This window comes from Streptomyces sp. NRRL S-31 (assembly GCF_000718775.1).
Lineage (GTDB): Bacteria > Actinomycetota > Actinomycetes > Streptomycetales > Streptomycetaceae > Streptomyces.
Genome location: NZ_JOCB01000093.1, coordinates 57672 through 107154 on the forward strand (window position 1 = coordinate 57672; position 49483 = coordinate 107154).

Annotated in this window: 39 protein-coding genes (1 of these 39 running past the window's edge); 24 read left to right on the forward strand and 15 right to left on the reverse strand. The window is 71.3% G+C overall.

Annotation, left to right across the window (positions count from 1 at the left end; all coding sequences use genetic code 11):
• Positions 1 to 4704 carry the 5' portion of a type I polyketide synthase gene (locus tag IF37_RS46455; RefSeq protein ID WP_052845448.1) on the reverse strand. Its footprint begins 5769 nt before the window's first position, so the window shows 4704 of its 10473 coding nt (coding positions 1–4704); its start codon is at positions 4702 to 4704; the stop codon falls past the left edge of the window.
• A 1243-nt stretch (positions 4705 to 5947) separates the two neighbouring features.
• Between IF37_RS46455 and IF37_RS0130135 the strand changes: the two genes are divergently transcribed.
• The 3 genes from IF37_RS0130135 to IF37_RS0130145 all read left to right on the forward strand — a co-directional run bounded on the left by IF37_RS0130135 (position 5948) and on the right by IF37_RS0130145 (position 8807).
• Positions 5948 to 6454: a hypothetical protein gene (locus tag IF37_RS0130135; RefSeq protein WP_030749534.1), complete on the forward strand. Its 507-nt coding sequence runs from the start codon at positions 5948 to 5950 to the stop codon at positions 6452 to 6454.
• Complete coding sequence (locus tag IF37_RS0130140; RefSeq protein WP_079165949.1) at positions 6441 to 7391, forward strand: helix-turn-helix transcriptional regulator; 951 nt, start codon at positions 6441 to 6443, stop codon at positions 7389 to 7391. The genes IF37_RS0130135 and IF37_RS0130140 overlap by 14 nt, the downstream gene beginning before the upstream one ends.
• 210 nt (positions 7392 to 7601) lie before the next feature.
• Entirely contained in the window at positions 7602 to 8807 is a 1206-nt protein-coding gene (locus tag IF37_RS0130145; protein WP_030749540.1) for a globin domain-containing protein, read from the forward strand.
• Between the two features lie 474 nt (positions 8808 to 9281).
• Here IF37_RS0130145 and IF37_RS0130150 read toward each other — a convergent pair whose 3' ends face one another.
• Positions 9282 to 9617, reverse strand: a complete 336-nt coding sequence (locus tag IF37_RS0130150) for a cupin domain-containing protein (protein ID WP_030749544.1) — start codon at positions 9615 to 9617, stop codon at positions 9282 to 9284.
• A gap of 72 nt (positions 9618 to 9689) precedes the next feature.
• Here IF37_RS0130150 and IF37_RS0130155 point away from each other — a divergent pair, with 72 nt between their 5' ends.
• Positions 9690 to 10676: a GlxA family transcriptional regulator gene (locus IF37_RS0130155; protein WP_037857338.1), complete on the forward strand. Its 987-nt coding sequence runs from the start codon at positions 9690 to 9692 to the stop codon at positions 10674 to 10676.
• 55 nt (positions 10677 to 10731) lie between these two features.
• Here the strand turns inward: IF37_RS0130155 and IF37_RS0130160 are convergent, their stop codons facing one another.
• A complete protein-coding gene (locus tag IF37_RS0130160) occupies positions 10732 to 11349 on the reverse strand; it encodes an SUKH-4 family immunity protein (RefSeq protein ID WP_030749550.1) in 618 nt (205 codons plus the stop codon).
• Positions 11350 to 11654: 305 nt separating this feature from the next.
• Here IF37_RS0130160 and IF37_RS0130165 point away from each other — a divergent pair, with 305 nt between their 5' ends.
• Entirely contained in the window at positions 11655 to 13583 is a 1929-nt protein-coding gene (locus tag IF37_RS0130165) for a serine/threonine protein kinase (RefSeq protein ID WP_030749552.1), read from the forward strand.
• Between the two features lie 31 nt (positions 13584 to 13614).
• Here IF37_RS0130165 and IF37_RS0130170 read toward each other — a convergent pair whose 3' ends face one another.
• The 3 genes from IF37_RS0130170 to IF37_RS0130180 all read right to left on the reverse strand — a co-directional run bounded on the left by IF37_RS0130170 (position 13615) and on the right by IF37_RS0130180 (position 15946).
• A complete protein-coding gene (locus tag IF37_RS0130170) occupies positions 13615 to 14265 on the reverse strand; it encodes an NAD(P)-dependent oxidoreductase (RefSeq protein ID WP_030749556.1) in 651 nt (216 codons plus the stop codon).
• A 368-nt stretch (positions 14266 to 14633) separates the two neighbouring features.
• Complete coding sequence (locus tag IF37_RS0130175) at positions 14634 to 15482, reverse strand: alpha/beta fold hydrolase (RefSeq protein ID WP_052845449.1); 849 nt, start codon at positions 15480 to 15482, stop codon at positions 14634 to 14636.
• 35 nt (positions 15483 to 15517) lie between these two features.
• On the reverse strand, positions 15518 to 15946 hold the full coding sequence (locus IF37_RS0130180) for a MerR family transcriptional regulator (RefSeq protein WP_052845450.1): 429 nt from the start codon (positions 15944 to 15946) through the stop codon (positions 15518 to 15520).
• 401 nt (positions 15947 to 16347) lie between these two features.
• Here IF37_RS0130180 and IF37_RS0130185 point away from each other — a divergent pair, with 401 nt between their 5' ends.
• Both IF37_RS0130185 and IF37_RS0130190 read left to right on the forward strand, forming a co-directional pair.
• A complete protein-coding gene (locus tag IF37_RS0130185; protein WP_030749565.1) occupies positions 16348 to 17463 on the forward strand; it encodes a serine hydrolase in 1116 nt (371 codons plus the stop codon).
• A gap of 232 nt (positions 17464 to 17695) precedes the next feature.
• Positions 17696 to 18157 carry a GNAT family N-acetyltransferase gene (locus IF37_RS0130190; RefSeq protein WP_037857340.1) on the forward strand — a complete coding sequence of 154 codons (462 nt, stop codon included), beginning with the start codon at positions 17696 to 17698 and terminating at the stop codon, positions 18155 to 18157.
• A gap of 166 nt (positions 18158 to 18323) precedes the next feature.
• Here IF37_RS0130190 and IF37_RS39895 read toward each other — a convergent pair whose 3' ends face one another.
• Positions 18324 to 18602, reverse strand: coding sequence for a hypothetical protein (locus tag IF37_RS39895; protein WP_030749570.1), 279 nt, complete (start codon positions 18600 to 18602; stop codon positions 18324 to 18326).
• Between the two features lie 182 nt (positions 18603 to 18784).
• Between IF37_RS39895 and IF37_RS0130205 the strand changes: the two genes are divergently transcribed.
• The 3 genes from IF37_RS0130205 to IF37_RS41000 all read left to right on the forward strand — a co-directional run bounded on the left by IF37_RS0130205 (position 18785) and on the right by IF37_RS41000 (position 22403).
• Entirely contained in the window at positions 18785 to 19579 is a 795-nt protein-coding gene (locus IF37_RS0130205; RefSeq protein WP_030749572.1) for an SDR family NAD(P)-dependent oxidoreductase, read from the forward strand.
• Positions 19580 to 19752: 173 nt separating this feature from the next.
• Entirely contained in the window at positions 19753 to 20259 is a 507-nt protein-coding gene (locus tag IF37_RS0130210; protein ID WP_030749575.1) for a DUF4232 domain-containing protein, read from the forward strand.
• 398 nt (positions 20260 to 20657) lie between these two features.
• Positions 20658 to 22403: a DUF4157 domain-containing protein gene (locus tag IF37_RS41000; protein ID WP_052845451.1), complete on the forward strand. Its 1746-nt coding sequence runs from the start codon at positions 20658 to 20660 to the stop codon at positions 22401 to 22403.
• A gap of 68 nt (positions 22404 to 22471) precedes the next feature.
• On the opposite strand, the gene IF37_RS0130220 is transcribed toward IF37_RS41000, so the two are convergent.
• Both IF37_RS0130220 and IF37_RS46080 read right to left on the reverse strand, forming a co-directional pair.
• Positions 22472 to 24268: an alpha-amylase family glycosyl hydrolase gene (locus IF37_RS0130220; protein WP_030749581.1), complete on the reverse strand. Its 1797-nt coding sequence runs from the start codon at positions 24266 to 24268 to the stop codon at positions 22472 to 22474.
• Positions 24265 to 25125 carry a hypothetical protein gene (locus IF37_RS46080; RefSeq protein WP_030749584.1) on the reverse strand — a complete coding sequence of 287 codons (861 nt, stop codon included), beginning with the start codon at positions 25123 to 25125 and terminating at the stop codon, positions 24265 to 24267. Before IF37_RS46080 ends, IF37_RS0130220 begins: the two co-directional genes overlap by 4 nt.
• Before the next feature lie 309 nt (positions 25126 to 25434).
• On the opposite strand from IF37_RS46080, the gene IF37_RS0130230 reads away from it, so the two are divergent.
• The 5 genes from IF37_RS0130230 (at position 25435) to IF37_RS0130250 (ending at position 32045) form a co-directional block, all read left to right on the forward strand.
• Complete coding sequence (locus tag IF37_RS0130230) at positions 25435 to 25950, forward strand: lytic polysaccharide monooxygenase auxiliary activity family 9 protein (RefSeq protein WP_030749587.1); 516 nt, start codon at positions 25435 to 25437, stop codon at positions 25948 to 25950.
• Between the two features lie 252 nt (positions 25951 to 26202).
• Entirely contained in the window at positions 26203 to 28494 is a 2292-nt protein-coding gene (locus IF37_RS0130235; RefSeq protein WP_030749590.1) for a DNA-binding transcriptional regulator, read from the forward strand.
• 12 nt (positions 28495 to 28506) lie between these two features.
• Positions 28507 to 29064, forward strand: a complete 558-nt coding sequence (locus IF37_RS0130240; RefSeq protein ID WP_030749592.1) for a hypothetical protein — start codon at positions 28507 to 28509, stop codon at positions 29062 to 29064.
• A 210-nt stretch (positions 29065 to 29274) separates the two neighbouring features.
• Positions 29275 to 30318 (forward strand): alcohol dehydrogenase catalytic domain-containing protein, encoded by a 1044-nt coding sequence (locus tag IF37_RS0130245; protein WP_030749595.1) that lies wholly within the window; start codon positions 29275 to 29277, stop codon positions 30316 to 30318.
• 347 nt (positions 30319 to 30665) lie between these two features.
• Positions 30666 to 32045, forward strand: coding sequence for a globin domain-containing protein (locus tag IF37_RS0130250; RefSeq protein WP_079165957.1), 1380 nt, complete (start codon positions 30666 to 30668; stop codon positions 32043 to 32045).
• A 144-nt stretch (positions 32046 to 32189) separates the two neighbouring features.
• On the opposite strand, the gene paaK is transcribed toward IF37_RS0130250, so the two are convergent.
• Both paaK and IF37_RS0130260 read right to left on the reverse strand, forming a co-directional pair.
• Complete coding sequence (gene paaK / locus IF37_RS0130255) at positions 32190 to 33545, reverse strand: phenylacetate--CoA ligase PaaK (protein ID WP_030749601.1); 1356 nt, start codon at positions 33543 to 33545, stop codon at positions 32190 to 32192.
• 126 nt (positions 33546 to 33671) lie between these two features.
• Positions 33672 to 34877, reverse strand: coding sequence for a hypothetical protein (locus tag IF37_RS0130260; protein WP_079165952.1), 1206 nt, complete (start codon positions 34875 to 34877; stop codon positions 33672 to 33674).
• A 450-nt stretch (positions 34878 to 35327) separates the two neighbouring features.
• Between IF37_RS0130260 and IF37_RS0130265 the strand changes: the two genes are divergently transcribed.
• Both IF37_RS0130265 and IF37_RS0130270 read left to right on the forward strand, forming a co-directional pair.
• On the forward strand, positions 35328 to 36104 hold the full coding sequence (locus tag IF37_RS0130265; RefSeq protein ID WP_030749608.1) for a hypothetical protein: 777 nt from the start codon (positions 35328 to 35330) through the stop codon (positions 36102 to 36104).
• A 310-nt stretch (positions 36105 to 36414) separates the two neighbouring features.
• Complete coding sequence (locus IF37_RS0130270; protein WP_030749611.1) at positions 36415 to 37074, forward strand: response regulator transcription factor; 660 nt, start codon at positions 36415 to 36417, stop codon at positions 37072 to 37074.
• A 64-nt stretch (positions 37075 to 37138) separates the two neighbouring features.
• On the opposite strand, the gene IF37_RS0130275 is transcribed toward IF37_RS0130270, so the two are convergent.
• A complete protein-coding gene (locus IF37_RS0130275; RefSeq protein ID WP_030749614.1) occupies positions 37139 to 37501 on the reverse strand; it encodes a response regulator in 363 nt (120 codons plus the stop codon).
• A 456-nt stretch (positions 37502 to 37957) separates the two neighbouring features.
• Positions 37958 to 38785 carry a formate dehydrogenase accessory sulfurtransferase FdhD gene (fdhD, locus tag IF37_RS0130280; protein ID WP_030749617.1) on the reverse strand — a complete coding sequence of 276 codons (828 nt, stop codon included), beginning with the start codon at positions 38783 to 38785 and terminating at the stop codon, positions 37958 to 37960.
• A gap of 222 nt (positions 38786 to 39007) precedes the next feature.
• Between fdhD and IF37_RS0130285 the strand changes: the two genes are divergently transcribed.
• A complete protein-coding gene (locus IF37_RS0130285; RefSeq protein ID WP_030749620.1) occupies positions 39008 to 40498 on the forward strand; it encodes an MFS transporter in 1491 nt (496 codons plus the stop codon).
• Between the two features lie 220 nt (positions 40499 to 40718).
• On the opposite strand, the gene IF37_RS0130290 is transcribed toward IF37_RS0130285, so the two are convergent.
• Positions 40719 to 43583 (reverse strand): LuxR C-terminal-related transcriptional regulator, encoded by a 2865-nt coding sequence (locus IF37_RS0130290; RefSeq protein WP_030749623.1) that lies wholly within the window; start codon positions 43581 to 43583, stop codon positions 40719 to 40721.
• A gap of 581 nt (positions 43584 to 44164) precedes the next feature.
• Here IF37_RS0130290 and IF37_RS0130295 point away from each other — a divergent pair.
• From IF37_RS0130295 to IF37_RS0130310, 4 genes are all read left to right on the forward strand, one after another.
• Complete coding sequence (locus IF37_RS0130295) at positions 44165 to 44776, forward strand: DUF308 domain-containing protein (RefSeq protein ID WP_030749626.1); 612 nt, start codon at positions 44165 to 44167, stop codon at positions 44774 to 44776.
• Between the two features lie 124 nt (positions 44777 to 44900).
• Positions 44901 to 45308 carry an SsgA family sporulation/cell division regulator gene (locus IF37_RS0130300; protein WP_030749629.1) on the forward strand — a complete coding sequence of 136 codons (408 nt, stop codon included), beginning with the start codon at positions 44901 to 44903 and terminating at the stop codon, positions 45306 to 45308.
• A gap of 257 nt (positions 45309 to 45565) precedes the next feature.
• The gene (locus tag IF37_RS0130305; protein WP_052845454.1) at positions 45566 to 46138 is read left to right on the forward strand and encodes a hypothetical protein; all 573 of its coding nucleotides are present in this window, start codon (positions 45566 to 45568) and stop codon (positions 46136 to 46138) included.
• A gap of 254 nt (positions 46139 to 46392) precedes the next feature.
• Positions 46393 to 46728: a WhiB family transcriptional regulator gene (locus tag IF37_RS0130310; RefSeq protein WP_052845455.1), complete on the forward strand. Its 336-nt coding sequence runs from the start codon at positions 46393 to 46395 to the stop codon at positions 46726 to 46728.
• 420 nt (positions 46729 to 47148) lie between these two features.
• On the opposite strand, the gene IF37_RS0130315 is transcribed toward IF37_RS0130310, so the two are convergent.
• Positions 47149 to 47994 (reverse strand): PrsW family glutamic-type intramembrane protease, encoded by an 846-nt coding sequence (locus IF37_RS0130315; protein WP_030749638.1) that lies wholly within the window; start codon positions 47992 to 47994, stop codon positions 47149 to 47151.
• A 206-nt stretch (positions 47995 to 48200) separates the two neighbouring features.
• Between IF37_RS0130315 and IF37_RS0130320 the strand changes: the two genes are divergently transcribed.
• Both IF37_RS0130320 and IF37_RS0130325 read left to right on the forward strand, forming a co-directional pair.
• A complete protein-coding gene (locus IF37_RS0130320; RefSeq protein ID WP_030749641.1) occupies positions 48201 to 48641 on the forward strand; it encodes an SPW repeat protein in 441 nt (146 codons plus the stop codon).
• A gap of 119 nt (positions 48642 to 48760) precedes the next feature.
• On the forward strand, positions 48761 to 49483 hold a 723-nt coding region (locus IF37_RS0130325; protein ID WP_030749644.1), incomplete at its 3' end, for an ATP-dependent metallopeptidase FtsH/Yme1/Tma family protein.

The window sequence follows — 49483 nt, forward strand, 5'->3', positions numbered from 1 at the left end:
GGCGCCCAGCAGCGGATGGTCCAGCGGCGGCACGCCCGCCGCGTCGAGCCCGGCGCGGGCGGCCGTGCCGGGCAGCCAGTACCGCTGCCGGTCGAACGCGTAGGTGGGCAGCGGCACCCGCCGGCCGCCGGCCAGCACCGTCTGCCACGCCACCGGCACACCGGCCACGAATGCCTCGGCCGCGGCGGCGAGGAGCCGGCCCATGCCGCCGTCGTCGCGCCGCAGTGTGTCCAGGACCGCCGCGGAGCCGCCCAGCCCGTCGATCGTCTCCTGCATCCCGACCGCGAGCACCGGATGCGTGCTCACCTCGAGGAAGACCCCGATTCCGCGCCGTGCCAGCGCGCCGGTGGCGGCCTCGAACTCCACGGTCTGCCGCAGGTTGCGGTACCAGTACCCGGCGTCCAGCGCGGTGCCGTCCAGTGTCCGGCCGGTCACCGAGGAGTAGAACGGCACCTCGGCGGCGCGCGGCCGGACCGGCGCCAGAGACTCGGCCAACTCGGCTTCGATCTTCTCCACTTGGGCGGAGTGCGAGGCGTAGTCCACCGCGATCCGCCGGACCCGTACGCCGTCCCGCTGCCAGTCGGCGAGCGCCTGGGCCACCGCTTCGGTGTCGCCGGAGACCACGGTCGAGCCGGGACCGTTGACCGCGGCCACGGACAGCCGGCCGCCCCAGCTTTCGATCCGGTCCCGTACCCGCTCGGCCGGCAGCAGCACCGACAGCATCCCGCCCCGCCCGGCCAGTGTCCGCAGCGCCGCGCTGCGCAGCGCCACCACCCGGGCGGCGTCGGCCAGGGTCAGGGCACCCGCGACGCAGGCCGCGGCGATCTCCCCCTGGCTGTGGCCCAGCACCGCGGCGGGCCGCACGCCGAGCGACTGCCAGACCGCGGCCAGCGACACCATCACCGCGAACGACACCGGCTGCACCACGTCGACCCGGTCCAGGCCGGGCGCGCCGTCCGCACCCCGCAGCACGTCCAGCGGCGACCAGTCCACGTGCTCGCCGAGTGCCGCCGCGCACTCGGCCATCCGGTCGGCGAACACCGGCACGGATTCCAGCAACTCCCGTCCCATCCCGGCCCACTGCGTTCCCTGGCCCGGGAACACGAAGGCCACCTGCGGACTCGGCCCGGCGACTCCGGTCAGCACGGTGGGTGCCGGGTTCCCTTCGGCCAACGTCCGCAGACCGGCGAGGAGTTCGGTGCGCGTACCGCCCATTACCACCGCGCGGTGCTGGAACACGGCCCGGTCCGTGGCCAGGGAGAACCCGATGTCCACCGGACGCACCCCGGCGTCCCCGGCGACCCGGGCCGCCAGCCGTTCGGCCTGCCCGGTCAGCGCGGCGGCCGTCCGGGCGGTCAGCACCCACGGCACCAACGCGGGCCCGTCCGGCGACCGCGCGGATAACGGCTCGTACGACGGCTCGTACGACGGCTCGGACGACCGCGCTGATGACGGCTCGTACGACAACGCTGACGACGGCGTGGACGACCGCGTGGACGACGGCGCCCGTCCGGGCTCGTCCGCCGGAGCCTGTTCCAGCACGACGTGGACGTTGGTGCCGCTGATACCGAACGAGGACACTCCCGCGCGCCGCGCCCGGCCCGTCTCCGGCCACGGCACGGCCTCGGTCAGCAGCGCCAGCCGGTCCTCGGCCCAGTCCACCTCCGGCGAGGGCTCGGTCACGTGCAGGGTGGCCGGCAGGATGCCGTGCCGCATCGCCAGGATCATCTTCAGTACGCCGACGACGCCGGCCGCCGCCTGGGTGTGCCCGAGGTTGGACTTGACCGAGCCCAGCAGCAGCGGCCGGTGCCCGGTCCGCTCACGGCCGTACGTCGCCAGCAGCGCCCCCGCCTCGATCGGATCGCCGAGCCTGGTCCCGGTGCCGTGCGCCTCGACCGCGTCCACCTCGGCGGGCAGCAGCCGCGCGTTCGCCAGGGCCTGCCGGATCACCCGCTGCTGTGCCGCGCCGTTGGGCGCGGTGAGGCCGTTGGACCCGCCGTCCTGATTGACCGCGCTGCCGCGCAGCACCGCCAGGATCTCGTGGCCGTGCCGACGTGCCCGCGACATCCGCTCCACCACCAGGGAGCAGACGCCCTCGGCGAGGCCGAAGCCGTCGGCGGCGGCGGAGAACGCCTTGCACCGGCCGTCCGGCGCGAGCGCGCCCAACTGGCTGAACTCGACCAGCATGCCCAGGGTGGACATGACGGTGACCCCGCCGACCAGCGCCATGTCCGACTCGCCGAGCCGCACCGACTGCGCGGCCAGGTGCAGGGCCACCAGCGACGAGGAACACGCGGTGTCCACCGTGACGGCCGGCCCCTCCAGACCGAGGGTGTAGGCGATGCGGCCGGACAGGACGCTGCCGGTGCGGCCGGTCAGCAGATAGCCCCCGGCCGGCGACTTCTGGTCCATGTCCGGCCCGTACTCCATGGTCATCGCGCCGACGAACACCCCGGTCCGGGTGGAGCGCAGCGTCGTGGGGTCCACGCCGGCCCGTTCCAGGGCCTCCCACGTGGTCTCCAGGAGCAGTCGTTGCTGTGGGTCCATGGCCAGCGCTTCGCGCGGTGAGATCCGGAAGAAGGCCGCGTCGAAGCGGTCCGGTTCGGTCAGCAGGCCGGCCTCGCGCTGGTAGTACCGGCCGTCGGCGTAGGCGGCGGCCGTCTCCCAGCCACGGTCCCCGGGCAACGCCGTCACCGCGTCGCCGCCGGACGCGAGCAGCCGCCACAGTCCCTCGGGGTCGGTGATGCCGCCCGGCAGCCGGCATCCCATGCCGACGACGACCACGGGGTCGTCGGCGTCGGTGTTCTCGGCGGCCTCCGGGCGCACCCCCGCCGGTCCCTCCCGCCCGGCGGCCGGGCCGTCGCCGTAGAGTTCGGCGGCCAGGTGCGCGGCCAGCCGCCGCGGAGTGGGATGGTCGAACAACACCGTCACCGGCAGCGTGCTCTCCAGGGCCGTGTTGATCCGCTTGCCGACCTCGACCGCGGTGACCGAGTCGAAGCCCAACTCGTGCAGTGACTCGTCCGGACCGATGGGCCGTTCCCCCGCCGAGAGCCAGTCGACCTCCCGGCGGATCAGGTCCACCAACGCGTCCAGGCGCGCGGCGGCCGGCAGCCGCCCCAGTTCGGTCCGCAGCCCGCCGTCACCCGCGGCGGGCCCGTCGGTGCCCTCGTCCTCGTCCGCCACCGTGCCGCTGTCCGGCCCGGCCTGTTCCGATCCGGCCTGTTCCGGCCCGGCCTGTTCCGGCCCGGCCTGTTCCGGCCCGGCCTGTTCCGGCCCGGCCTGTTCCGATCCGGCCTGTTCCGTCCCGTCCTCTTCCGGCTCGGGGAGCGGCAGCGGCCGGCCGGTCGCCGGGAGCACCGCCGCCCAGTCCGGTTCCGCACCGGCCACCCAGGCTTCGGCGAGGGAGCGGTGGAACCGGTCCAGGCCGCCGTCGGCCCGGCGCAGGGTGCCGACCACCTGGGTGCCGGCGCCGGCGGACGCGCGGATCTCGTCGAGCGCGGCCGTCACCACCGGATGCGGGCTGACCTCCACCAGCAGCGAACAGGTGTCCGTCAGGCAGGCGCGGACGGCATCGGCGAAGCGCACCCTGCCGCGCAGCGCCCGGCACCAGTAGTCGGTGTCCAGCGGGGTGTCGCCCAGCGCCCCGCCCAGGAAGGACGAGTAGAACGGCACGGTCGGCGGGTGCGCGCGCAAGCCCGCCAGGTCCTGCCGCAGCCGGGGCTGGATGCGGTCGATGTGCGGCGAGTGCGCGGCCAGTCCGACCGCGACCTTCCTGGCCCGTACGCCCTCCTGCCGCAGCAGGTCGAGCAGTTCCGCCGCGGCATCGCTGTCACCCGAGACCACGACCGAGGCGGGACTGTTCACCGCGGCCACCACCAGGCGACCGTCCCAGCGGGCGAGCCGTCGCTCGACATCGGCTTCCGGTGCCCGCACCGACACCATGTCACCCTGTCCGGCCAGCGTCGCCTGCGCCTGGCTCCACCGGGCCGCGATGCGGGCGCCGTCCTCCAGGGGGAGCGCGCCGGCCACCACCGCGGCCGCGATCTCGCCCAGGCTGTGGCCGACCACCGCCGCGGGCGTCACGCCGTGCGCGCGCCACAGTCCGGCCAGCGCCACCATCACCGCGAACAGCGCGGGCTGGGCGATGTCCGCCCGGTCCAGGGCGCCGCCGACGGCGGAGTCCGGCCGGAACGCCGCTTCCAACGGCCAGTCGAGGTACGGCTCCAGCGCCTGGGCGCACTCGTCCAGCCCGGCCCGGAACACCGGGCTCCGCTCGGCCAGCGTCAAGGCCATACCCGGCCACTGCGGTCCCTGCCCGGGGAACACGAACGCGATCCGGCCCTCGCGCGCCGTACCGCGCAGCACGTGGGGGGCCGTGCGGCCGAGCCGTACGGCGGTCAGACCGGTCAGGAGGTCCGCGCGTCCGGCGGCCAGCACCACGGCGCGGTGACCGGCCGCGTCGCGGGCCCGTTCCGCCAGTGCGGCGCCGACATCACCCGGTGACCAGTCCGGCCGCTCGGCGAGGAAGGTCCGCAACCGCGCGGCCCGTGCCCGCAGTTGTTCCGGGCCGCCCGCGGTGAGCAACCAGGGGACCGCGCCGGCCGGGGGCGTGGTGTCCGGGTCCCCGGCCAGGCCGGGGAGGTCGGCCGCCTCGGCTGTCGGCGGCGTGGTGTCCGTCGATGACTCGTTCCGCAGAGCGCACACAGAGGTCTCCTGCCGAGCTCGTACTCGAACCGAACAGGCAGGACCGACGACACGACGCTGTGTTGTCGACCGGACGCTGTTCGCAGTCCCGGAAAGGCGCAGCCGCATCGCTCGCGTGTTCATGCGCCGGTCAGCGTGGAGAGATCCGCCCGTGGCCCCAGGCCGACCGCGCGGCGGGAACGCGTCGTTCCCGCCATGGACCGTGCCCTGGGGTGATCGTTCGGACGGTTCGGTGGTACGTGAGTTGTGCAGGACGACGGCAACTGTACGGGAGGACTCGGACTGCCATGTTCGATTCTGGCCATATTCGAAAACGCCTGGGACGTCCGGACGGGGCCGTGCGGGAGAGCGCGTGCCGGCGGGCCCTCTCGTCCGGCCGCCCGGTTCCGTTCAGCGGGGTGTGAAGCAAACCCGGATGTGCAGAAGTGATCAAAGACCGCGGGGTCCGGGAGGTCACGGGGGGCGCAGGAGGGGTGACGTCGATCACAAGAGCGCGGATGGCCCGGTCGGTTCGTCGGTCGTTGTTCACAGATGACGGCGGACGATCATCACGTCTTCGTTCCACCGGGCGGCGGTGGCTTCTCAGGCCCCCCGCCTGGGCGGGGGGCCTTCAGGAGCACTCAGGCCATGAGATGTCTCCCTGTGTGCGGCCAGTTGGCGCTGGCCGCAGCCCTATGGTGGCGTGCCCGCGCGGTGCCGCGGGCCGGTTGTGCAAGCACGGTCAACGCCTCTGAACAACCTGAATAACCAGATCTTATCGATGACCTGCGTGTTCGTCGCGTCCGGGGGTTCTTCGCGAAGCGTTGTCCGCGTTGTCCATGCACCCGTTCGTAGTAAGGAACGTTGCAAGTCGGACGTAAACGTATGAATGTGCGACCGGGCGGGGTGGACTCGGCTATACCAGATCGCCATTTTTCACACGTGTCGGTGTTGTACGTGTCGTGCGAGCCCGTGTTGTTCGCAGTTGCTCAGGAGTGCGAGGCGGGCTTGTCGACGTATCGCCTCGACTTCCCCATGGGGCACACTGTTGCCACGCGTACGGAAGCCCTGGTGACTGCCAGGACACCGCCGGGAGTACGGGAGTTGGCGCTCCCCCTGCCGGTTCCGGTCCGGCGCGTCCAACTGAACAAGCACTCAGGCCTCTTCCCGTCTCCGGGCTTCGGAGCGGGACGTCAGGAGGGGCTGCTCCGTCCGGAGCGGCCCCCCTCTGTTACCTATCGCGAACTCACCTGAGGAGGGTGAGATGTCTCCTTCCAAGAAGCGGAAGAAACGAAGGCGGTTCGCCGTCGCCGCCCTCGCGGCCAACAGCATGGGGACCGCCGCCGGGCTCGCCACGCAGGCGCTGATCCGCGACCCCGCCACCAGCGTGCTGATCGGCACCGTCGTGGCCGGCACCATCGGCGACGTACTCCTGCAACTCGCCCACGACGACGACGGAACCGGCGCCCCGGGCCACAAGCCCGGCTGCCGCCGCCCGCGCGCCGGTGGACCCGACAGCCACCACGACCACCACCGCCCGCGTTCCGGCACCCGCACGGGGCACGCCCGCCACCCCCCGTACGGCTCCGCGCGCTGCCTCCACCGGCAGGGGGGCCGGACGCCACCGCGACCGGCCCCGCGCGGTGGCACCGGCGAACCGCACCACCCCCGGCACCGGCAGCTGCGGCGGGGCGCCCGGCGGTTCGTCCGCCGCGTCCGTCCCGGCCGGGCCCGGCCGTACGCGCCCGGGAGCGGCGATGCCACGTCCTGAGAAGGACATCCCGGCCACGGCGCCGATGGAAGTGGCGGAGCTGGCGCGCGAACTGCGGGCGCTCCGCCGCTCCAGCGGTCTGACCTACAAGCAGCTCTCCGACAAGTGCCACTACTCCGCGGCCGCGCTGTCTACCGCCGCGTCCGGGAAGTCGGTTCCCAAATGGGAACTGGTCGAGGCGTTCGTCCGCGGATGCGGATACACCGCCGACCTGACGACCTGGAAGCGCCTTTACCAGAACGCCCACGTCCGGGCCAGGACCGAGGAAGCGGCGAAGGCACAGATCCCGGTGCCCGCCCCCGAACCGACGCCCGGGCACGTGGACCCCGAGACCCATCAGCCCCGTCTCCTGACCCGCCGGAAGGCCGTCACGGAACCCGAAGCGGTCATCCCGGCCCAGCCGGACGGCCTGCTGGCCCTCGTACAGCGGTTCATGGATGCCCATCTGGAGCTGGACGCCGGCGCTCCCGACGACCTCCAGCGGGTCAGCAGCCTCACCACCGATCACATACACACCGCGCTCGCCCTGTGCACGACACCGGAGGACGTCCTGTCCGTCATGCGTGAACTGGTCGCCAACAAGGGCCTGACGATAGGAGATCTCGAACGCCGCAGCCGGGCCATCTACCCGATCAGCGGCACCACGTTCGCCCACGTGCTCAACGGCGACGAACTGCCCACCACGGAATGGCTCAACATCTTCCTGCGCGCCTGCGGCGTCCACCAGGAACGGACACTGATCTGGCACTACACGGTGACCCGGATCAAGATCGCCAACCTGCGGCACCGCAAGACACCGCCGCCCCTGATCCCCACGACGGAGGGGCCCGAGAACGCGGTGCGATTCAAGGAACGGATCGTCGCGATGTGGCTGGGCGTGGCAGGCACCGTCGCCGCTGTCGTCGTCACGACCGTGCAGGTCCTGCACAACCGCTGAATCGGTCCGGCAAGGTCCACGACGGTCCGCACCCCGCTCCGGCGCGGTGCGGGCCGTCGCACCGGCCCGACGGGCCCCGTCCGCAAGGGCGGTTCGGCCCTACCGCCGGTGACGGCCGCACCGGACGATCGACGTGCCGGCCGGACCCGCACGACGGAACCGGCCGCGGCGGTGGGTCCCTCCGCCTACCCACGTCCCAGGGGGAGTTCCATGCTTTCACCCGAGTCGGCCGCTGTCGTCCGCGCCACCCTGCCCGCCGTCGGCGGTGCCCTGGACGAGATCACCGCACGCTTCTACGGCACCATGTTCGCCGAGCACCCCGCCTTGCTGGACGGCCTGTTCGACCGCGGCGACCAGGCCGGCGTCCGGCAGCGCCTGGCGCTGGCCGGGTCCATCGCGGGCTTCGCCCAGGCCCTGCTGGCCGACCCCGACGCCCGTCCGGACACGCTCCTCTCCCGGATCGCCCACAAGCACGCGGCGCTCGGCATCACCGAGGACCAGTACACGGTCGTCCACAAGTACCTGTTCCGCGCGATCGGCGACGTACTGGGCGCTGCGGTCACCCCGGAAGTCGCCGCCGCCTGGGACGAGGTGTACTGGCTGATGGCCGGCGCGCTGATCGCCCGGGAGGCACGCCTGTACCAGGAGGCCGAGGTCGACCCGCGCAAGCCGTGGCGGCGGTGGACCGTGGTGGAGCGGCGGGAGGAGACCGCGGACGTGGTCTCCTTCTCGCTGCGCCCGGCCGACGACGGCCCGCTCCCGAAGGCGCGGGCCGGCCAGTACGTCGGCGTCCGGGTCCGCATGCCCGACGGCATCCACCAGACCCGCCAGTACAGCCTCTCCAACGCACCGGGCGGGCGCCTGCGACGCATCACCGTCAAACGGATGGCCGGGCTCGCCGACGCCCCCGGGGGCGAGGTCTCCGGGCAACTGCACCGCACCGTGCGGGCCGGTGACGAACTCACCCTGTCGGCACCGTTCGGAGACGTGGTCCTCGACGACTGTGACGCCCCGCTGCTGTTGGTCTCCGCCGGCATCGGCTGCACCCCGATGGTCGGCATGCTGGAACACCTCGCCGCCACGGGCTCGTCCCGGCAGGTGCGGGTCCTGCACGCCGACCGCTCCCCGGCCGATCACGCCCTGCGCGCCGACACCCGGCGCCTGGTCGGACAACTGGCGCACGCGAGCGCGGAGTTCTGGTACGAGGAGGACGCGGACGGGGAACCCGGCTCCCACCGGGGGCTGATGGACCTCGACGCCCGGGACCTGCCCGCCGACGCCCAGGTGTACCTGTGCGGCTCGGTACCCTTCATGCGCGGCGTCCGCGCCCGACTGCTCCAGGCCGGCGTCCCCGCGCGGCACATCCGCTACGAGGTCTTCGGCCCCGACCTGCGGCTGGCCCGCGCCGAGGGCTGACCCCCGCGGGACGCCCTCCCGCCGCCCGCTCCAACACCCCCGCGCAGACCGGCTTTTGCGTGCGGGCCCACTCCCGGCCCGCCGACGGCCCCTCTCCTTCCCCTGTCCTTCCCTTCCCTTCCTTCCCGGTCAGCGGGATCGTCGGGGTCCGGCCGTAGCCGGGCTGCTGCGAGCGGAACGAGTGAGTCGCGTTCGGCCGCCGCCGCGGTCCCACGATCCGTCCGGACGGCGGTCTCGTCGCGACCGGTGACACACAACGGGACCGGTTCCACCGACATGTCGTGCACCGCCACCGGCTCCTCGGTCGGTGCCGGCGGGGCGAGCCGTGGCGCGTACCACGGTGAGATCCACACATCCGGCGTCGCCCTCACCCGAGCCGCATACGAGCACCTGGTACGCCTGGCCGCCGACCACGCCGAGAAGGTCGCGGCCCTCCACGACCTCCCGCCCCTCCGCTGCCACCGCCGCGCGCTGTCACCCCTCCGGGTAGAAGAGGAACAGCGTGCAGCCTGTGCTGGTCGCGGGCACGTGCCAGGACCCGGCCGGGGCGTGCAGGAACGTGCCGGGCGGGTAGTCGCGCGCTCCGTCGTTGAAGGTGCCGGCGACCACGTACACCTCCTCCGGGCCGGGCTGGTGCACATCGCGGCGCGGCCAGGAGGAACCCGCCTCCATCTCCAGCACGTTGGCGTGCGCGCCGGCCGGTCCCCGCCACAGGGGACGCAGCCGGATACCGGGGAACAGCTCACGGACCGGGGATTCGTCGACGGAGACGGAGGTGTAGCCCTCCTGGGCGAGGATCTCGTGGTGCATGCCCGCAACAGTGCCGTGCGCGGAGCGTGGTGGGACAGAGCCCACGGTGACATCGTGGGGTACTTTCCTGCCATGCATCGCGTGGTGGCCCTGGTGCGGCCGGTGCAGTCGGCGTTCGAGCTGGGCTGCGCCGTCGAGGTCTTCGGTACCAAGCGGCCGGGGGTGCCGCAGTACTACACGTTCGAGACGTGCGCGGAGACACCCGGCCCGGTGCCGACCACGGGCGGGTACGCGATGTCCGTGTCGCGGGGCCTGTCGGCGCTCGAGGCCGCGGACACCGTGATCATCCCGGGCTGGCTGCCGGTGGAGGAGCCGCTCCCCGATCCGGTCCGCCGGGCGCTGCTACGGACGCACGCGCGCGGAGCACGGCTGGTTGCCATATGGACCGGGGTGTTCGCGCTGGCTCGCACGGGACTGCTGGACGGCCGCCCCACCACCACGCACTGGTCGCACGCCGGGCGGCTGCGGCTGGAGTTCTCCCGGGTGCGCGTGGAACCGGACAGGCTCTACGTGGACCACGGTGACGTCGCCACCAGTGCCGGCGCCGGCGCGGGGTTCGACCTGTGCCTGCACCTCGTCCGGCGCGACCACGGGGCCGCGTACGCCGCCCTGCTCGCGCGGCACATGGTGCTGCCGCCGCACCGCGAGGGCGGCCAGGCGCAGTACGCGCCGCCCCCTCCGCCCGGGGACGCGCTGAACGACCTGCTCAAGTGGGCCGGCGAACGCCTGGGTACACCGTTGTCGGTGGACGACCTGGCCGCCCACCTCGGCGTCTCGCCCCGCACCCTGGCCCGGCGCTTCGCCGACCGGCTCGGCAAGAGCCCGGGCGCGTGGTTGCTCTCCCGGCGGGTGGCCGCGGCGTGCGCCCTGCTGGAGGACACCGACCTGCCGGTCGAGGCGATCGCGGCCCGCGTCGGCCTCACCTCCGCGGTCAACCTGCGCCGCCGCTTCCGCGCCCGGATGGACACCACCCCGGGCGCCTATCGGCGAGCCTTCCGGGGCCGCCCGTCGCCACCGACGGCTCCGGCGGAGCGGCAACCGGCACCGCGTCACCCGTAAGGGCGTCGAGTCCTCACCGGGCGGGGGCCCGGCCGGACAGGTCCCCGCCCGGCGATCACCCGTAGAGCGAGCGGGCCCCCAGGCTGTCCCCCGTGAAGCGCTGACCCGCGGCGATCTCGTCGCCGACCACCGCCCAGACGGTCTCGTCGTCCTGGAAGGGGAGCGGATCCACGCGGCTCGTCTCCTGACGGATACGCTCCACCTCGCGCTCCAGACGCTCGAAGTCGGCTTCCTCGTCGCCGTCGTCGCCGCTGAAGGCGAACTCCTCCAGCAGGCGCTGGAACCGGACGGTGACCTGGACGAGAGCGGAGACATCCGTGTGGAGTCCCCGCGCGGTCCCCTCGTCGGCGTCGAAGGCGTACACCTTTCCCGAATCGGGATCGAGGGCGAGGTGGGCGTTGAGCAGCCAGCCGATGACGGGCCAGGCGCCCGCGCCCTGGGAGACGTCCTCGAAGTCCTCGACGTGGACGACCTCCTGGACGAGGGGCAGCAGGCCGGTGTCCTCGTCCGGCTCACGCAGCCAGAGCGTCCCGGTGGGGACGCCGACGGTCCGGAGGAGCCGGGCACCCTCGCTGTTCGCGGCGGAGGGCGGGAAGGCGGCGGCGGGCAGGGTGGCGATCCGGTCCTCGCCGAAGACGCCGGCGAGCGCGCCGCGGGTGACGTCGAAAAGCACTGCCGGAACTCCGAACTCCGCGACGGCACGGGCGCCGTGGGTCTCCTGGTGGTGGGAAGTGGTCGTCGGCACGGACTCTACCCTTCGCCTCCGGCGCCGCGGCGCCGGAGGCGAAGGAGACGACCACCGCGCGGGCGGCCGCACGGCCGTGACCGAACCCGCCCGCCCGAGTGATCGCGGCAACCGTCAGCCCCCGTCCACCCGTCTCCGCGTACACGCGGAGCGCGGCCCGCGGAAGCTGTTCTACGGTGGCCTCGCCACGCCGCTGCTCGCGGCTCACCGAAATGCCCTCCAGGGAGAGACAGTTGAACGGGGAAGACAACGGGGTCGAGCCGCTCGTGGCCGACGATCCCCGGCGGATCGGGCCGATTCCGCTGGTGGGGCGACTCGGTGCCGGCGGCATGGGGCGGGTCTACCTCGGCGTGTACGAGGGCCGGTACGCCGCCGTGAAGCAGGTGCTGCCGTCCGTCGTCGGCGAGGACAAGGACTTCGTCCGCCGCTTCGGGCACGAGCTGGACAACCTCGCCCGGCTGCCCGCCGAGGCCACCGCCCGCCTGCTCGCCGGCGACAAGGACGCCCGCCCGCCGTGGTTCGCCACCGCGTACGTCCCCGGACTGACCCTCCGGGAGGCGGTCGACGCACACGGCGGCCGGCTGCCGGCCGAGTCGCTGTGGCTGCTGCTCCACCGGGCGGCGACGGACCTCGCGGCGGTGCACGACCTGGACATGGTGCACCGGGACGTCAAGCCGTCGAACGTCATGCTGACGCTCGACGGTGTGACCCTCATCGACTTCGGGGTGGCCCGCGCCGCCGACCAGAGCCAGCTGACCCGGACCGGCGTGGTGGTGGGCACCCCGGCCTACATGTCACCCGAACAGGCCTCGGGCGCACGGCGGCTGACCGGCGCGGTGGACGTCTTCGCCCTCGGCTCGGTCGTGGCCTACGCCGGCTGCGGGCGCCCGCCGTTCGGTGACGAGTCCGGACACGCGGTGCTCTACCGGATCGTGCACGAGCAGCCCGACCTCGACGAACTGCGCACACTGGACGCCGAGTTGGCCGAGGTGGTCGCCTCCTGCCTGGACAAGGTCCCCGAGAACCGGCCCACGGCGGCGGAACTGGCGGAACTGGCCGCCGACCGGGCCCCGGCGACCGAACCGCTGTGGCCCACGGCGATCGTCGACCTCCTCAGGCCCCGCGCGGAGTTCGCGGCGCAGGTGCCGGAGATGCCGGAGGCAAGGGAAGCGGCCGAGCCCGCGCCCGCGCCCGTTCCCGCGACGACCGCTCCGGGGCCCGCCGCGAGCGCACCCGAGCCCGAGGTCGTCGTGGGCGGGGGCGACACCGGACGGCCCGAACGGCGCCGCCGTACCAAGCTGTTGCTGGTCGCCCTGCCGGTCGTGGTCGTGGTCGGCGCCGCCACCCTCGCCGTACGACTGGTGCCGTACGTGACCGGCCCCCACCACGATGGGGCCGCCGGCACCCCCGGCCCCTCGCTCTCCGTGTCGTCGGCCGGCCCCACGCCTGGCTCTTCCGGGAAGGCGAAGCCCACCGGGAAGGCGCCCCCGTCCCCGTCCGGCAGGAAGAAGCACGACGACAAGGGTGCGGGCGAATCGGCCTCGGCCTCGGCGCCGGGTTCGAGATCCACGGGCGGGACCGTGGGGGGTGGCAGGGGGAGCGACGGAGGCGGCGGTTCCCACGGCGGCTCGGCGAACTCCGGCGGCGGCACGTCCGGGGGCGGCTCCACGGGGGGTGGAACCACCGGCGGCAGCTCAGGCGGCGGCTCCGGCAGTGACTCGGGCGGCTCTGGCGGAGCCGGCGGCTCCGGAGGGTCGGGCGGCTCCGGTGGGTCCGGCGATTCCGGTGGATCCGGAGGGTCCACCTCCTTCCACCTCAAGAACGCCGAGAACGGCAAGTGCCTCACCCAGGTCTACGGCGCCGCCGGCTTCGGCGGCTGTGACGACTCCGCGGCCCGCTGGACCTTCCGCAGTGCCTCCGGCGGCACCGTGAAGATCGTGAACGTCTCCACGGGAGCCTGCCTCAGCGCCAATATGAAGGGCCAGAACACCTTCGTCGGCGACTGCGGCACCGGCAACTCCGCGCTCCGGTGGCGCACGGGTTCCGGCAACACCCTGAGCACGGCCTTCGACGGCGGCTGCCTCGCCCTGTCCTTCGGCGGCAACGTCTCCACCCAGACCTGTCAGCCGGGCACCGCCGCGCAGAACTGGGCCAGAACTTGAGCCCCCGGACACGAGAGTCCTGGTCCGGAGGTCAGTAGCCGACGGTGAAGCGCTCGCCGATGTGGCGTGGCCGCTCGATCTCATCGAGCAGGGCGAGGGCGTAGTCCTCGGCGGTGATACGGCTCGTGCCGTCGTCGTCGACGATCAGGTCTTCCAGGGCGGTGCGGTATGCGCCCGTCCGCTCGCCCGGCTCGATCACCGCGGCGGGGCTGAGGCACGTCCACCTCACGTCGCTGACCGTGCGGTAGAAATCCAGGGCGTCCCCGTGGGCGTGCATGATCTGGAGCAGGAACTCCGGCAGGCCCTCGGCGTCCCAGACCAGCTTCCCGTCCGGTGTCCGCAGGGAACCGGCACCGCCGACGACGACGAGCCGGGGTGCGTCGGCGCCCAGACTGCGCAGGCCGGCGACCAGGGATTCGGCGGCGGGCTTGATGGTGGCGAGGTGGCCCGGCCCGTCGCCTCCGCCGACCGCGCTGATCACGGCGTCCTGCCCCTCGGCCGCCTCGGCGACGGCCGCCGGGTCCAGGACGTCGCCGGTGACCACGGTCAGGTCGGGGTGCGACTTGGTGAGCTTCGCCGGGTCACGTACGACGGCCTCGACGTGGTGGCCGCGATCGAGCGCCTCGTCCAGGATGCGGGATCCGATGGTTCCGGTGGCGCCGAACAGGGCGATCTTGGACACGTGCTTCTCCCACTTCGGTTGATCATCCGGGGTCCGCAGACTAGCGAGACGCCTCGTGACAACGACGGCGGTATGGGCCGCACCCGACGAACTCGACCCGATCAGGCGACGCGTCCCTGACCCGGCTGAGCACAAGCCGGCGAACCGGCAAAGGAGCAACGGAGGGCTTCGGCGTACGGCCCGGCGCCTGTTGGCAAGGTGGCGGCGAAGGCGCACACGATCACACGGCGATACCGATGTGCCAGTCCATGGTCGGCCGATGATGTTGAAGTCTCATCAACAAAGCGTGGGGGCAGAAGACCGGTGACCGCCGAAGAACGGGGGATGTCTTCGGCGATCGGTTCGCAGGGCCGTTGTGCGGGGCCGGGTCAGCGGCGTCGCGCCGCCAGTGTGTCGAGCCAGTTGCCCAGCAGGCCGTGCACGGTGTCCGGTTGGTCGAGGTGGACGTTGTGGCCGGCGCCGTCGACGACGGCGTAGGTCGCGCGGGGATAGTGCTTCATGAGTTCCCACTGGTCCTGCCAGCCCACCATGTGGTCCTGGCGGCCTGTCACCACGAGGTGCGGGGCATCGTGGATGCCGAAGCGGGACTCCGGGGTCCGCGTGAACACGTACGCCTTGCGAAGCGCGGCGGCGTCCTCGCGGTGGTGGGCGCGGATGCCGGGCAGCACATGGTCGCGGAAGGCGCTCCAGCCCGCGTCGTCCTGATACAGCGCGATGCCTTCGAACACTTCCCGGTCGCCCGGGTCGAGCGAGGCCAGCAGTGCCTCGTCCCGGGTGAGCACCTGCCGCTCGGGCAGCACGCGTTCACCGACCGGCTTGACCAACGGCGCGATCAGCGCCGTACCCAGGACCTGCGGGCCCCGCTCGGCGATCAGGTGCCGTGCGAGCTGGCCGCCGTAGGAGATGCCCACGACCGCGAACGGCTCGTCACCGACGACCTGGTCGACGAAGCGGAGCACCGCCTCGCCCATGGCCTCGGCCGTGACCGCCCCGGTCAGCCGCGGTGAGCGGCCGGAGCCGGGCAGGTCGGCGTAGAGCCGCCGCCAGCCGCCGCGAGCGGCGAACACGGGCTCCAGCGGCAACAGGAGCCGGTGGTCGATGGTGTGGCCGTGCAGCAGTACCACGGGCGTGCCGGAGCCGAACTCGACGTGGCGCAGCAGTTGCTGCGCCTGCTCCGGCGTCGCGGTGGTCTGAATCGATCCAGTCTCTTCGGTCATGGCTCCACAGTCCGATGCTGACATTGGTGCGATGGTCAAATTCCCAGTGAGGGTCGCTGACGCAAAGCGCCAGAAGCCTGGTCGGCAGCATGTCGGTCGCGCAGCGTGTCGAGGTACGCGGCGATGGCGTCACGGTTGCGGACCAGCAACCGGATGCGCTCGGTCATCCGGTCCCGTTCCCGTTCCAGCGCGGCGATGATCTCCGGCGAGGCATCGGAGACGTGGATGTCCCCCGGCTCGCCCAGGCAGGGCAGGATCTGCCGGATGATGCGGGTCGGCAGGCCCACGTCGAGCAGACCGCGGATCTGCCGGACTCGGTCCACATCGCGCTCGTCGTAGCTGCGCCAGCCGTTGGGGGCACGCCTGGAGGCAATCAGCCCCTGCTCCTCGTAGTAGCGCAGGAGTCGGGACGCGGCGACGTACGGGTAGCTGATGGTGTGCGTCAGGACGAAGACCGACGTCATGGACAGCAGCGTCCGCCCGGACCCGGTCGCGTTCCTCCGTGGTGCGGGCGGCCGGCACGACCCGGGCGCCGCCTTCCACCAGGCGCTCGGCGACGGCCGACCCGATCTCGGTGGCCTCTCCCACGACGACCGCCGTCCGGCCCGCGTACTTGGTCATGCCGCTGTTTCCTCCGCCGCGCCCGCCTCGACTGCTCGCTGGCGCACATGCGGTTCGAGGGTGCGACCCTCCCCGGGCCATGACGGCCCACCCGGTGGATCAAATCGACGCGGGGTGGCGGCGCTTGCCCCTTCAGGGGCAGTTCAGGGCTGTCGTCAGGGTGATCACTGATGGGCAACGCCGGAATCCCTCGGCAGAGTTGACGTAGCCACCCAAGTCCCGTCAACCCACCGGAGGAACCTCGGTGTACGTACGCCTCGCCGTCACCTCTCTTCTCCTGACCTCCGCTCTCACCACCGGTGCGGCTCTGCCCGCAGCCGCCGCCCCTGTCGCTTCCGGTGCCACCAGTGCCCCGACGTCCGCGAACCCCACCGTCCGGGACATCCTCGACCACCTGCCCGACGACATCGTCGCAAGCGCGTTGACCAGACAGGACGGCGTGGGCGCCGCTGCCGGCCCGGTCACCGCTGACGCGTACGTCCGGATCGGCAGCGTCACCAAAGCCTTCACCAACACGGTGGTGCTGCAACTCATCGCCGAGCACCGCATCGACCTCGACGCACCGGCACGGCGGTACGTCCCCCAGGTGCTGCCCGCGGCGTACGACGGTGTCACCGTGCACCACCTTCTCGACCACACGAGCGGTCTGCCCAAGCCCGCCCCGACACCCGGCCCGGCCGACGGACCCGGATGGCAGCTCGAATCCGTGACGCCCGAGGACTTCGTGCGCGAGTCGTTCGCCGCGGCCCCCGGCACGCCCCCCGTGCCCGGTTCCGAGCAGCAGTACAACGGGCTCAACTCCTTCGTCCTCGGTCTGATCACGGAGAAGGTCACCGGCCACTCGTTCGGCGACGAGTTGGAGCGCAGGATCATCCGGCCGCTGCGCCTGCGCCACACCAGCCTGCCCGCCGCCGACGACCTCACGATCCCCTCGCCCCACGCGGAGGTGTACGTCGACGGGCAGGACGTGACCGAGCAGAGCCCGTACCCGTGGGCCGAGGGAGGCCTGATCTCCACCGCCGTCGACCTGGACCGCTTCACGACCGCGCTGTTCCGGGGCCGTCTGCTCCCACCCGCCGAGCAGAAGCTCGTGTTCGAGGTGCCGGCCGCGACGAACGGCCCCGACAACAAGAACTGCGCCGGTACGACGGCCTGCTACAGCACCGGCGGACTCATGCGCCACCAGCTGCCCGACGGCGAGGAGGCATGGGGCAGAACCGGTTCCCGCCCCGGCTGGGACAACGGCTTCTTCGCCACCCGCGACCTCCGACACCGCCTGGTGTACTCCTTGAACCCGACGGGAGCCGGTGACGACCTCCCGTACATCAAAGCCCTCATCAACGCCGCGCTCACCGAATGACACCCGGACGGTCCGCCCGGTCGGTCCATGACGAGCGACGCGATCGCAGCCCCAGCGATCCGGCGAACCTTTCCGGCCACGGAACCAGTTGGCGGCATGCGCCGTAAGCGGCTGGTTGTGACACTGTGGCTCGTGCTTCCCTGGCGGAGTGAACATCGAGACTTCCGCTGTTGCTGGGGAGAGGCCGGGCCGCCGGGTCCGGCGGAGGACTGAGAGCGATGTCGAGAAGTGCGTGCGGGTTCTCGCGGAAGTCCATCAACGTGACGGTTACCCGGTGAACTGGCCCGACCAGCCCGTCGAGTGGTTGTCGCATGCTTCGGTATGGGGGGCCTGGGTCGCCGAACTCGACGGCCGCGTCGTCGGCCATGTCAGCTTGTCCCGCAGCGGTGACGGGGATCTGGCCCCCGGTTTGTGGAGCGACCGTAGTGGGGCAAGCAGGGAACTGACCGCGGTGGTCAGCCGTCTCTTCGTCGCTCCGCGAGCCAGGGGGCACGGATTCGGTGCACTGCTGATCGGCCGGGCCGTGGAGGAAGCACGGGGACGGGGGCTGCATCCGGTGCTCGACGTCGTGGCATCCGATATCGCCGCGGCAGCCCTGTACGAGCGGCTGGGCTGGGAATTGATGGCCACGGTCGAGCAACGATGGGGCCCGTCTCAGCTGGTGGCTGTCCACTGTTACGCGGCGGCATCGTAATGAGCCTGGTCACAGACCAGGTCGCCGTCATCCACACCCGCGAACACGGCGACCTGAAGGTGCCATGCACGGGCTCAGTCCTTCTCGTTCGCCCTCGCGGAGAGCCGGCGTACGGCACGCTTGATCGAGCCGAGCTCCTTCAACACCTGGTCCATCGCGGAGTCCATCAGCATGACCGGATCGTCAGCGGACCGGAAGCGTACGACTTGCTCCACCTGATGCTCCCAGAACCCGGCATCCTCGGCGGCTTCGAGCCGAGCTGTGACGCGAGGTCGGCGAAGCCGTCCCCGGGCCGGCCGGTTGCCTTGCGAACGACAAGCGCCCACAGCAGCGGCCGACCGTGCCGGTGCTCGTAGACGCTGATGTGGCCGAGTTTCGGGTACAACCCGGGCATCTGGCCCTGCGACGTGTAGGGGCCCAGACCGTGCGGGTCGACGCGCTGCACGAATTCCTTGTAGCCGATGCAGGCCGAAAGCGGGTCGGCCGGGTCGCCGGCTGTGAGCGGTGCCCGCCGCCGGCCATCTGACCCTTTTCCAAGGACACGGGCGGATGTCCCCGAGTTCTCACGGCTTGTCCGCACAATCCCGCTATGGCCACCACTGCGACGCGGGTCGAAGGGGATTGAGCATGCATGTCGATCTGACGGGGAGAACAGCCGTGGTGACCGGCTCCTCCACCGGTATCGGGCTCGCGATCGCCACCGGGCTGGCGCGAGCCGGGGCGTCCGTCGTACTGACCGGCCGCGGTGCCGGACGTCTCGGGGACGCGGCGGACCGTCTGGCCGAACGCCTCCCCGGCGCCGACCTCACCACTCTCACCGCGGATCTGGCCACCGACGAAGGCGCCGCCGTCCTGCGGGACGCCGTCCCCGACACCGACATCCTCGTCAACAACCTCGGTATCTTCGGCTCGCGGGCACCGCTGGAGATCACCGACGAGGAGTGGCGCACCTACTTCGAGACGAACGTGCTCAGCGCCATTCGCCTGATCCGCGCCTATCTCCCCGGCATGAAGGAGCGCGGCTGGGGGCGCGTACTGAACATCTCCAGTGAGTCCGGGATCGCCATCCCGGCGGAAATGATCCACTACGGCACCTCGAAGACGTCGATGCTCGCCGTCTCCCGCGGCTTCGCCAAGGACGCGGCCGGCACCGGTGTCACCGTCAACTCCGTGATCGTCGGCCCCACCCACACCGGCGGCGTCGAGGACTTCGTCTACGAACTGGTCGACCGCGCAGTGCCGTGGGAGCAGGCCCAGCACGAGTTCATGCGTCAGTTCCGGCCCAGTTCACTCATCCAGCGGCTGATCGAACCGGAGGAGGTCGCCCACATGGTGGTGTACCTCAGTTCACCGCAGGCGTCCGCCACGACCGGCGCGGCAGTCCGTGTGGACGGCGGCTGCGTCGACTCCATCCTCCCCTGAGCACCACCGCGCGCCCCCGCCGGCTCGGGCCGGACGGACAGGGGCTGCCGAGGCCGAGGCCCTGTACCGATTCTGAGACATTCCGGGCGGGGGTTCGTGGGCAGGAATGCCGCTGACCATGGTCCTGACGGAGGACACCCGCAGGGCCATCAAGCAAGGCAAGGAGTGTTCCGATGCACACGATCGGGAAGTTCGTCACCACCGTCGCCACCTCCGCGCTGGTGGTCGCCGCTGGTGTGGGGGGCGCGCAGGCGGCTCCCGCGGCGGCCGGAGGCGTCGCCCCCTCGGCCTGCCGTCCGGCCAACCACATCGCGAGGATCACCGAGGGACCTGCCGGCTCAGGGCACCGCCACTACCGTGTCAGCGTCACCGCGCCGCGCGGGTACGAGTCCTGCGAGCTGGCCGGTTCGCCCACGGGCGTGCGGTTCTCGGACCACGGTTCGGACACCGGGATCACCGCCGGCCGCTACGGCGACCAGAAGACCGTGGTGACCTTCGGCCCGGGCCACCCGGTGCACTTCGACATCCAGGTCCCCAGCGACCGCCGCGCCACCCCCGTGGACGAGGCGTCGTTCACCCTCCGGGCTCCGGACGGGGAGATCCCCGGCACGTCCGTCGCCGAGGGCAGGTTCGAGGTGGCGAGCGGTACCCTCGTCGGCCCGGTCCAGCGCGGCGCCTGACCAGGAGTCACACGTACTCGATGAGTCCGCCCGCCCGCCCGTCTGCGACGCGGACGGGCGGGCGGGCCCGCCGTCGCGTTCGCCGGCAAGCGCCGGCCGCACGGGGGCGGCCGGCCGCTCGGCGCGATGCCCGCGGACGGCGAGGAAGTGCCCCGGCGGGCAGAGTTGAGGGCGACCGCGGTGTGCCGGGAGGGCAATACCGCAGCTCTCGGCGGTGTTCGCCGGGCAGCCCGGCGGGCGCTGGGTTCCGGAGGGCGCATAACGGTCCTACGTTCGCAAGCGCAGGTCTTCATCGGTGGGGAGGCTCGATGTACTCACAGGGGAAGAAGCCCCGATCCGTCGCCCAGGACGATCGGGACAGGACGGCTCGCCCGGTCGCACCGCGCGGAATGAGGGAGTTGCAGGCCAGCGTCGGCAACCAGACGGTGCTGAGGATGATGCGCCGCGAACAGGAGGCGGAGGAGCACCGGCGCGGTGAGGGATGCGGGCACGAGGACGCCGTACAGCGAGCCGATGCCGAGACCGGTCCGCGCACACCGGATCGCTCCGAGGTCGAGGCCGGCCTGCACACACCTGGCAGCCCCCTGGACCCGGCCACGCTCGCCCGCAAGGAGGAGCAGTTCCAGGCCGATCTCTCCGGGGTGCGGGTGCACACCGGAGCCGCCGCGCGGCAGGCGGCCGCCGCCGTCCAGGCGCGCGCGTTCACGGTGAACCAGGACATCGTGATCGGTAAGGGCGGAAGCGATTCCCACACGTTGGACCACGAACTCACGCACACGGTCCGTAACCAGCAGAGGGCCGCGGTCGGGCACCCGACGGACGGCGGATTCCATATGACCCACCCGCACGACCACGAGGAACGTGAGGCGGAGTCGAACGCCGCACGGATGAGGTCGGGCGGCGCCAGCACGGTCCAGGGAACGGGGGCGGCCGCTGTCTCCCGCTCCGGCGCGGCATCGGTCCAGCGTCTGGAGGGCCCGGTGCAGCGCATGGAGGGCTTCGAGACCGAGATGGCCAAGCGGATCAAGGACCGGAACGGTGGAAAACTCACCGGCGACACCGACCTCGGGCGAAGCCGGCATGAGAATTTCACGGTCGTCTCGGACAGCAGGGCGCTGGACGGGGGTGGTTCCTACTCCAATCTGGAGTTCGTTTCCGGCGCCGTCCAGGTGGTCGGCACGAAGGCGTCGGACGGCCCCGACGCACTCGATCGGATCGTCGACGAGATGAGAAAGGTCCGCGACGAATTCTACGCAGCCTCCGAGGGAACGCCGCTCTCCGAGGCCACCATGCGTCTGACGCTGCAACCCGACGCGGAAGGCGTCACGCTCAGCAGTGAGGGCTACACCGACCAGGCCGGGCAGCCGGGCAGGGGCGACGGGCTCTACGTCCAGTACACGATCGGTGTGCCGTTGGCCGGTGTTCCCCAGGTGTTCGACAACTACCGCAACGACCCGGAGAGCGTCGGCCAGAACGCCCTGCCGCGAGCCACGTTCCGGCTGAACCAGGCCAAACCGTTCGCGCAGGACGTACTGCGGGACTTCGACACGTCACGTCCGGGCCCGGGGAAGAAACGGAGCCGGGTCGACACCGACTCCCTCGACGGCTTCCTCCAGCTCTTCTTCACCCAGGTGGCCGCCGTCGCCGACTATCTCGCGACCGATCACGACCAGGGGCAGCCCAAGAACCTGACCATCTTCCTGTCCCGTTCACCGCTCGCCGACGCGTTCAGCCTGCTCGACGGAGAGGTGCAGCGCTTTCTGAAGAAGAACAAGAACGCGATCGTCAACCGGCTCGCGGAATACCAGGAGAAGACAGAGACCGAGGGTGAGCAGCTGGAATTCCGTGACCGGGCGAGCCGGGAGCTGCCGGGGCTGGAGAAGGTGACGCTGCTGGGATACGCGAACTCGGCTCTGACGGGCAAGCCGACCGTGTCCCAGCAGCAGGTGTTCGGCGGAATGAACGAGATCAAGCCGCACACGGTCGAGGGTTCCACGGTGATTCCGATGGAGATCCGCGCGATCGGCAATTACTTCAAGACCTGGGACGAGCTGAAGGCCGAACTGCGGAAGATCGCGGGCTGGGCACAGGAGGGGTACGCGAAGGACCAGGAGGTCAACGGTCCGGGCGGCGCCCGGCACTGACACATCGCCACCGCGCTCGGCCGTGCGGCCCTCTCCCGATCGCGGCTCCCCGCTGCGTCCTCAGGTCCTCAGGAGTCCTGCGACAGGATGACGGCGCTGTAGGGGCCGACGCCGACAGCACCCGACCATGGCTGTCCGTCCCGCGCGGTTCCGTCCGTGTGGGTGTCGAGGCTGGGGGAGTCGTCGAACTCCGGGTCGTAGCCCGACCAGTCGCTGTTGAACCGGACGCGCCAGCCTCCCGCGCGGGGCAGCCCGACGCGATAGCCGTCGTAACGGCGGTTGCCGAAGTTGAGGACGACGACGGTGCTGTCGCGTGGACCGCCCCCCGCGTACCGGTGGAAGGCGATGACCTTGTCGGTGTCGTTGCAGTGGTACACGTCGACCTGGTCGCCTCGCAGGCCGGCGGTGGTGTGGTCGCGGTCGCGCCGGAGTGCGACGAGGTCCGTGTACAGCTGGACGATGCCGCGGTGGCGTTCCCGCTTGTCCCAGTCGAGCGGGGTGCGGTCATCGAACGTCCGATCCTCCAGGAACTCCTGTCCTTGGAAGAGCATCGGTATCCCGGGCGCGGTCAGCAGGGTCGCGGCGCCGAGGGTGGAGCGCTTCTTGGCGTACCGGCTCTCGGCGTTGCCCGGCCAGATCGCCTCGGGCAGGCGCCCACGGGTGTGCGCCGCGATGTCGTGGGACTCGGTGTAGACGACCCGGGCCAGCGCGTTGCCGCCGAGCCGGTGTTCGATCGCGGCGCGCACGTGGGCCATGCTGCGTTCACCGTCCCGTACGGCGGTGAGTGCCGAGCGGAGTACGTCGGCGAACCCGGCGTCCCACTGGGAGTCGAAGCCGGCACCCGCCGGGGTGGCGGTTGTGATGACGGGATCGTCCTGTAGATCCTCCGCGATGCTGATCTTCCACGGCTGGCGGGCGTTGATCTCGTCGTTGACCCAGCGCATCAGGGCCCAGCCGTCGGGAATCCCGGCGGGGGTGTCACCGTCGACGTCGCGGATGCGCGCGGTGGCGTCCCAACGGAGGCCGTCCATGCGGTACTCCTCCAGCCAGGACAGCGCGCTGTCGCGCAGATACCGGCGGACTTCGGGCCGGCCGTAGTCGGGGCGAGGACCCCAGCCTGATTCGCGACGCCGGTCGTTGTAGAAGTAGATGCCGTCGCCGTCGTTCTCGTACCAGCCGTCGAAGCGGCGGAGCCCGGCGTCGAGGTCGTCCGGTCCGAGGTGGTTGTAGACGACGTCGCCCAGCACGGCCAGGCCGTGTGCGTGAGCTGCCCTGACCAGGGCCTTCAACTCACCAGGGGAGCCGTAGTCGGTCGACACCGCGAACGCGGAGACCGGGTTGTAGCCCCAGGAGGACTCACCGGCGTACTCGGTGACCGGCATCAGCTCGATCGCTGTCACCCCGAGCTGTGCCAGCTCGTCCAGTCGCCCGATCACGTCGGACAGCTGCCCGAGCGCGTGGCCGGGGCCGCGGCTGAAGGTGCCGACGTGCAGCTCGTAGACGACGAGTTCGTCCCAGCCCGGGTTGTGCCACGGACGTGAACCCCAGTCGAAGTCCGAGAACTCGGTGGTGTCGATCACGGAATTGCCGACGGAGCCGGTCAGCTCGCGTGCGTACGGGTCGATCTTCCACTTCGCGTCGCCCTGGGCCGGTGAGACGAGGTACTTGTACTGGTCTCCCGGCCGGGCCGCCGCCACGTACGTGGACCAGCAGCCGTCGCTCTCGGCGGTCAGCGGATGCACCACGGTCCATCCGTCGAACGACCCGGCGACGCCGACCTTCTCGGCGTACGGAGCCCAGACCCTGAACGCGGTACCGTGCGGGACGCGGATGGCGCCCATGCCGGGGGGTGGGCCGGGGCTCATTCGGGGGCGCTCCGCTGTGCGGAGGGATGCAGGTGCTTCGGCGGCCTGCCTTGCAGATCCTCCCACGCGGGCTCGCTCAACAAGCCGGCCTGGGAGGCGAATCCCACGATCTCCTGCCAGTCCTGGGCCTGCCCGTAGCGCTTCCCGTCGATCCTCACCTCACCCGCGGACGTCACATAGATCTTCGGAGACCAACTCGCGTAAAGCTCCAGGTACTTCCTGCCCATGGGTGTGATGCGCACATACTCTTTGAGGCCGAGCCACTCGCCCTCCTTGGATTCGTACTTCTTCTTCATTCCGTTCAGCCCGGACGAATCCATGGACGGTTTCACGTACCCGAGTGCTTGAAGGCGGTCCAGTTCCCGGTACATCGAGTCCTGGTACTGCGCGCGAGCGTCCTTCTCGTCCCCCGCCAGTTTTTCCAAGTGCCTTCGCTCATGGCAGGTGAGCAGACTGAGGACGGCCAACTGGAGTGACTGGACCCGGTTTTCGAGTTCCTTGATCCGCCATTTCGCCTTGAACGGGCCGAAGGAGAGCTCCTCCAGTGCTCCCGGGCTCGCCAGTGCGAGGAAGGCCAGGACCAGTACACCGAAAACCGCGATGACGGAGGTGACCAGGTTCTGGGTGTCTCTCATCGCGCTGACAACGAAGGTGTCCACGAGCATCGCGAAGAGCACGATCGCGAACACTGTCGTCAAGCCGCGAAGTACCCGGACGGGCGTGATGATGTGACACATTCTCTCCTTGAGCGCGGACGGCGCTTTCCGGAGCTCGGTCGGCTTTTCGGCACCGGCTACCTTCTTGGGGATTCGGGCGGTTATCTCGACGTACCCGTGCCTGCCAAACATCGTCGACATCACCTCCCCGCACTGTCGGGCCGATAAATCACCAAGGCCGACAGAGGGATCTCGCAGCTTCAGTATTGCACTCCAGGCATTCATCTGCTACGGCAACTCCAGCGCCAGGCCGCGTCCTTCTCGGCCTGGCTAAGCGCCCGCGTGCGTCTCACCCGGAGCCTGTTTGGTCTAGACCAAGAGGGGTACGATTCGGTTGCCGCTCGTGACGTGCACATCACCAGCGGCTGGCGCCAAGAGAGTCATTGTCATGGGCATGCCTATCTCTGCCTCCGTGGGCAGGAGGGCGTGTCCCCCCATGAAGGAGTCGCCATGAAGAACAAGAAGAGGCTGGCCGCCGTCATCGGCGCGGGAATCGCCCCGCTGGTGGCCGTGAGCCTGCCGGCCACCAGCGCGAGTGCGCACGGCTACATCTCCTCGCCCCCCAGTCGGCAGGCCCAGTGCGCCGCAGGCACCGTCTCCTGCGGTTCCATCAAGTACGAGCCGCAGAGTGTCGAAGGGTCGAAGGGCCTGATGAGTTGCAGCGGAGGGAACGCGGCCTTCGCCGAACTCGACAACGACAGCAAGGGCTGGAAGGTCACCCCCGTCAGCCGCACGACCAGCTTCAACTGGCAGCTGACGGCACGGCACGCCACCAGTACCTGGCAGTACTACGCCGGCGGCCGGAAGATCGCCGAGTTCAACGACAACGGCGCCCAGCCGGGTGCGACCGTCACCCACCAGGTGAACTTCGGCAGCCTGACCGGCAGGCAGAAGGTGCTGGCGGTGTGGAACATCGCCGACACCGCCAACGCCTTCTACGCCTGCGTGGACGTGAACGTCAGCTGACACGACCGCCGACACCCGGTCCTTCCGGGTACGGCCACCGGGGTGCTCCTTCCCCGGTGGCCACTCGGTCGCCCTCCGTTCTCCCTGACCCTGCATCTCGACCCCGGAAACCGCCTTCCGCCGGACCGGCTCACAGCGGCATCGCTGACGCCCGTGGCGGCTGTCGGAGATATCGCTCGTGGATAAGTTCAGGGATAAAATCTCATCGAAACGGAGGGTAAATTGTGATAGGGTCCGCCTAGGAGGTGAGGCATGCCGACGGAGGACGAGCTGTTCGCTGCCGTGGACGCACTGCTCGCCGGTGAACCGGAGATGCCCGGGCCCGCGGAGCGCGCGCGACTGCGCGAGGCGGCCGGAGTGACCCAGGCCCGGCTGGCTCAAGTGCTGCGCACGACGACGCAGACGGTGAAGAACTGGGAGGCCGGCCGCGCCGAACCGCGTCCCCCTCGCCGTCAGGCCTATCAGCGACTGCTCGACGGCTGGGCGGAGCGCTTCCCGGCCGGTCCCGAGCCTGCCCACCCCGTCAGCCCTGCCGTTCCCGAGGCGACGGTGCCCGGCCCGGGCGCCGGCCTGACCGCGCGGGCGCCCGGTCTGGCGGCGGCATCGGCGCCGACCCGCGCCCGATCCGGGACTCCGGCCGACACAGGCGCGGCCCCCGCGACCACGGCCGCGCCGGAGCGCGAGCACCCCCGGACCGCCTCCGCTCCCGGGGCCGCCGCGCCGCGTCCGGCGCGTACCGCCAGGAACGCGCCGACGTCGCGCCGCCCGGGTGCCGGAAAGAAGAGGGGTGCGGGCAACCCGGCAGGCGGGGAGGACGCGCGCTTCGAGAACGGCCCGCTCGCGGTCGTCGACGTCGACACCGACGGGCAGGTGCTGGCGTACTGCACCGGTGGCCTGGTCCTGGACGTGCCCGCCAAATCCCTCCCGGCCCTGGTGGAGTGGACGCTGAAGGAAGCGAAGCTGGGGCAGCCGAGGCTGTCCGGGCCGGGCAAGGACGCCGACCCGCTGCTCGTGCTCACCGAGGCCGCGTTGGAGCGCTACGGCCTTCCCGTCACCCTCACCCACGAGGAGCGGCTCGCCGGGCGGGTCCCGGAGGACCACAAGGTCGTCAAGCAGCTGGCGCGCGCGGAGTGGAAGCTGACCAAGCGCGGTTTCGGGCCGTGGGCGCGGATCTACCGGCCCGCCACCGGTTCGGAGCGGGCCTGCGTGCAGCTGTGCATCCCGTCCTGGCACGCTCTGGACGCCCGGCACTGGGGCGAGGCCGGGCAGCTGCCGCCTGCGGAACTCGCCCGGATCCTCGGCGTGTACGCCTCCCGCGTGATGACACCCCGGGGCTCCACGGCCGTGACCGGACTGGAGCTGATGACCGCGCTGCACCCGCCGACCCGCGCTTCCGAACCGGACGCCGACGGCCGCCGGCACTCCGAGCACAACCCCGGTTCGCTGGGCAAGGACCCGGTGGACTGCGCGCCGTGCGAGGCCCCCGACGGACACCCGCTGCTGGCGGACCTGCCGCGGTTCCACCTGCGCGGCCCGGCGGAGAGGCTGTTCGAGGAGGCGTACGACTGGGCGCGGCCGATGACCGACGCCGAGTGCACCCTGCGGCACCTGGTCGGCATCGACGTGAACATGGCCTTCGCCGCCGGCGCCAACGGCCTGGTCGTCGGGCTCGGCGCGCCCACGCACGTCAAGGCGCCGGTGTTCGACCCGAAGCTGCCCGGCTCCTGGCTGGTCGACCTCTCCCACGTGGACCTGTCGAAGGTGAAGGTCGGCAAGGAGTGGGTGGAGCTGGACGGCGGGCTGCTGCCCAGCCCCTTCACGCCCAGGGGTGACCGCCCGGAAGGGCCGGCCTGGTATGCGACACCCACCGTCGCCTACGCCGTGGAGCTGGGCTACGAGGTCCGCCCGATCGAGGCGTACGTCCGCCACGAGAACGGCCGCTACCTGGACGGCTGGTACCAGCGGCTGCGCGACGCCTACCTCGCCACGATGGCCGACCTCGGCGTCGGCGCCGACCTGCCGCCGGCCGACTTCCTCGCCGCGATGGACGGCTACCGGGAACGCGACCCGGAGCTGGCGATCGTCGCCTCGGCGATCAAGGCGACCGTGAAGGGCGGCCTCGGCAAGCTGCGGGAACGCCCGCGCGGCGAGGGCTGGCGGCCCGGCCGGCCGTGGCGTGCGCTGTCCCGTCCGACGTGGCGGCCGGACATCCGGGCGGCGGTCATCTCCCGCACCCGGATCAACCTGCACCGCAAGATCGTCAAGCATGCGGCGTTCACCGGGCAGTACCCGGTCGCGATCCTGTCCGACTGCGTCGTCTACGCCGCCGGCGGACCGAGCCCGCTGGACTTCCTGCCCTACCGGGACGGCAGGCCGCTGCCCGGCGGCTTCAAGCTCGGCGTCAACCCGGGCCTGGTCAAGCACGAGGGCACCCAGTCCGTGCTGTGGGGGGAGGAGGTCCGCGAGCGCTTCACCGCGCCGGAGCTGAACCTCGCCCGCTACATCAAGGACGGCACCGTCACCGACGCCGACAACGGAGAGTAGGAGAGGGTGACGATGACCCTGTTCGGGGACGGTCTGGAAGCCGCGGTACAGAAGGCGTTCACCCGCCCGGTGCCGAAGAGCGCGGGCGCGCAGATGCGCTACCTGGTCAGGCAGCTCAAGGGCACCCGCGCGGTCGCCCAGCTGCTGCGGATCTCCCAGCGCACCGTCGAGCGGTATGTGAAGGACCAGATCAGGAAGCCCCGGCCGGAACTCGCCGCGCGCCTGGAGCGTGAGGTGAGGAAGCGCTGGCAGCCGCAGATCCGGGCCAGGGCCCGGCAGCGGGCGGCGACGACCGGCGGCATCGTCATCGACACCCGCGCCCGTCTCGGCTACGACGCGCCGATCGGCTCGACCGACGACGCCCGTGTCCGGCACCTGACCGTCGCGCTCCCCCCGCAGTACGCCGCGCGTCTCTTCGACGCCCAGCAGGCCGGCGCCGGTGACCAGCAGTTGCAGCAGATCGCCGCCGAGGGACTCAAGGAGATGTACTTCCAGGACAACGGCCGCCGCGCGGGCCAGCTGGAAGAAGTCCGCTTCACGGACGTCCAGCACGTGGAGTTCGATCTCTAGCTCGGGCCCGGCACCGGGATCTCTAGCTCGGGCCCGGCACCGCGATCTCCGGCTCGGGCCCGGCACCGACATGGCGGCCCCGCCCCTGATCCCCGCCCTCGAACAGGCTTGAGCCGGCCCAGGGTGCGTACTCGTACCTCACCACTGCGGAACACCACCCGAAACACGAGCACCACACCGCACCACACCGCATCGCATTGGAGAGCACCCATGCGCGCGACCCTCATGTACGGCGCCGGCGATGTCCGCGTCGAGAACGTTCCCGATTCCGTCGTCAAGCTGCCCACCGACGCGCTGGTCCGCGTCACCGCGTCCTGTGTCTGTGGCAGTGATCTGTGGCCGTACGGTTCGATGAGGCCCGAGGACGGTCCCGTCCGGATGGGGCACGAGTTCATCGGCGTCGTCGAGGACACCGGCGCGGAGGTGACCACGGTCGAACGCGGTGACCTGGTCGTCGCGCCGTTCGCGATCTCGGACAACACCTGCGCGTTCTGCCGGGAGGGCCTGCACACCTCCTGCTCCCACCCGCAGGCCGGGTTCTGGGACGGCGAGCCGGAGGAGGGCGGTCAGGCGGAGGCGGTCCGCGTCCCGCTCGCCGACGGCACCCTGGTCAAGCTCCCCGTCGCCGCGGACTCGGCGCTCATACCGTCCCTGCTGACCCTCTCGGACGTCTTCGGCACCGGCTACCACGCCGCCGTGGCGGGCGGTGTCGACGGGCGCACCCGTGTCACCGTGATCGGGGACGGCGCGGTCGGTCTGCTGGCGGTCCTGTCGGCGAAGCGGCTCGGCGCGGAGCAGGTCATCCTCATGGGCCGCCACCGGGCGCGTACCGACCTCGGGCGTGAGTTCGGTGCCACCGACGTCGTCTCCGCCCGTGGCGAGGAAGGTGTCGAGGCGGTCCGTGAGCTGACCGGCGGGGACGGCACGCATGTGGTCCTGGAGGCCGTCGGCAACATGCCCGCCTATGAGCAGGCCCTCGGCGTGGTGCGCCGAGGAGGTGTGATCAGTCGCGTGGGTGTGCCGCAGTACGAGGAGGCACCGGTCGGTTTCGGCAGCCTGTTCCGGCACAACATCCGGCTGGCCGGAGGACCCGCGCCGGTCCGCGCGTACATCGAGGAGCTGATGCCCGACATCCTCGACGGCACGATCGAGCCGGGGAAGGTCTTCGACGCCACCACCGGCCTCGACGGCGTGCCGGCCGGCTACCGGGACATGGCCGACCGCAAGACCCTGAAGGTCCTCGTCGAACCCTGACCCGCACAGCCGGAGGGTGCGGCTCGGCCCGCCCAACTCGGTCTGTGCCCGGCCGGCCATCTGGGCCCGGTTCCTCTTGTCACCACGGGGCGGCACAAGGGCCCAACGGCCCTTCTTACCAGGGACGTTGGGGCATATGTCCGTAGTGTCATACTGACCTGCGGTTTCTGTGGGCGTCGCGCCTCCCGGTCGAGGCGCCTGAGGGCCGTCACCCCTTCTTCGCTTCCTAGGAGTTCACCGATGCCTCGACTGTTCTGCCAACCTCCGAGCGGCGCGCCGGTCCCCCCGGCCCCGTGCGCCGGGCGGGTTACCGGCATGGGCCGCGAGACGCGGACGGGGTGCTGACCATGAGTGCGAACGACCGGAGTTACCACACGCTTCTGGCCCGGCACGAGGCGATGCGACTGCGGCGTCGACTGCTCACCCCGGGGAACACCGCGGGCGCGGAGGGGCAGCCCCCGGCCGGAGAACCGTACGACGGCGGCGCCGACCAGCGGACCATCATGGACCACCTGGACCTGGTGGCCCCCTTCGAGGAGCTGATCACCCACCTCTACCAGGCACTGTTCACGCGGCATCCCTCGCTGCGATCGCTCTTCCCCGCCTCGATGGAATTCCAGAAGGCCCATCTCGCACGGGCGTTCTCATACCTGATCGAGCACTTGGACCGGCCCGACGACATCACCCGGACCTTCACCCAACTCGGCCGTGACCACCGCAAGCTCGGTCTGCTGCCGGCCCAGTACGCCGCGTTCGAGGCAGCGCTGTGCACAGCGCTGCGCATCCAGGCCGGCGAGCGCTGGCACGCGGAGCTGGAACAGGCGTGGGTGCGGATGCTGCGCCTCGGTGTGACGGCCATGGTGCGCGGCGCGGACGCGGCGCTGCACGAACCGCCCTGCTGGCGTGCCACGGTGACGGCACACCAGTTGCGTGGTCCGGACCTCGCGGTGCTCCGGCTGCGGCCGCACGAGACCTTCCGGTACCGCGCCGGGCAGTACGTCACGCTGGAGTCCGCGAGACTGCCGCACACCTGGCGCCCGTACTATCCGGCCGGCGCACCCGGCCAGGAGGAGCTGGAGTTCCATGTCCGCCGCACCGGGCCCGGCGGAGTGAGTGACGCCCTGGTGCGCCACACGTCGATCGGGGGCGAAGTGCGGATCGGGCCACCGAAGGGGAACCTGACACTCGGAGACGAGCCGTTGGGGGATCTACGGCTGGTGGCCTGGGACACCGGCTGGGCCGCGATGAAGGCGCTGTTGCGGGAACTGGACGCCCGAATGGGCATGGGATCGGAACACCGGGGCTGCGCGGTGCGGCTCCTCATGGGCGCCGGAACGCTGTCCGACCTGTACGACACCGACTACCTGACCACGTTCGCGAGTGGCCGCCCGTGGCTCACCGTGGTGCCGGTGATCGCGGGAGCCGCACCGGAGGGACGGACCCGTGACCGCCTGGTCCAGGCCGTGGCCGAGTGTCTCTCCCCGGTGGCCGGCCCCACCTTGGTGGCCGGACCGCCGACTGCCGTGAGCGCGGTGAAGGACGCCCTCGTCCGTGCCGGACTGCCGGCCGAACACCTCCGCCACGACCTGCCGTCGGCCGGAGCCCGGGACGAGCGAGGGAACGCGGCAGGGGCCGGCCCGGCCGGGAGGGCGGCACCCCCTGGACAGCCGGTACGCGTCCTGTCCGCTGTCGCTCTGCGCGCCGGCCCGGCGCCCCTGCCGATGTGATGCGCAGCCTGATCGCACAGCGCCGCCTGCCCCTCCCGTCCCCCCGGCGCACCCCCGGGTGCGCTCCGTACGAGAACGACGGCGTCCGGACGGACGGCGCACCGGCTCCGGGGGCGGAGGTGCCGACGCCGTGGTCCGCGTGCGTCAAGCCGGTGGCGCCAGGCGCTCGTCCGTGACCCGTTGCAGCTTGCCGAGGGACCGCTCCAGGGTCTGCGGGTCCACGACGGTCGCCTCCACGGTGACGCCGACGCCGTCCTTCACCCCCTTGACGATCGCGCGTGCCGCCGTCCGGCGCTGTTCGAGGCCGGCGTCCGGATGGGCTTCGACCTGGACGGTCAGGTGGTCCATCCGGCCGCGCCGGGTGAGCCGGATCCGGAAGTGCGGGGTCACTGCGGGGGTGCGCAGGACGACCTCCTCGATCTGGCTCGGGTACACGTTCACTCCGCGCAGGATGATCATGTCGTCGCAGCGGCCGGTGATCCGCTCGATGCGGCGCATGCCCGGCCGGGCGGTCCCGGGCAGCAGCCGGGTCATGTCGCGGGTGCGGTAGCGGATGACGGGCAGGGCCTCCTTGGTGAGGGAGGTGAGGACGAGTTCACCGCCCGTGCCGTCGGCGAGGGACTCGCCGGTGAACGGGTCGACCACCTCGGGCAGGAAGTGGTCCTCCCACACGTGCGGGCCGTCCTTGGTCTCCACGCACTCCTGGGCGACGCCCGGCCCCATCACCTCGGACAGCCCGTAGATGTCCACGGCGTGGAGGTCCACGCGCTCCTCGATCTCCCGGCGCATCTCCTCCGTCCACGGCTCGGCGCCGAAGATCCCGGTCTTCAGCGAGGTGGAGCGCGGATCGACGCCCTGGCGTTCGAACTCGTCGAGCAGGGTGAGCAGGTAGGAGGGCGTCACCATGATGATCTCGGGCCGGAAGTCCTGAATGATCTGCACCTGACGGGCCGTCATGCCGCCGGAGGCCGGTATCACCGTGCAGCCGGCCCGCTCCGCGCCGTAGTGTGCGCCGAGTCCGCCGGTGAACAGGCCGTAGCCGTAGGCGACATGGACCAGGTGTCCCGGGCGCCCGCCCGCCGCCCGGATCGAACGGGCCACCAGATCGGCCCAGTTCGACAGGTCCGTCTCGGTGTAGCCGACCACGGTGGGTTGCCCGGTGGTGCCACTGGAGGCGTGCAGGCGCCGCACCTCGTGCATCGGCACCGCGAACATGCCGAAGGGGTACGCCTCGCGCAGGTCGGCCTTGGTGGTGAAGGGGAATTGGGTCAGGTCTTCCAGGGTCCGGCAGTCTTCGGGACCGACGCCCGCCGCGTCGAACTTCCGTCGGTAGAGTTCCACGTTGTCGTAGGCGTGGCGCAGGGTCCGTCGCAGTCGGCGCAGTTGCAGGTCGCGTACCTCCTCCCGGGACAGCCGCTCGGCGGCGTCCAGCAGGTCGGCCGGGACGGGCTCGCCCAGGCGGCCGCGGGCGGCGGGCGGTGCGGTGAGTCGGCTGGTCATCACGCTTTCTGGTCCTCTCTCCGGGCGGGACACCCCCGTCCGCATCCGACAACTGCTCGCGTGCGGGCGGCCGTCGCCCGGTGTGCCGGTCCCGGACCGGAGCGACGGCCGCGTGGGGGTTCGGTCTCAGACGAGTTGCGCTCGGTGGTCCGGCACGGCCACGTCCGGGGAGTCGACGGCCCGGGGACCGGGGACCGGCGCGTCCTCCGGGCGGTTGCGGCCCAGGCCCTCGTGTGCCGCCACGAACTCGTGGGCGCACATGGCCGCCGCGCAGTTGATCTCGCCGGCGAGGAGGACGGCGGCGATGATGGCGGCGAGCTTCCCGGCCTTGCCGTCGCCCACGCAGTCCACCATGGCCAACGTGGTCTGGTAAGGCGGGAGGCCGGTGCCTCCGCCCACCGTGGCCACGATGAGGGTGGGCATGGTCAGGCACACCTCCAACTCGTCGGGGCCCAGCCACCGGGTCTCCACCACCGCCTGGGTGCACTCGGCCACGTACGCGAGGTCCTGTCCGAAAGCCTGGAAGAGCCCGGTCATGCCGTTCGCCATGTGGAGGTTCAGCGAATAGGCGCCGTGCAGGGCCAGCGTCCCCTTGAAGTCCTCGATGAGCCGCTCCAGCCGCTCCAGGCTGGTCCGCGCCATGCTCCGCACGACCTCACGCCTGAGGACCGTACGCGCCAGGACCTGCTTGCCCTTCCGGCGCAGCGGAAGGCTCTTCTTGTCCTCGGGGTAGGGCAGTACGTCGTACTCCACCAGGCCGCTGTGCGCGGTGACGAACTCCGCCACCTTGCTGATGGCCTTGCTCACCATGTTGCTGCCCATGGCGTCGCCGGTCGTGCAGGCCATGGAGAGCAGCACCCGGGTGGCCTGGCGGTCGTAGGTGATCTCCATGAGGCGCAGGTGGTTGCTGCTCCCGACGGCGATGTCACGAAGCGTCTCCTCCCGCTCGCGGCACCACGCGACCAGCTTCCGCGCGTCCGCCAGGGAGGCGGTGGTGAACTGGACCGCGCGCAGGAACCGGTCGCCGTACACCTCCACCTCGCAGCCACCCGAGAGGTTCATGAGCTTGGCGCCGCGTGAGTAGGAGGCGACCAGGGTCCCCTCCAGGGTCGCCATGGGGACGACGAACGTGCCCTCCGCGTCGGGCCCGTGGATGTCGATCGGACCGACCAGGCCCACGGGGACGCTGACGGCGCCCACGAAGTTCTCGATGTTGCCGGCGACCTCCTCCTCGGTGAGCGCGGTCTGTAGCGACTCGCAGCTTCCCCCGGCCAGCCGGGCAGCCATCTCGCGTCGCTTCTCGAAGTCATGCCGAGGAATCGAAAGGCTCATTCCGCTACTTTTCTCCTAGATCCCGCAATGAAGGCCGGGGCCGGTGTGCGGGAGGCGTGCACTGGCGATGGAAATCCGGACATTGGTGGCAATGAGGTGTCTGGTGGGCGGGTCGAAACGGCCTTATGCGCATGCCGAACATGCCGTGAGCTGCTGCTTCGTTCGCGACCGACCGGCAGGCGCCTCGCGAAAAGCGTCGCCCAGAACCACAATGCGGCACACCGCACCCCGCTTCTTTGGCCATTCCGGGAATAGGGGAGTGCACTGCCGGACAACGAGGCCGCAGGGTCGTTCCACCCAAGAGACGTGACGTTCATCATCACGCAACCGGACGTGCCGGCCGGCATCACACGACGGGCTTCCTCTCCGCGCGCCACGGCCCACGGCGGGGCGGCGGCTGATCCCTGATCACGTAGCCTCTCCTGGCACGCACACGACAAGGGGAGGGCCATGAGAGGCAGAACGGCCTGGGCCGCGGCCGGCGGGGCCGCGGTACTGGTGCTGACGACGGCGACCGGAGCACACGCGGAGGGGCGGGGCGACATCCGGGTGGTGAAGACCGTCGTCAACGGCGGCGGCAACGTCATCGTGGGTACGTCGAAGACGATCCGCTACCCGATCGACATCACCGTCAAGGACGACTCGGGGGTGAAGCGACTCACGCACGTCAGCACCTTCAACATGGCGAACGCCTACGGTTTCGCGACCTGGGACGGCTCGTCCTGCACGAAGAAGAGCGCGACCACCTCCGTATGCCGGGCCACGATGACCGTCGACCCGGGCTGGATTCCCGACAGCGACGACATCGACACCAACAAGGTCGCCGGCATCTGGCAGGTCAACGCCACCGTCAAGGCGAACGACGGTGACTACTGGATCTCCGACCACATCGCCGAGTACAAGGTCAAGCGGGCCGCCCGGCTCACCACGGTGATCGCACCGGAGAAGGTCGCCAAGGGCGCCAAGGCGACCATCACCGGCAAGCTGTCACGGGCCAACTGGGAGGACCTGAAGTACCACGGTTTCACCGGCCAGCAGGTCAGGCTCCAGTTCAGGCAGAAGGGCGCCGCCCACTACAGCACGGTCAAGACTGTCACGACCGGCGACGCGGGCAAGCTGACCACCAAGGTGGCCGTCACGTCGGCAGGCAACTGGCGCTGGTACTTCCCCGGCACCACGACCACCTCCCGGAAGGTGTCGGCCGGGGACACACTCAACCTGAAGTAGCCGGCGAACCGCGCCTCCGCACACGGCACGGACCGGGGCCTCAACGGGGGGCACGCGTGGAGGAACACACGGCGACGCAGCGGTCCGTGCCGGGGGCCGCCTGAGGGCCCGGCCCTCCGGCGGCCAGACACACTTTGCGCCGGACCCGTGCGGCACCGGCGCAGGAACCCTCCGCGGGCGCGTCACCCGCGCACTCGGCTCTCGCATACGACATGGCTGTCCCCGATGTCATATGACGGCCATGTCTCACATCATTGACCCTCACCACGTCATGAACCGACTTCATGAGCCACGCACTAGGATGCCGTTCATGAGTGAACCACTGCGAGCGGTGCTCGGAGAAGACCAGGCGATCGTTCGCGAGGGTATCGCGACCATCCTCCGCAACGCCGGCATCACCGTGGTCGCGGCGGTGGACAACGCGGTGGACCTAGTCCGCGTGGCCGAGGTGGAGCGGCCCGACGTGGTGATCACCGACATCCAGATGCCGCCCGACCTCGGCGCCGACGGTCTGCGGGCGGCGCAGGAGATCCGTGCCGCGCGGCCGGAGACCCCGGTCATCGTGCTCTCCCAGTTCCTCGACGCCTCCTACGCCCTCGATCTGGTGGGCGACGACCCGAGCGGGGTGGGCTATCTCCTCAAGGAGAAGGTCGCCAGCCCGCAGATCCTGACCGACGCCGTGGAGCGGGTGGTCGCCGGCGGCTCCGCTCTCGACCCCGACGTCATCTCCTCCCTTGTCGGGCGCAAACGCAAGCAGGACCCTCTGGCGGCGCTGACGCCGAGGGAGAAGGACGTCCTGGCCCTGATGGCGGAGGGGCACTCCAACACGGGCATCGCACGCAAGCTCGTGGTGACGGTGCCGGCGGTGGAGCGCCATGTGACGGGCATCTTCATGAAGCTCGGCCTCAGCCAGGCGGGCTCGAACCAGCACCGCCGGGTGCTGGCCGTACTCCGCTACCTCAAGCAGTAGGCGCGGGCGGGGGCGAAGCGGGCTCAGGCGGTCGGGCCGAAGCGCGGGCGGGGGCGAAGCGGGCTCAGGCGGTCGGGCCGAAGATCGTCTTGAGGTCGGCGTCGAACAGCCGGTCCTTGGCGATGAAGGACTCGATCCCCGCCTGCCGTAGCTCGTCCACGGACCAGAACGACTGCTCGGTGGAGGTCAGCACGATCCGGGGCGGCTGATCCTCCGCCCGGAGCATACGGGCGACGGTCACGCCGTCGTGATCCGGCAGGTGCAGATCCAGCAGCAGACCGTCGGGCCGGTGCTCGCGCACCGCGGCCAGGGCCGAAGCACCGTCCTCCGACTCGGCGACGACGCGTAGACCGCGCGCCGTCAGGAGTGTCTTCGCGATGCGACGGAACCCAGGGTCGTCGTCGACGACCACGATGTTGACGGACATGTTTCCCAGGATGCCCGGGATCGCGACGGACAGGCCATAGGGGCATCCCCACGATCCGCCGCTCATCACAGTTGGGAATGTCCCCACACCGAGGGTCCGGGCCCGGCGGCGAGCCGACGACGAGGATGCCGTCGGGGGCCGTGACCGTCCGGGCACCCCGACTCACCCATGGGGATCTCCACAGGAGCGGCACACCGCGATCATCGGGCCTGCTCCATCGCGGCTGCCCATCCCCGAGCGGAACGATGAAACATGTGGCGCCGGCCACGCCCATGCGTCCGGCGGCCGTTCCGATCCGTTCCGATCCGTTCAGGGAGGAAACCCCGTGCGCCCCACACTGAGAGTCCCATGGACCTGGGTGACGCTCGTCGCGGTCGCCGTGTGGCTGGTCGTGATCTGCTACTTCATCCAGCACGGCAGCACACACACGTCGACCCGCTGTCCGTCCGGCGGGTCTCACGTCACGACGCGCCAGTCACCGCTGTAGACGTTCATCGAGTCACCCCGCAGGAAGCCGACGAGTGTCATCCCGCTCTCGTCGGCGAGTTCGCACGCCAGTGACGAGGGTGCGGAGACCGCCGCGAGGACCGGGATGCCGGCCATGACGGCCTTCTGCACCAGTTCGAACGAGGCCCGCCCCGACACCATCAGCACACTGCGGGACAGCGGCAACAGCCCCTTCTGGAAAGCGCGTCCGACCAGCTTGTCCACGGCGTTGTGCCGGCCGACGTCCTCCTGGAGGTCGAGCAGCACACCCCGCTCGTCGAAGAGCCCGGCCGCGTGCAGTCCGCCGGTCCGTGAGAACACCCGCTGCTCCCGCCGCAGGCTGTCCGGCAGGGAGGCCAGCAGCTCCGGGGAGAGAACCAGGGAGGGGTGGTCGGACAACGGCCAGCGGGCGACCGTCCGCACGGCGTCCAGGCTCGCCTTGCCGCACAGTCCGCAGGACGACGTGGTGTAGAAGTTCCGCTGGATCGTGAAGCGTTCGGCGCCGATCCCTTCGGCCGTGCGCACGTCGACCACGTTGTAGGTGTTGCGTCCCTCCTCGGTGGCACCGGCGCAGTACGTGATGGTCCGCAGCTCCTCGACCGAGCCGAGCACACCCTCGCTGACGAGGAACCCGGCCGCCAGCGCGAAGTCGTCGCCGGGCGTGCGCATCGTGATGGCCAGCGACTCCCCGTTCAGCCGGATCTCCAGCGGTTCCTCGGCGGCCACCGTGTCCGCCCGCGCGGAGACGTTCCCCTGCCGCACACGCACGACCTTGCGGCTCACCGCGGCTCTCCCCATGGCTGACGTCCTCACCGTGTGTCGGATGGCTGTCCACGCGCCCCGCCCAGTGTGTCGAGCACCGAGCCGTACCCCTTCACCGTAGGCGGGCCGCGCGGGCGCGGGCATCCGTCATCCGACGGCTATACGCCCCTCCGCGGCACCTCCCTGAACGCACATTCGTGCGATGTGCGTCGACTGGCCCCGCCCGCACACTGCGGGGCAGTGGCGAAAGGAGTCGTGGTGAGCCCTCTGTTCCGTACCGATGCCCGTACCGACGCCCGACCGGACCCTGGGCAGGACCCCAACCGGTGGCGTGCCCTCTGGGTCACCCTGGTCGCCGGTTTCATGATCCTGCTGGACGTGACGATCGTGTCCGTGGCCCTGCCGTCCATGGCGCGCGACCTGGGGGCGAAGCCGTCGTCGGTGCAGTGGGTCGTGTCGGGCTACGCCCTGGCCTTCGCCCTCGCCCTCGTGGTGGCGGGGCGGTTGGGTGACGCCGTGGGCCGCCGGCGGATCTTCCTCGGTGCGCTCGCCGCCTTCGTCGTGTGCAGCGCGGCCGTCGGCGCGGCCCCTACGATCGGGCTGGTCGTGGCGGCGCGGCTCGCCCAGGGGGTGTCGGCCGGCTTCCTGGCACCGCAGAACTCCGCGCTGATCCAGCAGCTCTTCTCGGACTCCGAACGACCGCGCGCCTTCGGCCTGTTCAGCGCCACCGTGGGCATCTCCAGCGCCGTCGGCCCCATCACCGGCGGCATCATCCTCGCCCTGGCCACGGGCCCGGACGGCTGGCGGTGGATCTTCTACGTCAACGTGCCCATCGGTGCGGCGGCCCTGCTCCTGGGCCGCCGCCTGCTGCCGAGATCGGCCCCCGGCGTACGGGGGCATCTGGACCTGGTCGGGGTGGGCCTGCTGGGTGCCGGTGTCCTGGCGCTGATGCTGCCGCTGGTCGAGGCCGACTCCGGCGGGCTGCGCCACATGGCGTGGCTGTTCCCCGTCGGCGCGCTGCTCCTGTACGGCTTCGCCCGCTGGGAACGACGTGTCTGCGCGCGTGGTCTGGAGCCCCTGCTGGACCCGCGGTTGCTGCGCGAAGTCCGAGGTTACGCGCCGGGGGCCGCGCTGGCCACCGTCTACTTCGTCGGCTTCAGCGGCATCTGGCTGGTGTTCGCCCTCTACTTCCAGGACGCGCTGGGCTACACACCGCTGCAGTCCGGACTGGTGGTGACACCGTTCGCGTTCGGTTCCGCGGCGGCCGCAGTGGTGGCCAGCCGGCTGGTGCGGCGCCTGGGGCGGCTGCTGACGGTCCTGGGCCTGGTCGCGGTGGCGGCGGGCCTGACGGCCACCGCGCTGCTGCTGTGGCTGGTCCCGGGGTCCACCGCGATCCGGGCGGTCGTGCCGGCGCTCCTGGTGAGCGGGATCGGCAGCGGCTTCGTCATCTCGCCCAACGTGACGATGACCCTGCGTGAGGTCCCCCTGAGCATGGCGGGGGTCGCGGGCGGCGCGCTCCAGACGGGCCAGCGGCTGGGCGGCGCCGTCGGCACGGCCGTCCTGCCGGGGCTGTACTACCTGCTCCGGGGCGCTCACGGCTCGGCGTCCGCCGCCGTCGCCGCGTCGGTGGGCGCGGGCATCATCGCGATCCTGGCCGCGCTGCTGCTGGCGGTGGTGGACTGGCGGGCCGACCGACGGCAGGGTCCACGCGAGCTGCCGTCCCCGGACCACCATGCCCACCTGGGGTGAGCGGCGGGGGAGAGGCCCCCTTCCCCGAGTACGCCCGCCGGACGGGCGCCGTCACGGCAAGAGCCGTGCGGACCCGCGCGAGGTCCGCACGGCTCGGCGCGTCGGACGGACCGGCCGTCCGGCCGCGTGTCACGGGCAAGACCGGCCGCGTGTCACGGGCAAGACCCGCGACGGGTGCGCGGCACGCGTCCGGCCCGGTCCGAAAGGGTGCGCGGGTCGTTCACCCGACGGCTCCCCGCTGGTCGACCTCCGTCAGGTAGAGGCGGGCCAGCTGCACACGCGACCGGATGCCCAGCTTCTCGAACGCGTGCCGCACATGGGTGTTCACCGTGTGCGGGGACACGAACAGCCGCTCCGCCGCCTGCCGGTTGGTCGCCCCGTGCGCGATCAGGCGTACCACGCCCAGCTCCGACGGGGTCAGTCCGCGCCACCCGGCGCCCGGCACGTCGGCCGCCGGGGCTGCCGTTCCGGGCTTGGCACCCGGCTTGACCCCGAGCTTGCGCAGCCGGCCCCGGACACGCCGGACGTTCCGGTGGGCGCCGCACGCCTCGTACCCCTCCAGCGCCCGCTCGAAGCGGCCCCGCGCCTCGGGCGACCCCGCTTCCGCCAGCAGTGCACCGGCGTCCTCCCACGCCTCTGCCCCGAGCAGCGGTCGAGCGGTTCCGTACCGCTCCGCCGCCGCCAGGAGCCGGTCCGGGTCACCGTCCAGGAGTCCGCGCACATGCGTGGCCACTGCTGCGAACAGGCTGAATCGGGGACTGCGCTGCGCCCTGTGCTCGGCGAACTCCACCACGGAGACGGCGTCTTCACGCAGACCGGCGCCGAGCGCGATACGGACGAGCAGGACCGTCTCCGCCGGATCGACCGGAAGCGCGTGAACGTAGCCCCGGCGCGCGTGGGCCATGGCGAGCGGCAGGTGACGCTCGGCCGGGCCGAGATCGTCCCGGTACGCCATGGCGATCAGGGTGACCCACGCGCCGATCCCGCGCTGCCGCGGGTCGTCGCCCGACAGACAGGCGTCGGCCCGGGCCGCGCACTCCTCCATCGCCGCGTCGTCCCCCATGTGGAAGGCCACGCGCGCCCGGGTGCACAGGGCCGCCGATTCCCCCATGAAGGAGACCCCGGTGGCCGCGGCCTCGGTCTCGGCGGACGCCAGTTCCCGCGCGGCCTGCGCCAACTGACCCGCGTCCAGCAGGAGTCGGGCCCGGGCGTTCCGCCACAGGGGCAGCAGTGCCCGTCGGCCACGCTGTTCCGCCTCGTTCGCCGCCTCCTCCACGAGGTCCCGCGCGCTTCGGTCGTCCCCGGACAGGCCCAGCAGCGCGGCACGCCAGCTCGTGGCGAGGGCCACCTCCGGCAGGGTGGCGGCGTGGGCGGGGTCGAGGTGCGCGACGCCCGCGGCGGCGGCCTCGCTGTGCTTCAGGGCGTCGGCCCAGTGGTGCCGGTGGCAGGCGCTCATCGACCGCAGTATCCGGTGCGTCAGTTCACTGACCGGGTGCGTACCACGCGTCCGCATCAGGGACTCGGCCATGCCGCCACCGCCGGCCTCCCCGGCCTCGCCCGCCAGCAGGCGGTTGAGCAGGGTGGTCAACAGGAGCTGGTCCTTCAGGGCGACCGGGACATCGCGTCGGCGATGGACGTGGCGGACCTGGGCGTCGGGCTGCCGGACATGGAACTGGCTTCCCATACGGGCCAGTTCGAGACATGCCTCGGCGTGCGTGAGGGCATCGGGCGCGGTCTGGACGACCCGGCGGGCCAGGTCTCGTGCCCCGGCGATGTCCCCGGACTGCCACAGCAGGGGGATGAGCTCCGCCGACAGCCGCTGCCGCTCGGGGCACACGTCCGCGGTGAGTTCCACGGCGCGCTTGAGGTATCGGGCCGCGCTGCCCGGCGCCACGGCGGCCAGCTCCTGTGCGGCGGCCCGCAGGACGCGCCCGGCCTGAGCGTCGCCGGGCTCCGCGAGGTCGACGAGCTCGGGGGCCAGCGACACCGCCGGCACACCCGCCTTCATCCGCGCCTCCACCAGGCGCCTGCGGATGGACGTGCGCACGGGCCCCGGGAGGGTGGCCGCGATCGCCTCGCGCACCGCCGTGTGCGGGAAGGACAGCCGGTCGTGACCGGCGTGCAGCAACTGGGCGGCGAGGACCTCGCGCAGGGGCCGGAGCAGGGTCGGCTCGCGGCGGCCCATCACCTGGGACAGGTGCTTGACGGTGAGGGAACCGCCCAGCACCGAGGCGGTCAGCACCAGTTCCCGGCCGTCCTCGGAGAGCTGGTGGAGACGGCGGGTGACCAGCGGAGCGAGGACCGTCGACGCGTCGGCCGGTCCCTCGGCGGCGGTGGGGGAGCCGTGCCCGAGGTGCGCGCAGAACTGCCGTACCAGACCCGGGAGTCCGTCGAGGTAGGGCAGGTAGGGTGCCGCCGCCGCGGCTCGCGGGCCGAGGATGTCCTGAGCCATCTGCCGTACGGCCTCCGGGGCGAGCGGCGGCAGTTCGAGGTGGGTGGCCCGGCCGGAGAGCAGATCCCGGCGCAGCGTGCGCACGGCCGGGGCGTCCGGGTGGGCGCGGGAGGCGAGCACCCACAGCAGGGGGAGCCCGGCGAGCCGCGCGGTGAGCGTGCGCACCGCCAACAGGGTCAGGTCGTCGCAGTCGTGCACGTCGTCGAGGAGCAGGACGAGCGGCCGTTCCAGAGCGAGGGCGCGGAGCCGGTCCCCGACCTCCCGCAGCAGCCAATAGGACTCCCCCTCCTCGGGCGAGCCGGCGCGCGGCCCGTGGGCGAGGCCGTCGGTCTCGGCGGAGAGGGCGTCCAGCAGCGGCGCCAGGGGAGTGAGCTGCCCGCGTGCCAGCCCGGCACCCGTGAGCACCCGGGCCCCGGCCAGGGCCGCCTCGGTTCCGGCACCGGCCAGCATGCGGGACCTGCCCGCACCGGGCGGCCCCTCGATCCACAGGACTCCCCCGCCGTTGCGGTGGACGTGCCGGCGAACCCACTGGGTGAGCAGTTCCTGTTCCGTCCTGCGCCCGCGTACGGGGAGTGCGGACACCTCGTCGGCGGCACCGGCCGCTGTCCGTGAATCGTCAATCGCCTGGCTCAAGGCAACCTCCAGGGGTCCGTGTTCACTGCGATGGACGGGGCGCGACACCGTGAGGCGTCCGTGCCGGGGACCCGGGCGCCCGAGGGCGGGACGGGTGCGGACACCGCGTCGCCGGCCGATCGGGTGTACGGCCGTTCCCCGTGCGGGGCGCGGCCGTTCCCGCGTCTGTCGACATGGTGGCCGGTGCCGGGCCCGCCTGGCTGTCGAGACCGCCTGAGAGGTGTTACGGGGGCTCCCCAGAAGGGATGTCGGGAAAACCCCACGGCGAGAGCCCGCCGCTGCCGCCTCCTCGCGCCGCGCAGTGGTCCGCCCCGGGACCCTCCCGGATGCCCGCGCCCGCACCCGTCTGGCCCGGCAGCGCACGCGTATCCGCCGGCCCAGCAGCCCTGTTGTGGGGCACTCCCCACGCCGGCACCCCGGGATGTCCCGTAGATGGTGTCGAGGCCGCACTACAGCCGGGACGGCGGACCGGCCGCGAGACTGGAGGCCCGCCGATCAACGGCCGGACCCACACCATGACGAGCACGTGTGCCGGGTGCGCTGGACGCGCCCCGGTCCCGAGAGACGGGGAAGTGAAAGAGATGGCGCAGATGGAAGCCGTGCGGTTCGAGGACCGGGCCGTGCCGGTCCGGGCGATGGTGAGCGCGATCCGCGGCATCCGCGTACGCGACCGCGTCACCAGGCTGACCGGGGCCTTGGTCTCCGTGGGTGTCGGCGGCACGCTGCTGCTGATGCCGGGACCGACCCGGATGGCGACAGGGGTCGTCTTCGGGGTGCAGTTCGCCGTCCAAGGCGTGCTCCAGATGTTCGCCGCGCGGGAGGCGAGGGTGCCGGTGCCCGTGCGCTGGCTGCTGGCGGCCGGCGGAGGCGTCGTCCTCTTCCTGGCCGTCTCCTTCTTCCGCGGCCACGCCGACTCGGTGTTCCTGCTGGGGCTGTGGACGGGCTTCGGTCTGCTTCTGCGCGGCTTCACGATGGCCGTCTCGATGATGCCGTCCTCGGTCGTTCAGGTGGTCGCCTATGACGACCTGCTGAACGCGTTGATCGTCTCGGTCGGTCTCTTCATGACCGCTTTCCCCTTCTCGTCCCTGGGGCAGCTGGCCTCCCTCGCCGGTCTCGCCCTGATGCTCACCGGGCTGGTGGAGGCCGTCGGCGCCTCCCGCCGACCGGGCCGCACGGTGCGCGCGCTGCGCTGAACGAACGGCTCGCCGACTGCCCGGCTGTCCGCGCCACGCGGTCTTCGGGGGGACCGACTCCCCCGCCGCGGAGCGGTTCCCGCACGGTGCGGCGCAAGATCCGGTCTTCTACAGGAGGTTTCCCATGAGCAAGTGGCAGCACACGATCCGGCTCACCCGTTGGCTCGCCGGCCGGCGCCTGCCCGTGCCGATCGTGTGTGAGTTCTCGTTCGACCCCGCCGATCCGCTGGCCGTCAGTGTCACCTTCCGCACCGAGCGTCAATATCCGCCGCGGTGGGTGTTCGCCCGCGAGCTGCTGTGCGAGGGATTCATCGCCCGATCCGGCCAGGGAGACGTGCAGATATGGCCGGAGTACGACGAGGAAGGCGGCTGTTCCCTGTGGATCCAGGTGGGCAACGCCAGCGGTACGGCACTCTTCGAGGCGCCGGCCCGGCCGGTCGCCGAGTGGCTTGCCCACTCCTATGCGATGGTTCCCCGGGGCCGGGAGCTGGCGCATGTGAACTGGGACGCCCTGGCCCAAACGTTCCAATAAGACAGCCATATCAGCTCAAGAGAACCAAGTCATCACCTGAACGACTGTGTCGATCAGGTGATGACTTTATTTGTCGAGTCTTAGGTTAGTTCTCAGCAGGGGGTAACACCAGTACGGACCCAAGTGGTGGCACCGGACCAGCCATGGCGAGAGGACGAGGCGTAGTATCTGTGGCAGCACCTGAGACACGCCCGCACATGACACACATCGAAGAAGCGTCTTCGTCCAAGAGCCGAACCACAGGGAGGGTCCGCGGCATGCCGGAAGCCAAGTCGACCACCACCGAGCTGCTGACACATTACAGTTCCCAGCTGGCACAAGACCTCGAACGGAATGTGCGGGAGCAGGACCAGGTCCGCAGCGAGATCGAGTCGCTTCAGGCCCGCCTGCTGACGTTGCAGCACGACCACACGGTGCTCGCGACCATGCGGCAGGCGCTGGAGAGCGGCATCCCGCTCCAGCAGGTCCCGGCGTCCGCGACGCCCGTGCAGGGGTACGACCTGCCCACTGCCTCGGCACCGGGTGCCGCCCGGCGGAAGCAGAAGACGCCGACGCTGGTCGCGCTGATCCGGGCCCATCTGGCCGAGCGGTCGGAGCCGTGCTCGGCGGCGGAGATCGCCACCGCGCTGAGCGAGGCGCACCCGGACCGTGTCATCAAGACGACCGTGGTGCGTACGACCCTCGAAGGGCTGGTCGCCCGGAGCAGTGTGCGGCGCCTCAAGCAGGGGCATTCCGTGTTCTACACGAGCCTCGAACAGAACGGGGAGCGGAACCCGCGCGAGAGCCGGGCAGAGGCGGGCACCGCCGCCCGGGCCGCTAACAGTGACTGAAACCGTCCGCTCGACGGGCCGCGGCGACCACGCCGTCCGGCTTCCGGCCGGAGGCGGTCCCCGGAGACGGTGCGCGGCTCTCGTGTGTCATGCAGGTGTCATGCAGGTGTCATAAATGTCGTCGACTCACCTTGAAGTCTGGCTGTCAGTCATCTGACCGATGCGGCACACCCCCTTCCGTAAGGAGCATAAAGACACCGAAACCCTGCCGAACGCCTTGGATGCGGACCGGCGGGGGCGGAAGGAGGAGAAAGATGCGAACCAGACTGCTGCCGCTGCTGAGCGACTGGGAATGGCAGGAACGAGGCGCCTGCCGTGGAATGAGCAGCGCCGTGTTCTTCTCGCCTCCGGGGGAGAGGGGCCACCGGCGCCGCCGGCGGGAGGAGCGGGCTCGCCTGATCTGCGGCCGGTGCGAGGTCATCGAGGAATGCGCCGCCATGGCCCTCGACTACAACGAGCGGTACGGCGTGTGGGGCGGGATGTCCGCGGGCGAACGCCGGCACGTCCTCGACTCGAACGGACAGGACACCGGCCTGGGGGCCGGTGAGACCGGGCCGTGTGCGCAAGGAGTCTTGGACCCGTCCGTGTGAGCAAGCGGGCAAGGGCCACGTCCACGCCCCGGTTGGCCTTGATCCGGATCAGTGCCGCCCCCTGCCCCGCCCGCTACTGCGGGCGGGGCAGGGGGTGTACCCGTGTGGGGCATCCGGCGGCGGAACATGTCCGGGTCCGCCTGCGAAGACGCGAGATCAAGGCGGCCATCCCGGGGCCTGCCGACCGCGGACCGCAACCGCGACAACCGCCACGAGCCGGGCTCCCGGGGCGGTCGGCCGTCGAAGCCCGGCAGGACCGGCGACCGCGAGCGCCGTTCCGTCGAGCGCGGGACCCCTCGCCCGCACGCCACCGGGCCGGGGACACCGGAAACGACAAGCCGGCCGCCCGCTACGAGACGACCGTGCTTGTCGCGGTTCCCGACAAGTGGCTGTGACCACCGCTTTCCCTCACGGACCCTTTCAGGCCCGGACGGGGACGCGGGCGTGGGCGTGGGCCGGGCGCGGCGCGGCCAGGCGGTGCGTGGCGTAGATGAGGAAGGACAGGCTGAGGGCCGCCAGTATGACGTAGGCGGTGTCGTTGTCGAAGCTGTCCCACGCCGTGTGCAGGGCCACCGCGACGGCGAACACCAGGACGAACACGCCGACCGCCGCCCTGCGGCGGTGCTGTGCCGTCACCACCGACCACAGCGCGGCGGCCGTGAGCCCGGTCCACGCCATGTGGGCGGCGGGGCTCAGCAGGCCCCGCAGCATCAGCAGATCGTCCACGGCCCGCAGGTCGCCACCGGAGTTGATGAGTTCGACGAAGGCGTAGCCCATGGTCTCGAACACGGCGAAGCCGGCGCCGGAGGCGACTCCGAGGAGCAGTCCGTTGCCGGGCTGCCGGTCGCGGATGGCCAGCATCACGAGGAACGGGACGATGAGCTTCGCGGTCTCCTCGATCAGACCGACGGCCGCCATCGGGAGGACGTCCATCAGCAGCAGGGTCCGGTACTCCAGGAAACCGGCCGTGGCCACCCCGATCGCACCGCCGGCCAGCGCGGTGGCCCCCACGGTGCCGACGCCGACCCCGAAGTCGAGGCGTCGGCCCGCCACGAAGGTGACGAAGGCACCCGGGACCAGGGCCGCCCCGAAGAAGATCAGGGCGGGCACCAGGTTGGGGTTCCGGGTGGAGACGAGCGCGGAGTGGATGAACCAGAACATCAGCAGACCGGCCAGCAGGACGGCGAGCCAGCCCCAGCGGCGGCTGAAACCGAGCAGTCGGCTCCGCTCGGTGCGAGTCGGTTGTTGTGTGAGGGTTACGGACACGGATTCCTCCCCGGACGGATGGCGATGGGTCCTAGGGTGCCCGTGCCGGTGGCGGCGGACATCACACGTTCATGTGCTTCTGCTTCCGCATCCGCCCCCGGTCGGCGTGACAGGCGTCGCAGGGCGTCCATAGCTCACATGTGTGATGCCGGGACGCAGGGAGGCACGACAGTATGAGGGCTCGGACAGCAGTGAGGAGTCCTCAGATGTCTGGCTTCCCCCACCGCAGGGACGACATGGCGGGCCATCCCGACGCCTTCGAGATGCGCGAGCGCTACGCCCGTGTCCTCGGCGCACATGACGTGGCCTTGGTGAACGGGCCGATCTTCCTGGTCGGCCTGTTCTTCGCCGCGTCCCCCTGGATCCTGCACTTCGCCGGGACGGACGGTGATCTCGCGGTGCACGACCTCGTCGTGGGCGCCGCCATCTGCCTCCTCGCCCTCGGGTTCACCGTGGCCCCCGAGCGCATGACCGGGATGAGCGGTGCCCTCGGCGTGACCGGCGTCTGGATGCTCCTGTCACCGTGGGTGGTGGGCCGGCACCCGGGCCGGGGCGCCGTCCTCGGCAGCGTGCTCCTCGGCACCCTGGCCCTGGTGCTCGGACTCGTGTCCGGGGCCATGGTCCGCCGCGCCAACCGAGTGCTGTGACCCGCCGGTCCCGTCCTCCCACCACCCGCGCCCCGCCCGGACGCCCACCCTTGCCCGCCCGGGCGCTCACCCCTTCCCCGCCCGGCCCCTCCATGCCGCTCCTCAAGGAGAAGAGACCGATGACCGAACCCGTTCCGCCGCGTCACGACCCACGTCAGTCCTGGCGCACCGAAGGCGTGCCGGGCGGGTCGGCGCCGTCACCGAACGGGCTGCGCTCCCGGGGCGGTTGCCTGGTGCAGCTGGTGATCCTGCTCGTCGTCTACGCCGCGTTCGGCTTCCTGTACAACGATGTGCGCGGGGACGGGACGACCTCGGTCGACTACACCGCCTTCACCGCTCAGTTGGAAGCGGGCAACGTCAAAAGCGTCTACTCCCAGGGCTCCGAGATCCAGGGCACGCTGAAGAAGCCCGGTGAGGTGCCCGGGGGCGCCAAGGGCGCTACGTACACGCACTTCAAGACGTACAAGCCCGCGTTCGCCGACGACGGGCGGCTGTGGGCGGAGATCACCCGGAAGAAGGTCGCGGTCGCCGCCGAGCCGCTGGCGCAGGGGCCGGGCCTAGGGGAGACCCTGCTGGTCTCCCTGCTGCCCATGGTGCTGCTGATCGCCGTATGGCTGTTCGTCGCCCGGCGGACGGGCGGAGGACTGGGCGGGGGACTGGGCGGCGGACTCGGTGGTGCGGGCGGGGTGCTCGGCCGCAAGTCGCCCAAGCCGGTCGGTCAGGAGCCGGGCAGGCGGCGTACGACCTTCGCCGACGTGGCCGGCATCGACGAGGTCGAGGGCGAGCTGAACGACGTCGTGGACTTCCTGAAGAACCCCGACGCCTACCGCCGGATGGGCGCC

Bases quoted from the DNA above. Each gene is read 5' to 3' on its own strand.
- fdhD (WP_030749617.1), bottom strand. From the start codon at position 38,785: ATGGGGAGAGCCGCGGTGAGCCGCAAGGTCGTGCGTGTGCGGCAGGGG.
- IF37_RS0130240 (WP_030749592.1), top strand. From the start codon at position 28,507: ATGACCCTGTTCGGGGACGGTCTGGAAGCCGCGGTACAGAAGGCGTTC.
- IF37_RS0130210 (WP_030749575.1), top strand. From the start codon at position 19,753: ATGCACACGATCGGGAAGTTCGTCACCACCGTCGCCACCTCCGCGCTG.
- IF37_RS0130180 (WP_052845450.1), bottom strand. From the start codon at position 15,946: ATGACGTCGGTCTTCGTCCTGACGCACACCATCAGCTACCCGTACGTC.
- IF37_RS0130205 (WP_030749572.1), top strand. From the start codon at position 18,785: ATGCATGTCGATCTGACGGGGAGAACAGCCGTGGTGACCGGCTCCTCC.
- IF37_RS0130230 (WP_030749587.1), top strand. From the start codon at position 25,435: ATGAAGAACAAGAAGAGGCTGGCCGCCGTCATCGGCGCGGGAATCGCC.
- IF37_RS0130270 (WP_030749611.1), top strand. From the start codon at position 36,415: ATGAGTGAACCACTGCGAGCGGTGCTCGGAGAAGACCAGGCGATCGTT.
- IF37_RS0130305 (WP_052845454.1), top strand. From the start codon at position 45,566: ATGCCGGAAGCCAAGTCGACCACCACCGAGCTGCTGACACATTACAGT.
- IF37_RS0130295 (WP_030749626.1), top strand. From the start codon at position 44,165: ATGGCGCAGATGGAAGCCGTGCGGTTCGAGGACCGGGCCGTGCCGGTC.
- IF37_RS0130275 (WP_030749614.1), bottom strand. From the start codon at position 37,501: ATGTCCGTCAACATCGTGGTCGTCGACGACGACCCTGGGTTCCGTCGC.
- paaK (WP_030749601.1), bottom strand. From the start codon at position 33,545: ATGACCAGCCGACTCACCGCACCGCCCGCCGCCCGCGGCCGCCTGGGC.
- IF37_RS0130220 (WP_030749581.1), bottom strand. From the start codon at position 24,268: ATGAGCCCCGGCCCACCCCCCGGCATGGGCGCCATCCGCGTCCCGCAC.
- IF37_RS46080 (WP_030749584.1), bottom strand. From the start codon at position 25,125: ATGTCGACGATGTTTGGCAGGCACGGGTACGTCGAGATAACCGCCCGA.
- IF37_RS0130140 (WP_079165949.1), top strand. From the start codon at position 6,441: ATGCCACGTCCTGAGAAGGACATCCCGGCCACGGCGCCGATGGAAGTG.
- IF37_RS0130300 (WP_030749629.1), top strand. From the start codon at position 44,901: ATGAGCAAGTGGCAGCACACGATCCGGCTCACCCGTTGGCTCGCCGGC.
- IF37_RS0130150 (WP_030749544.1), bottom strand. From the start codon at position 9,617: ATGCACCACGAGATCCTCGCCCAGGAGGGCTACACCTCCGTCTCCGTC.
- IF37_RS0130310 (WP_052845455.1), top strand. From the start codon at position 46,393: ATGCGAACCAGACTGCTGCCGCTGCTGAGCGACTGGGAATGGCAGGAA.
- IF37_RS0130260 (WP_079165952.1), bottom strand. From the start codon at position 34,877: ATGAGCCTTTCGATTCCTCGGCATGACTTCGAGAAGCGACGCGAGATG.
- IF37_RS0130135 (WP_030749534.1), top strand. From the start codon at position 5,948: ATGTCTCCTTCCAAGAAGCGGAAGAAACGAAGGCGGTTCGCCGTCGCC.
- IF37_RS0130320 (WP_030749641.1), top strand. From the start codon at position 48,201: ATGTCTGGCTTCCCCCACCGCAGGGACGACATGGCGGGCCATCCCGAC.
- IF37_RS0130175 (WP_052845449.1), bottom strand. From the start codon at position 15,482: ATGACCGAAGAGACTGGATCGATTCAGACCACCGCGACGCCGGAGCAG.
- IF37_RS0130265 (WP_030749608.1), top strand. From the start codon at position 35,328: ATGAGAGGCAGAACGGCCTGGGCCGCGGCCGGCGGGGCCGCGGTACTG.
- IF37_RS0130155 (WP_037857338.1), top strand. From the start codon at position 9,690: ATGCATCGCGTGGTGGCCCTGGTGCGGCCGGTGCAGTCGGCGTTCGAG.
- IF37_RS0130145 (WP_030749540.1), top strand. From the start codon at position 7,602: ATGCTTTCACCCGAGTCGGCCGCTGTCGTCCGCGCCACCCTGCCCGCC.
- IF37_RS0130235 (WP_030749590.1), top strand. From the start codon at position 26,203: ATGCCGACGGAGGACGAGCTGTTCGCTGCCGTGGACGCACTGCTCGCC.
- IF37_RS0130245 (WP_030749595.1), top strand. From the start codon at position 29,275: ATGCGCGCGACCCTCATGTACGGCGCCGGCGATGTCCGCGTCGAGAAC.
- IF37_RS0130250 (WP_079165957.1), top strand. From the start codon at position 30,666: ATGAGTGCGAACGACCGGAGTTACCACACGCTTCTGGCCCGGCACGAG.